The organism is Prevotella sp. P5-126 (assembly GCF_002251185.1).
In the GTDB taxonomy this organism is placed as follows: Bacteria; Bacteroidota; Bacteroidia; order Bacteroidales; family Bacteroidaceae; genus Prevotella.
Window position 1 is genome coordinate 57,672 of record NZ_NPIZ01000089.1, and the last position, 57,671, is coordinate 115,342.

General features: G+C 49.1%; 47 protein-coding genes and 1 other RNA gene (2 of these 48 cut by a window edge). 19 read left to right on the plus strand and 29 right to left on the minus strand.

What is annotated here, in order from left to right:
• From CIK90_RS10490 to CIK90_RS10525, 8 genes are all read right to left on the minus strand, one after another.
• Positions 1–500: the 5' portion of a TIGR01212 family radical SAM protein gene (locus tag CIK90_RS10490; RefSeq protein WP_094465273.1), read on the minus strand. 421 nt of this gene lie to the left of the window's left edge; the window shows 500 of its 921 coding nt (coding positions 1–500); its start codon is at positions 498–500; the stop codon falls past the left edge of the window.
• A gap of 41 nt (positions 501–541) precedes the next feature.
• An RNA gene (gene rnpB / locus CIK90_RS10495) (RNase P RNA component class A) lies at positions 542–903 on the minus strand.
• 18 nt (positions 904–921) lie between these two features.
• Complete coding sequence (locus CIK90_RS10500; protein ID WP_144007264.1) at positions 922–1,347, minus strand: hypothetical protein; 426 nt, start codon at positions 1,345–1,347, stop codon at positions 922–924.
• Between the two features lie 5 nt (positions 1,348–1,352).
• Positions 1,353–2,216: an RNA polymerase sigma factor RpoD/SigA gene (locus tag CIK90_RS10505; protein ID WP_094465277.1), complete on the minus strand. Its 864-nt coding sequence runs from the start codon at positions 2,214–2,216 to the stop codon at positions 1,353–1,355.
• 188 nt (positions 2,217–2,404) lie between these two features.
• On the minus strand, positions 2,405–3,634 hold the full coding sequence (locus CIK90_RS10510) for a TolC family protein (RefSeq protein WP_094435567.1): 1,230 nt from the start codon (positions 3,632–3,634) through the stop codon (positions 2,405–2,407).
• Between the two features lie 36 nt (positions 3,635–3,670).
• Positions 3,671–6,775, minus strand: a complete 3,105-nt coding sequence (locus tag CIK90_RS10515) for an efflux RND transporter permease subunit (RefSeq protein ID WP_094465279.1) — start codon at positions 6,773–6,775, stop codon at positions 3,671–3,673.
• Positions 6,776–6,793: 18 nt separating this feature from the next.
• Entirely contained in the window at positions 6,794–8,014 is a 1,221-nt protein-coding gene (locus CIK90_RS10520; protein ID WP_094465281.1) for an efflux RND transporter periplasmic adaptor subunit, read from the minus strand.
• Between the two features lie 244 nt (positions 8,015–8,258).
• Positions 8,259–9,542 carry a serpin family protein gene (locus CIK90_RS10525; RefSeq protein WP_094465283.1) on the minus strand — a complete coding sequence of 428 codons (1,284 nt, stop codon included), beginning with the start codon at positions 9,540–9,542 and terminating at the stop codon, positions 8,259–8,261.
• A gap of 231 nt (positions 9,543–9,773) precedes the next feature.
• On the opposite strand from CIK90_RS10525, the gene CIK90_RS10530 reads away from it, so the two are divergent.
• Positions 9,774–11,057, plus strand: coding sequence for an O-acetylhomoserine aminocarboxypropyltransferase/cysteine synthase family protein (locus tag CIK90_RS10530; RefSeq protein WP_094465285.1), 1,284 nt, complete (start codon positions 9,774–9,776; stop codon positions 11,055–11,057).
• Between the two features lie 91 nt (positions 11,058–11,148).
• On the opposite strand, the gene CIK90_RS10535 is transcribed toward CIK90_RS10530, so the two are convergent.
• The 4 genes from CIK90_RS10535 to CIK90_RS10545 form a co-directional block, all read right to left on the minus strand.
• Entirely contained in the window at positions 11,149–13,965 is a 2,817-nt protein-coding gene (locus CIK90_RS10535) for a pitrilysin family protein (protein WP_094465287.1), read from the minus strand.
• 329 nt (positions 13,966–14,294) lie between these two features.
• Entirely contained in the window at positions 14,295–15,758 is a 1,464-nt protein-coding gene (locus CIK90_RS10540; RefSeq protein ID WP_094390562.1) for a trypsin-like peptidase domain-containing protein, read from the minus strand.
• Between the two features lie 322 nt (positions 15,759–16,080).
• On the minus strand, positions 16,081–16,242 hold the full coding sequence (locus CIK90_RS14250) for a hypothetical protein (protein WP_158214983.1): 162 nt from the start codon (positions 16,240–16,242) through the stop codon (positions 16,081–16,083).
• A gap of 494 nt (positions 16,243–16,736) precedes the next feature.
• Positions 16,737–16,958, minus strand: a complete 222-nt coding sequence (locus CIK90_RS10545) for a DUF4248 domain-containing protein (protein WP_094447401.1) — start codon at positions 16,956–16,958, stop codon at positions 16,737–16,739.
• A 201-nt stretch (positions 16,959–17,159) separates the two neighbouring features.
• On the opposite strand from CIK90_RS10545, the gene CIK90_RS10550 reads away from it, so the two are divergent.
• From CIK90_RS10550 to CIK90_RS14255, 4 genes are all read left to right on the plus strand, one after another.
• Complete coding sequence (locus CIK90_RS10550; protein ID WP_094465289.1) at positions 17,160–17,726, plus strand: hypothetical protein; 567 nt, start codon at positions 17,160–17,162, stop codon at positions 17,724–17,726.
• A 65-nt stretch (positions 17,727–17,791) separates the two neighbouring features.
• Entirely contained in the window at positions 17,792–17,995 is a 204-nt protein-coding gene (locus CIK90_RS10555) for a hypothetical protein (RefSeq protein ID WP_094435547.1), read from the plus strand.
• A 289-nt stretch (positions 17,996–18,284) separates the two neighbouring features.
• A complete protein-coding gene (locus CIK90_RS10560) occupies positions 18,285–19,178 on the plus strand; it encodes an RluA family pseudouridine synthase (protein WP_094465333.1) in 894 nt (297 codons plus the stop codon).
• A 16-nt stretch (positions 19,179–19,194) separates the two neighbouring features.
• A complete protein-coding gene (locus CIK90_RS14255) occupies positions 19,195–19,362 on the plus strand; it encodes a hypothetical protein (protein WP_158216061.1) in 168 nt (55 codons plus the stop codon).
• Here the strand turns inward: CIK90_RS14255 and menA are convergent.
• Complete coding sequence (gene menA / locus CIK90_RS10565) at positions 19,331–20,242, minus strand: 1,4-dihydroxy-2-naphthoate octaprenyltransferase (RefSeq protein WP_173849339.1); 912 nt, start codon at positions 20,240–20,242, stop codon at positions 19,331–19,333. The two genes, CIK90_RS14255 and menA, sit on opposite strands and share 32 nt — an antisense overlap.
• A 77-nt stretch (positions 20,243–20,319) precedes the next feature.
• On the opposite strand from menA, the gene CIK90_RS10570 reads away from it, so the two are divergent.
• The gene (locus tag CIK90_RS10570; RefSeq protein ID WP_094465291.1) at positions 20,320–20,961 is read left to right on the plus strand and encodes an HD domain-containing protein; all 642 of its coding nucleotides are present in this window, start codon (positions 20,320–20,322) and stop codon (positions 20,959–20,961) included.
• Positions 20,962–21,021: 60 nt separating this feature from the next.
• Here CIK90_RS10570 and CIK90_RS10575 read toward each other — a convergent pair whose 3' ends face one another.
• The 4 genes from CIK90_RS10575 to uvrB all read right to left on the minus strand — a co-directional run bounded on the left by CIK90_RS10575 (position 21,022) and on the right by uvrB (position 26,293).
• Positions 21,022–23,403 carry a putative porin gene (locus CIK90_RS10575; protein WP_254046333.1) on the minus strand — a complete coding sequence of 794 codons (2,382 nt, stop codon included), beginning with the start codon at positions 23,401–23,403 and terminating at the stop codon, positions 21,022–21,024.
• The gene (locus CIK90_RS10580; RefSeq protein ID WP_094390272.1) at positions 23,400–23,582 is read right to left on the minus strand and encodes a hypothetical protein; all 183 of its coding nucleotides are present in this window, start codon (positions 23,580–23,582) and stop codon (positions 23,400–23,402) included. The genes CIK90_RS10575 and CIK90_RS10580 overlap by 4 nt, the downstream gene beginning before the upstream one ends.
• The gene (locus CIK90_RS10585; RefSeq protein WP_094390271.1) at positions 23,579–24,196 is read right to left on the minus strand and encodes a DUF4468 domain-containing protein; all 618 of its coding nucleotides are present in this window, start codon (positions 24,194–24,196) and stop codon (positions 23,579–23,581) included. Before CIK90_RS10585 ends, CIK90_RS10580 begins: the two co-directional genes overlap by 4 nt.
• A gap of 72 nt (positions 24,197–24,268) precedes the next feature.
• Positions 24,269–26,293 carry an excinuclease ABC subunit UvrB gene (uvrB, locus tag CIK90_RS10590; RefSeq protein ID WP_094465295.1) on the minus strand — a complete coding sequence of 675 codons (2,025 nt, stop codon included), beginning with the start codon at positions 26,291–26,293 and terminating at the stop codon, positions 24,269–24,271.
• Positions 26,294–26,423: 130 nt separating this feature from the next.
• Here uvrB and CIK90_RS10595 point away from each other — a divergent pair, with 130 nt between their 5' ends.
• The 3 genes from CIK90_RS10595 to CIK90_RS10605 all read left to right on the plus strand — a co-directional run bounded on the left by CIK90_RS10595 (position 26,424) and on the right by CIK90_RS10605 (position 28,117).
• Positions 26,424–27,251: an outer membrane protein assembly factor BamD gene (locus tag CIK90_RS10595; RefSeq protein ID WP_094390269.1), complete on the plus strand. Its 828-nt coding sequence runs from the start codon at positions 26,424–26,426 to the stop codon at positions 27,249–27,251.
• Positions 27,252–27,315: 64 nt separating this feature from the next.
• A complete protein-coding gene (locus CIK90_RS10600; RefSeq protein WP_094390268.1) occupies positions 27,316–27,657 on the plus strand; it encodes a DNA-directed RNA polymerase subunit omega in 342 nt (113 codons plus the stop codon).
• Positions 27,658–27,664: 7 nt separating this feature from the next.
• Entirely contained in the window at positions 27,665–28,117 is a 453-nt protein-coding gene (locus tag CIK90_RS10605) for a DUF4293 domain-containing protein (protein WP_094390267.1), read from the plus strand.
• A 287-nt stretch (positions 28,118–28,404) separates the two neighbouring features.
• Here the strand turns inward: CIK90_RS10605 and CIK90_RS10610 are convergent, their stop codons facing one another.
• A complete protein-coding gene (locus CIK90_RS10610) occupies positions 28,405–30,348 on the minus strand; it encodes a glycoside hydrolase family 97 protein (RefSeq protein ID WP_094465297.1) in 1,944 nt (647 codons plus the stop codon).
• 163 nt (positions 30,349–30,511) lie between these two features.
• On the opposite strand from CIK90_RS10610, the gene CIK90_RS10615 reads away from it, so the two are divergent.
• Positions 30,512–31,366: a patatin family protein gene (locus CIK90_RS10615; protein WP_094390265.1), complete on the plus strand. Its 855-nt coding sequence runs from the start codon at positions 30,512–30,514 to the stop codon at positions 31,364–31,366.
• Positions 31,367–31,437: 71 nt separating this feature from the next.
• Here CIK90_RS10615 and trmD read toward each other — a convergent pair whose 3' ends face one another.
• The 7 genes from trmD to trpS all read right to left on the minus strand — a co-directional run bounded on the left by trmD (position 31,438) and on the right by trpS (position 39,610).
• Positions 31,438–32,115 (minus strand): tRNA (guanosine(37)-N1)-methyltransferase TrmD, encoded by a 678-nt coding sequence (gene trmD, locus CIK90_RS10620; RefSeq protein WP_094390264.1) that lies wholly within the window; start codon positions 32,113–32,115, stop codon positions 31,438–31,440.
• Between the two features lie 97 nt (positions 32,116–32,212).
• Positions 32,213–33,061 carry a patatin family protein gene (locus CIK90_RS10625; RefSeq protein ID WP_094465299.1) on the minus strand — a complete coding sequence of 283 codons (849 nt, stop codon included), beginning with the start codon at positions 33,059–33,061 and terminating at the stop codon, positions 32,213–32,215.
• Positions 33,062–33,065: 4 nt separating this feature from the next.
• Positions 33,066–33,677, minus strand: coding sequence for a hypothetical protein (locus CIK90_RS10630; RefSeq protein WP_144007265.1), 612 nt, complete (start codon positions 33,675–33,677; stop codon positions 33,066–33,068).
• An 8-nt stretch (positions 33,678–33,685) separates the two neighbouring features.
• Positions 33,686–36,946, minus strand: coding sequence for a carbamoyl-phosphate synthase (glutamine-hydrolyzing) large subunit (gene carB, locus CIK90_RS10635; protein WP_094465303.1), 3,261 nt, complete (start codon positions 36,944–36,946; stop codon positions 33,686–33,688).
• Positions 36,947–37,000: 54 nt separating this feature from the next.
• Entirely contained in the window at positions 37,001–37,963 is a 963-nt protein-coding gene (locus CIK90_RS10640; protein ID WP_094390260.1) for an SPFH domain-containing protein, read from the minus strand.
• 12 nt (positions 37,964–37,975) lie between these two features.
• Positions 37,976–38,440 carry an NfeD family protein gene (locus tag CIK90_RS10645; protein WP_094390259.1) on the minus strand — a complete coding sequence of 155 codons (465 nt, stop codon included), beginning with the start codon at positions 38,438–38,440 and terminating at the stop codon, positions 37,976–37,978.
• An 84-nt stretch (positions 38,441–38,524) separates the two neighbouring features.
• On the minus strand, positions 38,525–39,610 hold the full coding sequence (gene trpS, locus CIK90_RS10650) for a tryptophan--tRNA ligase (RefSeq protein ID WP_094390258.1): 1,086 nt from the start codon (positions 39,608–39,610) through the stop codon (positions 38,525–38,527).
• A 298-nt stretch (positions 39,611–39,908) separates the two neighbouring features.
• Between trpS and CIK90_RS10655 the strand changes: the two genes are divergently transcribed.
• From CIK90_RS10655 to CIK90_RS10680, 6 genes are all read left to right on the plus strand, one after another.
• On the plus strand, positions 39,909–40,820 hold the full coding sequence (locus CIK90_RS10655; RefSeq protein ID WP_094435792.1) for a M48 family metallopeptidase: 912 nt from the start codon (positions 39,909–39,911) through the stop codon (positions 40,818–40,820).
• A 32-nt stretch (positions 40,821–40,852) separates the two neighbouring features.
• Positions 40,853–42,238, plus strand: a complete 1,386-nt coding sequence (locus CIK90_RS10660; protein ID WP_094390257.1) for an aminopeptidase C — start codon at positions 40,853–40,855, stop codon at positions 42,236–42,238.
• 219 nt (positions 42,239–42,457) lie between these two features.
• Positions 42,458–42,889, plus strand: coding sequence for a lytic transglycosylase domain-containing protein (locus tag CIK90_RS10665; RefSeq protein ID WP_094390256.1), 432 nt, complete (start codon positions 42,458–42,460; stop codon positions 42,887–42,889).
• Between the two features lie 274 nt (positions 42,890–43,163).
• Positions 43,164–43,727 carry a LemA family protein gene (locus tag CIK90_RS10670; protein WP_094465305.1) on the plus strand — a complete coding sequence of 188 codons (564 nt, stop codon included), beginning with the start codon at positions 43,164–43,166 and terminating at the stop codon, positions 43,725–43,727.
• Positions 43,728–43,736: 9 nt separating this feature from the next.
• A complete protein-coding gene (locus CIK90_RS10675; RefSeq protein ID WP_094435527.1) occupies positions 43,737–44,750 on the plus strand; it encodes a M48 family metallopeptidase in 1,014 nt (337 codons plus the stop codon).
• A 202-nt stretch (positions 44,751–44,952) separates the two neighbouring features.
• A complete protein-coding gene (locus CIK90_RS10680) occupies positions 44,953–45,825 on the plus strand; it encodes an aldose 1-epimerase family protein (RefSeq protein ID WP_094465307.1) in 873 nt (290 codons plus the stop codon).
• Between the two features lie 198 nt (positions 45,826–46,023).
• Here CIK90_RS10680 and rsgA read toward each other — a convergent pair whose 3' ends face one another.
• A complete protein-coding gene (gene rsgA, locus CIK90_RS10685; RefSeq protein WP_094390438.1) occupies positions 46,024–46,959 on the minus strand; it encodes a ribosome small subunit-dependent GTPase A in 936 nt (311 codons plus the stop codon).
• A 4-nt stretch (positions 46,960–46,963) separates the two neighbouring features.
• Complete coding sequence (frr, locus tag CIK90_RS10690) at positions 46,964–47,524, minus strand: ribosome recycling factor (RefSeq protein WP_094390439.1); 561 nt, start codon at positions 47,522–47,524, stop codon at positions 46,964–46,966.
• Positions 47,525–47,679: 155 nt separating this feature from the next.
• Here frr and CIK90_RS10695 point away from each other — a divergent pair, with 155 nt between their 5' ends.
• The 3 genes from CIK90_RS10695 (at position 47,680) to nhaD (ending at position 53,029) form a co-directional block, all read left to right on the plus strand.
• Complete coding sequence (locus tag CIK90_RS10695; protein ID WP_094465309.1) at positions 47,680–48,828, plus strand: glycoside hydrolase family 88 protein; 1,149 nt, start codon at positions 47,680–47,682, stop codon at positions 48,826–48,828.
• Between the two features lie 46 nt (positions 48,829–48,874).
• A complete protein-coding gene (locus CIK90_RS10700) occupies positions 48,875–51,535 on the plus strand; it encodes a glycosyl hydrolase (protein WP_094465311.1) in 2,661 nt (886 codons plus the stop codon).
• 162 nt (positions 51,536–51,697) lie between these two features.
• Positions 51,698–53,029, plus strand: coding sequence for a sodium:proton antiporter NhaD (gene nhaD, locus CIK90_RS10705; protein ID WP_094465313.1), 1,332 nt, complete (start codon positions 51,698–51,700; stop codon positions 53,027–53,029).
• A gap of 660 nt (positions 53,030–53,689) precedes the next feature.
• On the opposite strand, the gene CIK90_RS10710 is transcribed toward nhaD, so the two are convergent.
• Complete coding sequence (locus CIK90_RS10710; RefSeq protein WP_094465315.1) at positions 53,690–56,488, minus strand: ATP-binding protein; 2,799 nt, start codon at positions 56,486–56,488, stop codon at positions 53,690–53,692.
• 2 nt (positions 56,489–56,490) lie between these two features.
• Positions 56,491–57,671, minus strand: the final stretch of a protein-coding gene (locus CIK90_RS10715; protein WP_094465317.1) for a histidine kinase dimerization/phospho-acceptor domain-containing protein. It continues 1,642 nt past the right edge of the window; only the last 1,181 of its 2,823 coding nucleotides appear in the window; its start codon lies beyond the right edge, outside the window — the gene reads right to left on this strand; the stop codon is at positions 56,491–56,493.

Consider the following 57,671-nt stretch of genomic DNA (forward strand, 5'->3'; position numbering starts at 1 on the left):
TGACATGATGTCTCAAAAGTATGTCCGCGGTTGATGAGTTGCAGCGTGGTGTTGTTGGCAGACTCGATGCCGTATTCCACGATGAGAAAGGTCTGTTGGTTCAGTTGTTCCAGATAGTTGAGTGTTGTTGCGTCTATGCAGTCTGGGCGTGTGCCGATGACCAGTCCTACCACGTTTTCTACGTCAAGAGCTTCCTCGTAGCGGCGTTTCAGTGTGTCTATATCTGCATAAGTGTTGGAGTACGCTTGAAAATATGCCAGATATTTCATATCCGGATATTTATGACTGAAAAACTGTTTTCCCTCTTCCAGTTGTGTCGTGATGGATTTCTCAGGATTACAGTATGATGGATTGAAGGTACGGTTGTCGCAGAAGATACACCCTCCTGTACTGATGTGTCCATCTCGGTTGGGACAAGAGAAACCAGCATCAACGGAAATCTTCTGTACGCGAAATGGAAACTGTTGCCGTATCCATGTACTGTAGGAGTTGTAGCGCATGTTGTAGGAAGATAAGGAAAGTAAAGAATATAAAAAAAAGAGTAAACAGTGTTTCTGTAAGCCGGGTTCTGTTCCTTGCTAAAGCAAGGCGTCTGCCATTTATCTACTACGCAGGTCACCCTACGTCTCTAGCATTCTACCCTCCATCGTTGTTACTCGGGCGGACAACCCTCAGACGATGGTTTACGTGAACTTGCAGCTCCCAGATGGAACAGCCCGACGATCACCCGTCGGCTGGTGGTCTCTTACACCACCTTCTCACCCTTACCCTTGCGGGCGGTCATTCTCTTCTTCCATATCCAGCTGTCGCCAACTGCTTCTGTTTTCGGAAGTGGGACGTCCTATGCTGCCCGGACTTTCCTCTCGCACCATTGCTGATGCCAGCGGCAGACCGAAACACTGTTTACTATCTTTTCTGCGTTTATTTCTTTGGTTCTTCTTCTATGTCAAGATTGACTGTAGAGAATTTGAAGTCGTTGGTATTGAGATACTTCATATCGTATTTGCGTTTCGACTTCAACGTGTATTGTTTTCTCATTTTGAGATATTTCTTCTCTGCATCTTCTCTTTTGAGTGCAAATATTACCAAGCAAACCCTATTGGGGTGTTGTTGTGCTGTGAGGTATTCGTTGAGTTGGCGTGAGTAGTGTTCTCTGCCCAACAGAAATTTTGTTTTGCTTTCTATCCAGACGTTGGTGATTTCCTGCACATCGGTCATGTAGATGGTGGAATCTTGGAAAGAAGCTGAAAATCCAAAGATATAGACTTTCGGAGTCTTTATGTTTTTGGCGTTGACTACCATTGGCATGGTTAGCGCCATGAGAAGCAATAATATTGCTTTTGTCATTGTTTTCATTGTCCTAAATATGATTTTAACATCGTGTTGTTCGTATTATTACGTAGCCTCCTAATGGCTTTCTCCTTAATCTGTCTGACACGTTCGCGGGACAGACCGTATTTTTCACCCACCTCTTCCATGGTCATCTCTGGTGAGTTGATACCGTAGAGGGCTTCTATTACAGAGCGCTCTTTGTTGGAGAGTGTTTTCAGCGCATTCTCTATTTCTGCTCGCAGCGATTCTCTTACGAGTTCTCGGTCAGCCATCGGTGAGTTGGTATCTTCCATCACGTCGATGAGGCTACTGTCTTCACCATCGGCAAATGGAGCATCCATCGATACATGGCATGTGTGAGCATTGAGCGCTTCGTCAATTTTATCCTGCGGCAAATCAACAAGCGGCATCAGTTCTTCCGACGATGGTTTCCGCTCGTGTTCTTGTTCAAACTTATTAGCCTCATGGGTCACTCTGCTCAACGCACTTTGTTGATTGAGTGGCATTCTGACCAATCGGCTCTGTTCTGCAATGGCTTGCAGGATACTTTGTCTGATCCACCAAACGGCATAAGATATAAACTTAAAGCCTCGTGTCTCGTCAAATTTTTCAGCAGCCTTGATGAGTCCTATATTGCCCTCGTCGATGAGGTCGGGCAATGATAGTCCTCTGTTCTGATATTGCTTGGCTACTGAAACAACGAAACGTAAATTGGCCCTTGTCAGTTTCTCCAAAGCGCGCTTGTCGCCTTTCTGAATACGCTGTGCCAATTCCACTTCCTCATCTACTGTTAGCAGTTCTTCTTTACCGATTTCCTGCAAGTACTTCTCGAGAGATTCGCTCTCTCGGTTGGTGATGGATGTGTTGATCTTCAGCTGTCTCATAGGTTTTTTTGGTTTGGTGTATTTTGCAAAGGTATAGTATTTTTTTCGAAAGACCAAAACAAAAAACCTCTTTTTATAATATTTTTGTATCCTTGCTCCCTGATTTGTTCTTGGATCATGGGGGGCAAGGATACTGGTTCGTCTATGGACAAAGGATGTTTGTCTATGAAGAATAGATGTGGTAAATATCATTTAGTACCGCACAGACGCTGTAGTTCTATGACGGTTTGGTTGTATTCATTGATGGCTTCTGCGCGTTTCTGATAGACATCGATTTCATCTTTCAGTATGCCTACATATTCTACATATCCGATTTCGCCTTGTTCGTATTCAGCTGTGGCAAGTCTCACCATCTCATCGTTCCACTGACAACCGTTTTCGGCGTAGTATTCCACTCGTTGCCGTGCAGCATTGCAACGGCTCAATAGTGCGTTGTATTGAGATTCACGTTGTTGTGCTTCCTGTTGAATCTGTATTTGCAATTGTTCGCGCTCAGCTTTAGCAGCCTTGACGCGTGCTTTGGTAGCGCCATAAAACAAGGGAATGCCTACACCAACCTCAAAGCCCATGAAGTTTCCACCGTCATATCTGCTACGATCTTCGTTGTAGGGATTCCATGAAGAGATAACCATCTGATTGCGTAGTGAGAGTGAGAGGGATGGGGCATAACCGCTTTTTTCTACCTTCACCTGGCGTTCAGCAGCTTGCAGTTTGTCGTTGGAGAACCGTCCTTCTGGAGTTTGTTGATAGTTATAGGCCGGTAGGACGAATTCTATGGGAGTTAACAGTTCGTCTGCGGCAGTGATGGGTTCATCGGTGCCAATCACCTGCATCAGTTGCAATCGAGCATTCTCAGCCTCATTTTCAGCTTTTACGATGTCGAGTTGGTTTTCGCGCTGTAAGCGTTCTGCATTGATGAGTTCACGTCTGCCTGTCTCTCCAGCCTCCATACGTTGGCGCACCACGGTACGGTAGCGTGTCATGATGCTGTCTTGTCTTCTTAGGTTACGAAGGCATTGTTCCTGATAAACCAGTTGGAAATAGGCAGAAGCCACAGCAGCCTCCACGTTTTTTTGTTCCATCTCCAGTCTGCTCCTTTCGGCTTGTGTCTCAGCTTTTAACTGTTGACGTCGGGCAATATATACTGTGGGAAAGTCGAAACTCTGCGTTACCGACAGTGCGTTGTCAGGACTACCTCCCGATGTAGGGTCTTGCGAAAGCGACAGCTCTGTCTTTTCCAAGTCCCATGCCGTGCCTTGCAATGCCTGCGCCCGTTCCACTTGTTTGTTTGCCATACGTATTGTCGGACTCTGCTTCATCGCCATGTCAATACATGTTTGAAGTGACAGGTGGCGCATTTGTGCCATGGCAGCACCACTTATTATCGTACCCATTATTGTGAGGATGATGTGTCGCATAGTGTCTTACTCTTTAATATATATAAGGTGTGTGATTTATTCTTTTGTAAAGGTGCGGTAAATCGCAGGCAATACCAGAAGTGTGAGCAGGGTGGAAGTGATGAGTCCACCGATCACTACTGTTGCCAATGGGCGTTGCACTTCTGCGCCATCGCCTGTAGAGATTGCCATAGGCAGGAAACCCATTGACGCCACAAGGGCAGTCATCAGAACAGGGCGCAAGCGAATCATACAACTCTGTGTGATGCGTTGGTTGATGTCCGCTATGCCTTCACGTTGCATTTGGTTCATCTGTCCCACCAGTACAATACCGTTGAGCACAGCCACACCGAAGAGGGCAATAAAACCAACACCTGCCGATATGGAGAAGGGCATACCTCTGAGCCATAAAGCCCATACGCCACCGATGGAAGCCAATGGGATGGCAGAGAATACAAAGAGTGAGTCGCGCAGGTTCTTCACCGTGGCATAGAGCAACAGCAGAATGATCAGTAGCGCGATAGGCACTACAATGCTCAGTCTGTTGATAGCACTCTGCATATTCTGGAATTCACCGCCATAGGTGTAATAATAGCCTTCGGGCAGGTGCACCTTTTCGTTCATCAGCGTTTCTATCTCCTCCACGGTTGACTGCATGTCGCGTCCCTTGATATTGAAACCGACGTAAATGCGGCGCTCGCCATTCTCGTGGGAAACCTGTGACGGAGCAGGCTCATTGACAATATCTGCCAATTGTTCTAAAGGCACCGTAATGCCCTCGCCAACGGGAATTGCCAACTGTCGAAGTTCTTCAACCGTGCGGTTGCGATTGTCGAGTCGTACCACCACGTCAAATTTCTTCTCGCCTTCATAGATAGCACCTGCTGTGGCGCCTGCAAATGTTGTTTCAAGTATGCGGTTCACATCATCTACGCTGACACCATAGGCAGCCATGCGGTTGTGGTTGTAGCGCACTTGTATTTGCGGGAGTCCAGAAACCTGTTCCACCTGTACGCCGCTGACACCTCTTACGTTGCGCACCAGTCCAGCAATCTTAGCAGCTTGCTGTTGCAATACGTTGAGGTCTTCGCCAAACACTTTGATGGCTACATCCTGTTTGATACCCGTCAGCAATTCATTGTTTCGCATTTGTATGGGTTGGGTCAGTTCGGCTTCAAGACCGGGAATGTTCTTTAGTGTTTCCGACATCATCGCCATGAGTTGGTCGGTAGTCTTTGCCGAAGTCCATTCGGCTTTTGGCTTCAGTGCCACCATGATGTCAGCACGTTCCACCGGCATCGGGTCTGTAGGAATCTCGGCACTGCCGATACGACTCACCACCTGTTTTACTTCAGGATATTTGGCTTTCAGGAGTTGTTCCGCTTTGCTGCAACTCTCCACCATTTGTGAGAGCGACGTGCCTTGTGCCATACTCATCTCGATGGCAAAGTCGCCTTCTTCCAGACTTGGGATGAATTCACCGCCCAAAAACTTGAAGCCTACACCGCTGACGCAGAACAGTGCAACGGCAATGGTAATGACATCTTTGCGACGTTGCAGCGTCCATTCCAATATCGGTCGATACCATTCTTGCAGTTTGGCAAGCATCCTGTCGGAAACCGTTTCTTGGGTATGTACCTTTCTGCTGAGGAATGTGCAACTTGCCATCGGCACATAGGTCAATGAAAGGATAAAGGCGCCGACTATGGCAAAGAATACTGTTAATGCCATGGGGCGGAACATTTTTCCTTCAATTCCTATGAGTGTCATCAATGGGATATAGACAATCATGATGATGATTTCGCCGAAGGCAGCACTCTGCCTGATGCGTGATGCCGAGAAATGCACCTCGTTGTCCATCTCCTGACGTGTCAGCCGTAGGGTAGGGTATTTGTCGGCACTACTGTTGATATGGGTCACCACCGCTTCGACGATGATTACCGCCGAATCGACTATCATACCAAAGTCTATGGCTCCCAAACTCATCAGGTTACCGTCAATGCCGAATGTCTTCATCATACCGAAAGCAAAGAGCATACTCAGTGGGATAACACTTGCCACAACGATGCCTGCCCGCCAGTTGCCGAGAAAGAGTATCAGCACGAAGATGACGATGAGTCCGCCTTCGATGAGGTTGCGTGCAATGGTATGTTCCACGCGGTTCACCAGATTGGTACGGTCTATGAATGGTTCGATGACCACACCTTCCGGTAGTGATTTCTGTATCTGGCTGATGCGATCCTTTACGCGTTGGCTCACTTCTTGGAAGTTTTCACCTTTCAGCATGATGGCAATACCAGCCACCACTTCACCATTACCGTTGCGTGTTACTGCTCCGAAACGTGTTGCATGTCCCATCTGTATGGTAGCCACATTACCCACGCTCACCACGTTGCCATCAACAGTCTTGACAGCCACTTGGCGCAGATCGTCGGCAGAGTTCAGCACACCCAGTCCGCGGATGTAGTATTGGTTAGCGTCCTGTTCGATATAGCTGCCACCCGTATTGGCATTGTTCTTTTGCAGTGCTTCAAAGACATCGCCCACAGTCAGTCCGTAGGCAGTCAGTCGGTTGGTTTCGATAGCCACTTCATACTGTTTGACAAATCCTCCCCATCCGCTCACCTCAGCCACACCAGGTGTACCCGACAGTTGTTTGCGTACTATCCAGTCTTGCATGGTGCGCAATTGCGTCAGCGTGTATTTGTCTTCATAGCCCTCTTTGGCTCTTATGGTATAGTGGTATATTTCGCCCAGTCCGGTGGCAATAGGTCCCATCTCGGTATCTGTATTGGCAGGCAGTTCCTTGGTCACGTCCATCAGTACCTGGCTCACCTGTGAGCGAGCCCAGTAGATGTCGGCAGCATCGTCAAACACAAGTGTGATGACCGATAGTCCGCTACGTGAGATACTGCGTCTTTCTTCCAGTCGTGGGATATTGGCTAATGCCATTTCTATCGGAGTGGTGATGTATTGTTCCACCTCTTGTGCGCCCAGTGCAGGAGCTTGGGTGATGACCTGTACTTGATTGTCAGTAATATCCGGTGTGGCATCGAAGGGAAGATGCACCAATGAAACGATACCCCATACCGCCATGGCAAGGGTCAGAATGCCTATCGTCAGTTTGTGTGTGACGGAAAAATCTATCAGTTTCTGAAACATAGAGAGGTATTAGCTATATTAATGGTTGTGTTCACCGTGTTCACCGATGAGCGAAGCCAGATAGAACACGTTTTCTGTTACGATTTGCTGTCCGTCTTGTATGTGTTTACAGAGTGCCACCTCGGTATATCCAGAATCGGTCACTCCGGTCGTCACCTCATGTCGTGAGAACACACAGTCCCCGTCTTTCCCTTTTTTGTCGAGTGCAAAGATGTAGGTTTTACCATCGGTATTGACAATGGCTTTTGAGGGCAGTGCTTTGCAACGCTGTCTGCCAGTGGCAATGCGTCCTGTGACAAACATACCGTCTATCAGTCGTGCTTTGGCGTTACCGTCCAGTTTCACATGTACGGCAACACTCTTTGTACCATCGTTGAAATAGTCGTTGATGCCATAAACCTGTCCGCTGACTTCTATGCCGGGTTGGTTGGTGAGAGCCAGCAATACGCGGTCTCCTTTATTCACTTTCTGCAGGTCTTTCTCAAAGACGTTCAGGTCGCACTCCACTTGATCATTATTGCGGATAGTCATCAGTGGTGTTTGCATATCAGCATAGCTGCCCAGTGGTGCATTGAGTTGACATACTGTTCCGCTGATGGGAGCACGCAGAGGGAATGTTGTGGTAAACTGTCCTCGTCCTACGGCATGGGTACTGATGCCCATTTGTTGCAGTTGGCGACCAATACCTATCATGGTGGCGTGCGCCACTTGATAGTTGCGTTCAGCCTGTTGGCGGTTCTTCTGCACACCAGCCCCCTGCTGTGCCAGTGTTTCTTGGCGTTGCTTTTCTATTTGTGCCATTTCACATTCTTTGTAGGCAGCATAGTATTCGCGTTGTAGTGTCACCACATCAGTATTTTCTATGGTTGCCACCACCTGACCTTTTGTCACGTGTTGTCCGTTTTTCACGAGGATGTTCTTTACCACGCCACCCATTAGTGAGGCAACATTACCCATCGACTGTGGGCGCAAAACTATCGACCCGTTGACGCGGATGGTAGCATCGAGTTCACGGTGTTGCACAGAGTCAGTTTTTAAGTCTATAGTAGCAATCTGTTTAGCTGTTAGAGGTATGTTTTTGAAATCTTGTTCTTCATCGTGGTGTTCGTCTTCTGCCTGACTATGTCCTGCATGTGCATCGTGGTGATCGTCGTCACCGTGTGACAGTAGTGTAAATCCACCTACAGCCACCAGTGTTGCGGCTATCACTATTGCCAGTCGTTTGATATTGTCTTTCATATTTTTTCAGGTTTTCTTTTTTTTATTCCGTGCAAAATTAGTGAAACGTCTTAATATCGAAGTATGATATAAGTATCAACTGCTATTTTCTGCAACTGGGTTGCAAATGTGTTTCATGTTCAATCGGTAAGTTGGTAATAGTTCGTGTCGTGCCGTCATGTGGATATAAAAACACTTCCGGTGGTTGAACCAAGCTGATTCAATCACCGGAAGTGGAATGGGCGATAGGGCTGCGCCTTATCGATTACTTATTGCCAGTAAACTGGCCAACGAACAACAGGGTGCCACTCAGCGAATCGCTGATGGTATAGACAAACGGGTGGTCGGCAATGAAGTTGACATCACGATAGTCAGTCGGACCGAGTGACGTCAGCATGACAGCAGCAGTAACGGCAGCAGCCTTGGTGCCCTTCTCGCTCACTTCAATCTTAGCCTTCTGCAACATCTGTGATACATAGAACTGACCATCGGCAAACTTGCTGAAGTCGGCTTCGGCAGGATTGAAGATGCAGGGTGCTCCCAGTGTGCTGACAATGCCGTTGAGCGGGATGTTGGTCTCGGTGGTGAACTTCGGCAGTTGCAGATTGACATTGCAGATATCCATCTTGCTGGTCAGGGTAGAGAGCGTCGAAGCGTCGATAGATGCCATCATCTCGTTGATGCTCTTACCTTCGTTGGGCAGCAACACCGTCATGTGATAGACACCATAGCCGTATGGCAGCACAACGGCTTTGTAGAGTGGCATTTCTGCGTATAGGAACTTGTTACGTTGGTGCATCATCTCCACCTTTTGAATATCGCGGGTGTATCCACGGAAAATCTCTTCACTGGTTTTGCCTTCATCAAACTTCTTCTCCCACGTGCCGTTGAAATAGATGGCATTCATCAGATAAGATACTGCAGCAGGATCAGTCTGGTCGATGATGGAAGGAATCATGCCGTCAGTATGTTTGGAACACCAGTTGTTGATGTGTTTTACTGTGGCAGGATTGCTGAAATCCAGACTTTCCACCCCAGCCATGTAATGGTCTGTCACGGTGCTGACAAACTGCGGACGCAGCCGATATGCCTTGTTCACGGCAATATAGTTGGCAATGCTTACCGTGGTCTGTTGATCCAGTCGGTCGGCAGTTTGCAGGATATTCTGATAGAGCGAGTTGAGGTCGTTGATGTCGATACCCTCACAGCCGATAGCTTTAAGGATTTCCTGTTGGCTGACACCATCAGCACCGTTAGCCAACATTCCCATGAGGTATGCTACGCTCAGTGGTGACACCACTTTGCTGCTGTGGTCGCTAACCTGATTGAAGAGCTGTAGTGCAAAGACATTGTTGCGGTTGACGATGTCGCGCTGTGCATCGCTGAGTGTGAGGTATGCTTCATCCATATCTGTAGAGTTAGAGGGAGTGACAACGACAGTATTGTCTGTCGAAGGGTTGTTGGGGTTTTGGAGCTTCTTGCTACTGTTGCATGAAACGGTAAGGGCGGCAGTCAATAGTATCGCCGCGGTTGTTGTGTAGTGCTTCATTGTTGTTGTATGGTTTTAATTTCAAATTGTTTCTTATCTGGTAAATGCCGATGATATGGATAGATTGCATGAGACAGCCACAATCTTAACAACTCTTAACCGTATAAGCCTCTCATGGCGGTTTTCCTTTGCAAAGATAAGTATATTTTTTGAAAACTCCTATTTTTCTTGGTGTTTCTCTCACTTAATCGTACCTTTGCAACGCAAAACAGATAAAACAAAATATTGCAAATGAAAAAACAACTAAAAACTGCCTCTATCTGTGTACAGGGAGGCTATGAAGCGAAAAACGGTGAACCTATTGAGTTGCCAATCATCCAGAGTACTACCTTTAAATATGATAACTCTGAAGAAATGGCGATGCTCTTCGATTTGAAGAAAGAGGGCTATTTCTATACCCGTCTGCAAAATCCTACCAACGATGCTGTGGCCAAAAAGATTGCACAACTCGAAGGTGGAGTAGGGGCGGTACTGACCAGTAGCGGACAGGCAGCCAACTTCTATGCCGTGTTTAATATCTGTGAGGCTGGCAGCCATATCGTTACTTCCAACGAAATCTATGGTGGCACATTCAATCTCTTTGGCGTCACCCTGAAGAAACTGGGTATTGAATGTACCTTTGTCAATCCCAACGATAGCGAAGAGGAAATACAAAAGGCTTTCCGTCCCAATACCAAAGCGGTGTTTGGCGAAACCATCAGCAATCCCGGCTGTGCCGTACTCGATATCGAGAAATTCGCACGCATTGCCCATCGTAACGGTGTGCCTCTCATTGTAGATAACACCTTTGCCACTCCCATCAACTGCCGTCCCTTTGAATGGGGTGCCGACATCGTGACCCACAGTACCACGAAATACATGGATGGCACGGCATCGCAGGTGGGAGGTGTTGTCGTAGATAGCGGACAGTTTGACTGGATGGCGCATGCCGATAAGTTCCCCGGACTCTGCACTCCCGATGAGAGCTACCACGGACTCACCTATGTCAAGGCATTCGGAAAAATGGGCTATACCACCAAACTCGTTGCCCAGCTCATGCGCGACTTGGGCTCTATCCCTGCACCGATGAACTCGTTTATCCTCAACCTCGGTCTTCAGACCCTCCATCTGCGCATGGCACAGCATTGCTGCAATGCCCAGCGTGTGGCAGAATTTCTGCAGGCAGACCCTCGTGTGGCATGGGTACACTATAGCGGACTGCCAGGCGATGCCTATCATGAGTTGGCAGAGAAATATCTGCCAGGCGGATCGTGTGGCGTCATAGCCTTCGGACTGAAGGGCGACCGTGAGACCGCTATCCGCTTTATGGACTCGCTCGACATGATCAATATCGTGACCCACGTGGCTGATGCACGCACCTGTGTGCTTCACCCTGCCAGCCATACCCACCGTCAACTTTCCGACGAACAGCTTCGTGAGGCTGGTGTGGCTCCCGATCTCATTCGTCTTTCTGTTGGTATTGAAGATTGTGACGACATCCTCGATGACATCCGTCAGGCTCTCGATAAGATCTGAAAGTAGTTTTCATAAACAATAATAACAAACAGGAGGCAGACACGCATCATCGGTGTTTGCCTCCTGTTTTGTTATTCGGATGTCACGGTGATTATTCCTTCACAGCCTTCATGATGACTTCCACGTGGTTGCCAGACTTGAGGATTGTGTTCTGGAGGAAGTCTGATATCTGTTTACTGTCAATCTCGTTGACCGTCTTCTTATAGTCGGTATGGGTATCTACACCGCGTGTGGCATAGTTGATCAGCACGCTAAGCCAGTGGCTGTTCTCACGGCTGTCCACATCGGCTTGCTTCAGCAGAATCTCCTTGACCTTCTGCAGGTCGGCAGCATCAGCACCTGCCACGACCTCCTTCATGCCTTGGAAGAAGCAGGGGATGGCAGCATCCGACTTCTCAGGATTCAGCTGTGCGCTACCAACGATATTGACAGCAGCCAAACCGTCTTTATCGGTGAAGACAGAGGCGGTGGCACCCGCATGATAGGCAGCGCTGAGTTCCTCACGGATAGAGCGCAGATACTTCATCTCCAACAGGCGAGCTGCCATGTCAGCCAGTACGTCAGCCTTCAGTGTGTAAGGCGTCATGGCATACCATATCTCCTGAACCTGATTCTGTGGGTTGCTCATCGCCTTGGTGAATACGTTGCTCACCTTGCCTTTGGCATAGGGGATGTCCTTGTTTTGCAGGGTGCAGCCCTTTGCAGGCAGCGAAGCGATATACTGTTCGATGAGTGGCAGAAGTGTAGCCTCGTCGTAGTTGCCCACGAAATAGAAGGTGAAGTCTTTGGCATTGCCATAATACTGCTTACCTATGGCCAGCAGACGGTCGTAGTTGATGGCCTTGATATCGTCGGCAGAAGGAATGCGTGCCAGTTTGCTACCCAGATATACGGTACTCTGTACTGAGTCTTGGAACACGAGGTTGGGGTTGTTGCTCTGGTTGGCAAGGATGGTAGCATAGGTGTTCTGCAGGTTGGCAAACGATTTCTCGTCTTTCTTCACTGCTGTCATGTCGAGGTAGATGAGTTGCATCAGTGTCTCGATATCCTTCGGAGTGCTCTTACCGCTCAATCCGTGGTAGAACGGATCCATGGTGAATTTGACACTCGCCTGCTTGCCAGCCATGGCCTTTTCCAGTTCTGCGTTGGTGAAATTGCCCAGACCGCTGGCATCCAGTGCCTGGGTCATCAGCATCACACTGCTCTGATCGGCTTTCTCAAATGCCGAATATCCCACCTTGGCTTTTGCAGAGAAGAGAATCTCGTTGTCCTTGAAGTCGGTCTTCTTCATGATGACCTTTGCACCGTTAGACAGTGTCAGTTCCTTATATCCCAACACCTTATTCTCTACGGTCTTCCTGATCTTGCCAGCCTTAGGCAGCTGGGCAATGAGGGGTTCGTTCTTCACGTGATCCACGTAGGCTTCGAGTTTCTCTGCCCTCACCCCTTTCACAATGTCAGCCAACTGCTGTTCGGTGGGGTATGCCTTACCGTCTTTCTCCTGCATCATCATCAGCGTCACGAAGTTGGTGTCGCTGTTGCAGATGAGTTTCTTGGCATACATATTGATCACCTCCACGGGGATGTTGGGGATGAGCTGTTGCAGGATAGCACTCTCGTCTTCTATCGAGGGGATAGGTTCGTTGGCAATGAAGTGATCCACATACTGTGTGGTAAACTGCTCATTCTTCATTTTGTCCTTATTGGCAAGGCTTTTCTCTATCTGACTTTTGATCTCGTCCCTGGCACGCTGATATTCCGTAGCAGTGAAACCGAAGTCGTGCGCACGCTTGGCTTCACGCAATACAGCGGCATACGCCTCCTTGACTTGACCTTCCTTGGCGAGTCCTGTCAGCGTGAAGGCACCGCAGGTTCTCGACATGAGGTAATCGCCATTGTCGCCCACAGCCTGCAGATAGGGGCAGTCGGGCTCCTTGGCTTTCTCGCTGAATCGGGTGTTCAGCATGAGGGTGAGTGCATTGTCCATGTATTTCATGAGGAGATAGTCCATGTTGACCTTCATCTCATCGGGAATAGCTTTGTGCTTCATGTTGATGAGGAAGAGGTCAAACTGCTGTTCCTTGTCCTTATCCACCACATAGATTGCGGTATCGTTGGGGCTTACCTGCTCTGGTATCACTTTGGCGGCATCGGCAGGCACCTTGATGTCGGCAAACAGCGTCTTGATCTGTGCTTCGATATGATCTACGTCCACATCACCCACCACGATGATGGCCTGGTTGTCTGGGCGATACCATTTGCGATAGTAGTCGCGCAGGGTTTCGGGGTTGCATCCGTCGATGACGCTCATCAGTCCGATAGGCATGCGGAAGCCGTATTTCTCGTTTTGGTAGAGGCGAGGCAGACTGCGCTCGATCATGCGCTGCTGACCCACCATGCGCATGCGGTACTCATTGTGCACCACATCGCGCTCGTCGTCTATGGCTTTCTGCGTCAGCGAGATGCCGTTGCTCCAGTCTTTCAGTATCAGCATACACGAATCCACAGCCGTTGGTCGGGTGGTGGGCACATCGGTGAAGAAATACACCGTTTTGTCAATACTGGTATAGGCATTGAGGTTGCGACCGTATTCCACGCCGATGCTCTGCAGATATTCCTGTAGGGTATTGTCTTTGAAGTGTTCTGTGCCGTTGAATGCCAGATGCTCCAAGAGGTGTGCCAGTCCGCGCTGGTCCTCGTTCTCGTTGATAGAACCGACCTTCTGTGCGATATAGAAGCTTGCCACATGCTCAGGGAAATTGTTTTTGCGGATGTAGTAGGTCAGTCCGTTGTCCAGATGACCAATCTTCACCTTGCTATCCACGGGGATAGGTGGCATTTGCTGTGCCGTCGTTGGTGTTGCACCCAACAGTAGCATGGCCGCTGCCAATAGATTTTTTGGTTTCATATTTTACGTTTTTGTTAATAATGATTTTCTCGCGATTAGGATATTGTGTGCAAAAGTAAGTATTTTGTTATGATAAGCAAAGCTTTTACACCGATTTGTAGTGCCTTTTAATGTTTTTTAATTCAAGTCTCTCAGTTGCGCATGTGGGGAAGTTAAGGGAAGTTAGGGAAGTTAGGGAAGTTAAGGGACAAATGTCCTACGTCTTACGGCAAAATGTCCTACGTCTTATGGCAAAAGGCTATTGTCTCTTAACTTCCCGAACGACCGTAGGGAGTGATAACTTCTTTAACTTCAATCAATTCCCTCAGTTGCGAAACGTTTTACTGGTATTACTCGTTGACCAGAGGAACGGCGAAGTACCCCTTCCTGCCAGTGGGGAACACACCCTGGATGAAGAGTACAGGATCCTTGGAGGTTGAAGTTTCCTTCACCGCATTCTGCAGGTCCTCCACCGACTTCATCGGCTGTTCGTTCACGCGCTGGATAATGAAGCCCTGGGGCACACCAGCCTCTTTCAGTCTGCCGCCGCTAATCTTAGCCACCTGCAGACCATAGCCGATGTTCAATTGCTCCTTCTGGCTGCTGGTGACGGCACGGAACGTACCGCCCAGCACATCGAGGTCGGCGTTCTTCACCACCTTGGTAGTGCCCTGTTCGTTCTTCAGCGTCAGCGTAGCGGAATGGCTCTTCTTGTTGCGCAGATAGGTGACAGTCAGTTTATCGCCGGGGCGCTTCTGGGCGATGATGCCCTGCAGTTCGCCAAACTTCTTGATCTTCTGGCCGTCGATGCTCGTGATGACGTCGCCCTTCTTCAGTCCTGCCGAGGCGGCAGCACCATCCTCCACCACTTCAGCCACATAGATGCCTTCCATGGTGCCAAGGTCGAGTTGGTTGCCCTTTTCCTTCTCCACGTCCACATAGGTGCTGACGTCGCTGCCCTTGATGCCTATCATGGCACGCTGCACGGTACCATACTGTTTGATGTCGGCGACTACCTTGTTCATGATAGCGGTAGGAATGGCAAAGCCATAGCCGATGTTCTGTCCGGTCTGAGAGTATATCATCGCGTTGATGCCGACCAGTTCGCCGCGTGTATTGACGAGCGCGCCGCCCGAGTTACCCTGGTTGATGGCAGCGTCGGTCTGAATCATCGACGAAACGCCTTCGCCCATCTGGCGTGCCTTGGCAGAGATGATGCCCGCAGTCACTGTGTTGTTCAGTCCGAGGGGGTTGCCTATAGCCAGTACCCATTCGCCCACTTTCACATTGTCGCTATTGGCAATGGCGATGGCGGGCAGATTCTTAGCATCAATCTTGATGAGTGCCAGGTCGGTGGTCTTGTCGGCACCGACGATGCGGGCTGAATACTCCTTACTGTTCTCGTTGAGCGTAACGGTCAGTTCGTCAGCGCCGTCCACCACATGGTTGTTGGTCACGATATATCCGTCGGCAGAGATGATCACACCGCTGCCCGCAGCGGCCTGTCTCGGGGTCTGCACCTGTCGCTTGCGGCTTCCGTTGTTGCCGTTCTGCCCGCGGCCGAAGAAACCGCCGAAGGGGTCTGAGAAGAAATCCTCAAAGGGGTCGGCATATTCCACGGTCTGCACCTTAGAGTTGATCACCGATTTAATGTAAACCACCGAGGGCAGTGCCTTGTCGGCAGCGTAAGTCAGATCCACTGGTTGTCCCGGAGCAGCAGCAGGAGCCGCCTGGGTTTTGTTGCACGATGCAGCAGAAAATGCGATCACCATCAGATAGACCGCTGGCAAAATGCTTTTCACAATCTTTTTCATGTTCTTTTTATGTTTTTTTTTGATGTTATAATTCCCGTTTTCGTGAAACTGGGTGCAAATATAGACGCAAAATCTGTTAAACTGCCAAAATGGCATTGCTTTTTGGCGCATTTTAACACTTCGGCCGCTCCCCTTAACGGCTGTTTGCGCTTTCCCTGCTATTGTTGAAAAAATCACAAAACATCATTTGAAAAAGTTGCAAGTTGTTTTCTTATCATCCTTCATTTTCTCGCCCTGGCAGAGTTTAAACGAGCTTTATTCTGCTCATTTGGCTTAACGAAAACGTTGGTTTTCACCCTTCGTTTTCTCGCCATGGCAGAGTTTAAGCGAGCTTTATTCTGCTCATTTGGCTTAACGAAAACGTTCCTTTAATTCTGTTACCAACTACGCTTTGCAGCAGGTCAACACTGAATCCGAGTTTGTTTGCCAGTTCGCTGATGATTTGCGATTTCTCGGTACTGGGGTTTTCTTTTTCTTTTGTCATAGCTCGTTATTTTGAGGGTTAGTGAATAAGTCACAAGTCACAAGTCACAAGTCACATTCGGTGTACAAGTAGTGCAAGTCTGGCAAAAGCAAGAATTTGTAAGGTATATAATTTTATTATATATTATAATATTATATATTATAATAATATAATAAAGTTTTACATCCTTATTCGTTCGTTGCTTTTCTTTGAATGTTACTTGTTACTTGTTACTTGTTACTTGACCGAATACCGCTGTATCCGTGAGGCTGGACCTCGGCTGCAAAGGTACGAACCTTTGTGTTAACAAAAAAAAAACGTTAATTCGTATTAACACTTCTGTTAAAGTTTCTATTCCACTGCAACAAGGGTTTCAAATCGTAACCGTTTTCGGGCAACTGCCCGAATCGGCAGTAAACAGGGGCGCGCGCGAGGTATGCCGTTCGGCGGTGGCGATAACGCCAATCGTCGAAGGAGATATTGCCAATCGCCCTCGTCGATTGACGTTCGGCGGTTTAAGGCTCTCCGAGATACTCCGCAATGGCGGCTACCATGGCTGGCGAAAGGATGCGCTGACGGCCGTCGTAACCGAGCGAGCGGAGGCGGGCGATGAGCGGACGGCAGCGATCCATCCATGCTTTCAGCGTGCGCCAGGCATGGCGAGGAGTGACGTCGGGGCAGTAGAGCTGTGCCAGACGAGTGCGGCTCATAGAGGTGTAAGGACGTAGTGTAGGCATAATGTTCAGATGATTTTATTTTTACGCAAAGTTACTGCCTTTGCCGCAACGGGGCAAAGGAAGCGAGGCGCAGCGCCCGACTTTAAGTTCTTTTAACACGGCATAAGTGGCAATAAGTGACATTAACTGACATTTCGCCAAAGCATAGCCGTACCTTTGCAGGCGATAATTTTCTTCTGTTTAACTAAATTCGTTTCTATTATGAGTACACTGACTACTATTCGCTACTGCCTGCAGAAGAGCACGAACTCCAAGAGCAACTCTTACGGCAAGTATTACGCAAAACCCGTTTCGCAGGGCACCGTGAACCTTGACGAGCTGGCATCCCACATCTCAGACCACGGATCAGTCTATACCCGCGACGTGGTGGTCGGAGTGATGACCAAAATGGTTGACTGCATCAACGAACTGCTGGCGCAGGGCTACAAGGTGAAGCTGGGCGAACTCGGAACGTTCTACAACTCCATCCGCAACGACGGCAAGAAGGCGGTCAGCGACCCATCCAAGTTTGATGTGGCACAGATTGCCGGTGTGAACCTCCGCTTCCTCCCCTTCAGCGGCAAGAAGCTCGGCGGCAAGTTTAACAACACCTCAACGACTCGCGCAGACCGCTACGCCTACGAGTGCATGGGTATCAAGGAGGCCAACAAGGAGGGACTCTTGCCCATCCCTGGAAAGGTGACCGACAACAACCCGGGTTCAAACGGTGGCGGCGGTAGCTCGTCAACTGGCGGTACCCCAAGCGGCGGTAGCGGAGTGGAGGGCTGAACCTAACCGCAGTGCCTCGCTCCCCTGAGGCGAGAGGGGCACTGCCCTAACAGCAGATTCTTATCATGAAGAGTATCCGTTATAAGCAGACGGCATCGCTGGTCTGCATCGTTACAGCCATCGTGTTTGCCTTCATGGGATTTTTCACTCCGCCCACGGGCGAGATCAGCGAGTCGGTATTGTGGTTTGTGGCGCAGTGTCTGATATTCTCCGGCAGCCTTATCGGAGTGGATTGCGTGATAGACCAACGGTTGGGCAAGCACAGTTAGTTTTTGAGGTTTGGTGTGGGGAAGTTAAGGGAAGTTAGGGAAGTAAGAGGGAAGTTAGAGGGAAGTAAGAGAGAAGTTAGAGGGAAGTTAGGGAAGTTAGAGGGAAGTAAGAGAGAAGTTAAGGGACAAATGTCCTAGGTCTTACGGCAAAAAGGCTATTTTTGGTTTTTTCTCTCGCTTATTCGTACCTCTGACCTGTCGGTCGAAGGTACTTCCGCTCGGAAAAAAAAAGAAAAAAGTATTTTTCTTTTGTATTTCTCTCGCTTATTCGTACCTTTGCAATATGACAATGAAATATAATCCTTATAATCAGCAGGGCGATTATGCCCATTATACGGTGAAGAGGGAACAGCCACTACTGGAATTTCTGCTCGAGACCGTGGAACAGAGTCGCAACAAAATCAAACTGACACTGCAGGGCAGGGGAGTGAGAGTGGACCGGAAAACCGTCACCCAGTTCGACTTCCTGCTGAAACCAGGCATGAAGGTGGCAGTCAGTCGCACCAAGCGCAACCAAACGCAGTTTAAGAGCAGATGGCTGAAAATAGTATATGAGGACCGATGGATTATCGTGATAGAAAAGAATATCGGCATCCTCTCGATGGCAGCAGGACACAGTTCGCTGAACGTGAAAACGGTGCTCGACGACTATTTCAAGAAGAGTCACCAGAAATGTACTGCACACGTGGTGCATCGCCTCGACCGCGATACCAGCGGACTGATGGTATATGCCAAGGATATCGAGACAGAACAGATTCTGGAACACAACTGGCACGATATCGTCTTCGACAGACGCTATGTGGCTGTGGTCAGCGGAGAGATGAAGGACGACAGCGGTACGGTGGCAAACTGGCTGAAAGACAATAAGGCGTATGTCACCTACTCATCGCCTGTGGATAACGGCGGAAAATATGCCGTGACACATTTCAAGGTGTTGCAGCGCACCACCGACCATACCCTCGCTGAGTTTAAACTGGAAACAGGACGCAAGAACCAAATCCGTGTGCATACGGCAGACATGGGACATCCCGTGTGTGGCGACGTGAAATACGGCAACGGCGACAATCCGCTCCACAGACTCTGCCTCCATGCCTATATGTTGTGCATGGTGCATCCCGTCACACGCGAACGGATGGAGTTTGAAACACCCATCCCCGCCTCATTCCGATCATTGTTTAAGTAATTGCTGAATAGAAACCATGCAAATATATATCATACTGTTGGTCATGATTATCATCGGCTTTGTGATAGTCAAGCGCATAGCAGGCTGTCTGCTGAAAACCGTTGTGACACTGGTGTTGCTGGCGATACTGGCGTGCCTCTACTTCTTCTGCTTCAAAGAAGGAGCAACCCCACCGACACCATGATGCCGTAGAGCAGCATGTTGCGGGCGGTCTCCCCCAGACACTCGTTGAGGCGACGACCATGATTGATGTGGCGCAGCTTCAACCAGGTGAACACATGGAGCACCAGATAGATCAGGGGCAGGAAGAAGGCGAGGGGATGACCCTGATACCAGAACACGATCCCCAACAGGCTGCTCGCCACGCCCAACAGCAGGTAGAGGCGCTCTGTCCAAAGCGGACCGATGCGCACTGCAAGGGTGACCTTGCCGACGCGCTGGTCGTTGTCGCGGTCGCGATAGTTGTTGACGATGAGCAGACTGTCGATGACCAGTCCGCAGGCAACGGACGCTATTGCGACAGAAGGCGTGACGGTATGCAACTGGATATAGTAGGTGATGCAGACGGGGACGATGCCGAAGAAGAGCAACACGAGGATGTCGCCCAAGCCCAGGTAGGACAGGTGGGTGGTGTAGAGAAAGCAAAAGGCTACGCAGCAGATGCCGACCAGAATCATTTCAAGACCGCCGAAGATGATAAGGGGCAGACCTACCACACACGCCACGCATGTGGTCAGGGCGATGGCACGCTTCATGGCATCGAGAGACACCCAGCCCTGGGTGCAGGCACGCAAAGGACCGAGACGGGTGGCGCTGTCGTCGTTGCCATGGGCATAGTCGAAGAAGTCGTTGATGAGATTGGCATCGATCTGCATGACCAATGCAAACAGCAGGCACAGGGATGCCGACAGCCAGTTGAAGACATCGTCGCCATAGGCTTGGGCATCGACATGCGCCAAGGCGCAACCTATCATGACGGGTACGGCGGCACCGGTGAGGGTCTTGGGACGGACTGCTAACAGCCAGGCCTTCCAGGAGTTTTGTTTGATATTCTCTTCGTTCATTATATGTTTTTTTGTCTGTAAAGTCTTGCAAAAGTACAGATTATTGCGTACATTTGCAAAAAATAAGCCCATTTTCTATGAACAACAATAATCCCAGTCTTGATTTGATTGATTTTGTGGAGACACAGATCCTCCCACGGTATGCTGATTTCGACCGTGCCCACGGCATGGAACACGTCACGAGAGTGGTGAGACGGTCGCTGGCGCTGGCGAAAACTACAGGTGCGGATATCAACATGGCGTATGTCGTGGCGGCATACCACGACCTCGGAATGTCGGGACCTCGCGCCGTGCATCATCTGACGAGTGGCAAGATACTGATGCAGGACGCCCGGCTGAAACGATGGTTCTCGCCCGATCAGCTGAAAATCATGAAGGAGGCGGTGGAGGATCACCGCGCCTCTGCCTCACACGCCCCACGGAGCATCTACGGAAAGATTGTGGCAGAAGCAGACCGCGACCTTGCCCCTGAGGTGGTGTTCCGACGGGTGATACAGTTTGGGCTGGACAACTACCCGGACATTGACCGCGAAGGACAATGGAAACGGTTCAAATCGCACCTGGAAAACAAATATGCGGCAACGGGATATATACGACTCTGGATACAAGGGTCGGAAAACGAGCGCAACCTCAAGGCGCTGCGCGAAATACTGGTCAATCCGAAACAGTTGCGCCAATGGTTTGAACAGTGTTATGAACAAACCATTGGCGCTGAGTGACGGTATCTCTGGCAGGTAGGGTGATGCGAGGATTTCCTGTCGGTTAACCCCGATTGAGGTTTAGTTGTAGAAATTCCAGGAAACACCGATACGCAGTACTTTTCCGTTTTGTGGATAGTGGGGCGCAAGGAACATCATCTTGTTGCCCATACCCTTGTTGACATGACTCATCATGACGAAGAAACGGGTGCGCTTCAGGTGCATGTTGGCATAGACGTCAACAAAAGGATAGCCGCCCAGTTCCACACGCGACTCGACATTCTTCTGTACGGCAAACTGGCCGATCTGAGGCAGATAGTCGGGCGCGTAGTATTTGGTGAAGAAGGTGGCATCGGCACCCAGTTCTACGGTCAACTGCTTCACGACCAGGAATTTGAAAAAGAGGTTGGTGAAGATATTGACAGTGGGCACGGGAAGCACGTCCTTGTTGCTCGAATTCTGATAAGTCACGATGTTCTCCCAATGCAAGGGTCCCAACTTGAAGTTCTGACGCAGTTGGGCTGTCAGGAGGTTGATGTTGCCACCCTCCTGATAGACACCGCCCTGCAGCCCTGTGAAGTTATGTTTTTCGTCGATGGCATACTCCATGCCGAAGTAGGTGTAGTTTTTGATCTCTTCGACAGCCACACGCAACTGGGTGTGGGTCTTGTCGATGGTGAAGATGCCTTCGATGCCGGAACGGATCTCCTTACTCATATCGCCGTTGTCCCACCACAGGTGTTTGGAGTGGTACTGGCGCTGGAAGAAGGTTGGCGTGATGCGGTCGAAATGGGCTTTGGCAGCCAGTCGCACAGTATCGCCAAACAAGGGGAAATTGACGTCGGTATTGAAATTAAGACTCACAGAACCAGCGTTGCTGCCCGTCAGGAAGAACTCACCGTCGAGGTTGTAATGGAGGGTGCGCCCCTGGGTCTTCGACAGCTGTCCGCCCACACTCACCAGACCTTCAGACCAACTGCGCATATAGTAGCCTTCGTCACCCTCCTGCAACAGGTCGGGCATCTGGTATTTACGATGGTCGTAGCTGACGAATGCCTTGAGGCCGGCCTTGGCATACTTGTTGAAGCCCTCCATCAGCGCTACGGCAAAGGTGTTCTTGACAGAGAGGTATTTCGTCTGGTCGTAGATGGAGTCGTTGCCATAGATGCCACGGTCATCATATTTATAATAGGTGTTGGCATAATAGCCGGCAGGAGAGGCATACGCCTGATTGATGCGACTGAAGCTATTGATGTCGAGGGTGTGGATGAAACTGGTGACGGGTACGTAGATGCGCTTGGTGTTGGCGTCGAGCGAATCCTTCTGGTGTTGCACAGCCAGCAAACTGTCTGCCATCTGCTGGGAGGTGACCTGAATACGGGTGGAGTCTGGATCGGCAGGTTTCTCGCCAGTCTTGGGCAGATCGCCTGCGATGCGGGCCCCGTCGGGTCTGCCCGTGGCAACAGGATCGGTGGTGCGCCTGTTGTTGCGGCGCTTGTTGCCGTTAGCATCGTCACCATCCTGATTGCTGCGGAGGTTGTCGCGCTGCTTCCTGTCTTGGGCTGACGCCTTGGCAAACGCCCTGGCTTTCTTTTCCGCTTCGGTCAGCGCCACGCGCTTGTAGAAGCCGATATTGTAGCGATGGGAGAAAAACAGGTGGTTGGAATTGTTGCGGTTCCAGTTTTTAGAGAGCACCGTCGGTATCTCGTTCTCACTAAACTGGTCGTCGTAGCTCTCTGGGTGGGTGATATAGTTGTCGTCGGTGATACCGCCGTTCTCAGCCGCCTTGCGATGGTAGGTAGAGAACAGGGCATGCATCTGATATTTGTCGCCGATATACGAGGCAAAGAGCGATGCACCGAAGTGGGAGGTGCTTTGGTTCTGATAGTAACCTCTGGCATAGTGGTAGTCGAGGTCGAAACCGATGCCCAACCGCTTGTTGGCATTGACAGCAAATTTAGCGTCGATATGGTCTTCACCGTTCTGCTTGTCGCCACAGTTGTCGTAGCTTAGATTGGTGAACGGCGACAGCGTGTTGACAAACTGAAACGCATCGGGCTCCTTCATGGTGAAGTCGTAAGGCTGGGTGAAGAAGAACTCCGAGGTCTTCGGGCGATCCATGATGATACGGCTGATGCGCGGCGTATAGTTGTTGCCGATGGTATTGTACTCGCCAAACACACCCGTGTTGAAGATGGAGTTCTGGTAGAGGTGGGGCAGGGTGTCGGTAACAGCCGGAGTGACATCGCCATAGCGTCTGTCAACCGTCCAGGTATGGACACCCATGGGGATCTCTTTGTCTGCCACGGAATCCCGATGGTTGGGATTGAAACTGCGGGTGGAGTTATCGTCGGTCACGTTGAAGTCGTCGCCCGTATCGGTGATGCGGGTGGGATTGCTCTGCGCCACGATGTTGAGGGTCATGCTCAGGGTGCATGCCAGCGTGATGATAAACTTGTTCAAAACTGTAGGTCTTTATCTTTATCTTTTTTGAAGAGGCGCAATGCCACTTCTACAAATTTGAAACCCATAGCCACCATGATAACGATGGTTCCGGCATCGTTTCCTTTATAATAAAGATACATGCCGATGATGGCTCCGAAAATGAAGATGGTGTTGAGTATGTTTTTTAGTGTTCTCATTGGAGTAATCCTTCTATTTGTTCAAAAAGGTAATCTTTTCTGTCGATAGTACATTTGCGGAATTTGCCGCTGTGGCGATACAGCTTGGTGTTCTTCTTGTTGACTGCCACACGGTCGGTAATCCAGTCTTCGGCGCTGATGCGGATGGGGGTGCGCTCCTCATCGTAATTATAGCGGATGTTGGACAGGGTGAGGGTGGCTTTGCCGTTGGCACACTGGGCTTTGATGGTGTAGAAGAAACGGGTCTGGTCGAGCACAAGGGCTGTCTTCTGGAAGACGAGCCACTCTTCCAGTTTGACGTCAATCTCATAGGTGGCGGTGTCGGCCTTGATGAGTTGGCTGTTGATCTGCTGGGGTTCGCGAGTCACGCCTTGCAGGTATTTTCCAAGGATGTTGTAAATCTGAAAAGCAGTCTTGCCCGGAGCGTCAAAGGTCTTGGTAAAAGTCACCTTGCCGTTCACTTCGGGAACTGCACCCTTGAGGTATTTCTCCATCGGATTCGTTTCGACAACGGCAACTTTCTCCTCCTTCTTTTCGGGTTCTTCCCAGGTGTTTTGCGCTGTGGCGGTCAGGGTCATTGCCATGACGACACACATCAATATACATTTCTTCATCTGTCTCGTTCTCTTTTATAATGGTGCAAAAGTACGAAATATCGTGCGAATGACCTAAAAAAATGTGATAATTTATTTTAATTCCAGTTCCTTTTGCAATCTGATAATCTCGTCGCGGTATTGCGCTGCCTGAAGGAAATCCAGTTCTTTGGCGGCTGCCTTCATCAGTCGGGTGGTCTCTGCAATGCTCTTTTCCAGTTGTTCTTTCGTCATGTGAAGAATGATGGGGTCGGCGGCAAAGGCAGCGGATGCGACAGGTTCGGCATAGGCTTTGTAGCCCTTCTGTTCCGTACCCTCTGTCTCCTGGCGCAGGTCGCTCTGCTTCAGATTCTTCTTGATCTGTTGCGGGGTGATGCCGTGTTCCTCGTTGTAGTGCATCTGCTTCATGCGGCGGCGCAGCGTCTCGTCGATGGTCAGTTGCATGGATGCCGTGATGCGGTCTGCATACATGATGACTTTGCCGTTGACGTTACGGGCGGCACGGCCTGCCGTCTGGGTGAGTGACCGGTGTGAACGAAGGAATCCCTCTTTGTCGGCATCGATGATGGCAACGAGCGATACTTCAGGGAGGTCGAGACCCTCACGGAGCAGGTTGACACCTACCAAGACATCGAAGGTGCCGTTGCGCAGGTCTTCGAGTATCTTGATGCGGTCGAGCGTGGCCACTTCGCTATGGATATAGGCGGTTTGAATGCCGTGGTTGAGCAAGAAGGTGCTGAGCTCCTCTGCCATGCGCTTGGTGAGCGTTGTCACCAATACGCGTTCCTTGCGTTGGATGCGCTGCTGGATCTCTTCCATCAGGTCGTCAATCTGATTTTCGGTGGGTCTTACCTCAATCTCCGGGTCAAGCAGTCCGGTGGGTCTGATCAGCTGTTCGACGACGACACCCTCCGCCTGTTGGAGTTCATAGTCGGCTGGTGTGGCAGATACATAGATGACCTGATGGGTCATGGCTTGAAACTCATCGAAGGTCAGCGGACGGTTGTCGAAGGCGGCAGGAAGACGGAAACCAAATTCCACCAGATTGCGCTTTCGGGCGCGGTCGCCACCATACATGGCACTGATCTGCGGCACACTGACATGGCTTTCGTCAATCACCATCAGGTAGTCTTCGGGGAAGAAATCAAGCAGACAGTAGGGACGCTCGCCCGCTTGTCTTCCGTCAAAATATCTCGAGTAGTTCTCGATACCCGAGCAATGGCCCAGCTCCTTGATCATCTCCATGTCGTATTCCACACGCTCTTTGATGCGCTGCGCCTTGATATCATCGCCCAATTCCTCAAAATAGGCTATCTGCTTCATGAGGTCGTCCTGAATATGACGGACGGCGATGGAGGTCTGCTCTTCAGTAGTCATAAAGAGGTTGGCTGGGTAGAGCTTGTATTCGTCAAAGGAAGACAGCCGATCCATGGTCATGGCGTCCAGTTCCTCGATGGCATCAATCTCATCGTCCCAGAAGGTGATGCGCAGAATGACTTCGTTGTATGCCATGGCAATATCTACCGTGTCGCCTTTGACCCTGAAACAACCGCGTTTCAGTTCTATATCGTTGCGCACATAAAGTGCAGCGACGAGTCGGCGAAGGAGTGCATTGCGGTCTAATATCTGACCTTTGTGAACCTCTATCACGTTTTCCTGCATGGCAACAGGACTTCCCATACCATAGATGCAACTGACAGAAGAGACGATGACCACATCCTTTCGGCCAGAGAGTAATGCGCTGACAGCCCTCAGACGCAGTCGGTCGATCTCTTCGTTGATGGCGAGGTCTTTCTCGATATATGTATCAGTAGATGGCAGATAGGCTTCAGGCTGATAGTAGTCGTAATAGCTCACGTAGTATTCTACGGCATTGTGTGGGAAGAAACCCCGCATCTCTTCGTAGAGCTGGGCTGCTAATGTCTTGTTGTGTGACAGGATGAGGGTGGGCTTGTTGACATTGGCAATGACATTTGCCACGGTAAAGGTCTTTCCTGATCCTGTTACACCCAACAATACCTGAGCGGCATCGCCACGGGTGATACCGTCGGTCAACTGGCGGATAGCCTCTGGCTGGTCACCCGTCGGTCGGTAGTTGGAGGTCAGTTCAAACTTCATAGAAATGCAAAATTACATATTTTCCTCGTAAAAAAAGTTATTGCAGCGCACTAATTGCTAAAAATCGTTTGAAAACCTTTGCTTTTCGGTAGAAAATGAGTAATTTTGCACGTCAAATCAAAGTATGAGAATGAACAAGAAGTCAATCATTATCTTCTGTATGGCTGCTCTGATGTGCAGTTGTGCCGCAGAGTTTAACAATGTCTATAAGTCACCAGACAATGATTATAAGTATGAATTTGCCAAGCAATGCTTTGCAGAAGGCAAGTTTCAACAGGCCATTTCGTTGCTGCAGGATGTGGTAACTTTCAGAAAAGGTACTGATACCGCAGAAGAGAGCCTCTATCTTTTGGCACTGTCACAATATTGCAACCACGACTTTGAAGCTGCCAGCGCTACCTTTAAGAAATATTATGCCACCTATCCAAAAGGTGTATTTGCAGAGCAGGCTGCCTTCAATGTGGGACAGTCGCTCTACGAAAGCACTCCTGAACCACGACTCGACCAGACGCCTACAGTAGGCGCTATCAATGCCTATCAGCAGTTCTTGGATGTGTTCCCTGATTCTAAATTGAGGGCAGAGGCACAGCAGCGCCTGTTCGACCTGCAGGACAATCTCGTGAAGAAAGAGTATCTCTCGGCTGAACTGTATTACAACCTCGGGGGATATTTCGGAAATATCAATGCCAATACAGAGAGTAACTATGAAGCATGTATCATTACCGCGCAGAATGCGTTGAAAACATACCCCTATACCAAGTTGCGCGAAGAGTTTGCAGTACTTATCATGCGTAGCAAGTTTGACCTCGCAGAAAATTCCTCTGAAGAGAAAAAACTGGAGCGCTATCGCGATGCAGAGGATGAATGTTATGGATTCCTCAATGAGTACCCCGATTCTAAAGAAGCATCTCGTGCCAACAAGTATATTGCCAAGTGCAAGAAGATCACTGGCGATTGATGTTCCATCAGCAATAAACAGTAAGATAGTATTAACAGCGTAAAATAGTTTAAGATAAATATCAATGGATTACAAGAAATCAAAAGCACCGGTTAACACCGTTACCCGTAACATCATGGATCTCTGTGACGAGACAGGAAACCTTTATGAGAGTGTTGCTATCATCGCGAAGCGTGCCAACCAGATTAGCGTTCAGATCAAAGAAGACCTGTCGAAGAAACTGGCTGAGTTTGCCTCATATAACGACTCACTCGAGGAAGTGTTTGAAAACCGTGAGCAGATTGAAATCTCACGCTACTACGAGAAACTTCCGAAACCTACACTGCTCGCTACACAGGAGTTTGTAGATGGCGAAATCTACTGGCGTGATCCTGCTCGCGAACAGAATAGCGAAGAACTGAACTAATACAGTCATGATACAGCGTAAGCAGACCATCTTTCTCTTCTTGGCTGCCGTGATGAGCGTCTTGGCATTGTGTTTCCCATTGGCTACTGTAAGTGCCGATGGATTTACTCTGCACCGTGTCTATAGCTTGTGGATGACAACTCCGAGTGGAGCGCTCAGCTACTTGCCGTGGCCATTGTTTATGGTCATGCTGTTGGCAGCATCACTGAGTGTCTATACCATCTTCCGCTATACGCAGCGCACTCTGCAGGCGAGCTTCTGTCTGATTAACATCATGCTCCATGTGATATGGTATGTGGCACTGGCTGTGCTCAGCAAGTTCCTGGCTCCTAATGCAGCAGATTTCCATGTTAATATTGCTGCTGTGTTCCCTGCTATTGCCATTATACTTTGTTTTATGGCGCGTCAGGGTATTCTCTCCGATGAACGTAAGGTTAGGGCAGCTGATCGCATCCGCTGATTCCCACCTTATTAATATATAACACGATGGATGCTTTTCTTATGAAGGTCATCCATCGTGTTTTTTGTCTAAAAGGGTGATAAAGAGTGTCAAGGCGGGACAAAAGTGACTGTTATGCTATTTCGAGTAGTGTCATGATTGTTGCATGTTGCCTTATTTGTTTGATGACAAAGGCAAGGCAAGACAGTAGTGATTGTTGAAGCACTTTTACTTTGGACTGCAAAAAAGAAGAGTTCGGCGGAAGCAATGATTCCATCGAACTCTTATCTCTTGATGATAGCTATATGTCAGCGGATGATGGCGGTCCATCCTCCACCCGGAGCCATATAGATGGGCAGACGGCTCTTGCCATCTACTTCAATGCGTTGATGCTGGTAGTCGGTTGCTTCGCGATCAGCATTGATGCCATCGGCAAAGATGTCGGCTGTGGCGCGGTGATCGCCAAGGAACGAACAGTCTATAGTCAGATGGCGTGCTGTCCAGTTGGTCATGGCTGCTACATACCAGGTGTTTCCTTTGCGACGGGCAACTACAGCATATTCGCCCATCTCACCGGTCAGGGCGACTGTCTCGTCGAAGACGGTAGGAACGGCAGCAATGAAATCGGTACATTCTTGATTCTGCATGTATTTTGAAGGACTGTCAGCCAACATCTGGAGTGGAGCGTCAAACAGGGTGTACATAGCCATTTGATGAACACGGGTGCCTTGACTCATGGGATGGTCGTTGTTGCCGAAGAACTGTGATCGAACGGCATTGACCATAGCGCCTGGAGTATAGTCAAACGGACCAGGCAATGCACGGAGGTAGGGGATGGTGACGTCGTACATGGGTTGGTCGTGGAGTGGACCGTCACCGACACGTGGTTCCCATTTCGAGTTCTCCAGACCTTTCACTCCTTCGAAATTGACGATATTGGGATATGCTATCTGTACGCCGAAAGGACGCATGCCGTGAAGGTCGAGCAAAAGGTGATGGCGTGCTGCACATGCGGCTACTTCATAGACAGACTGGATGACACGTTGGTCGTCACGGTCGAAGAAGTCAACCTTGAAGCCTTTCACACCCATATCACCATAGTGTTTCATAATCTCTTCCATCTTTTCATGACCTCTTTGAATGAGGTTGCGCCATGACGACCAGAGAATGACACCGACACCCTGTTGACGGGCATAGTCGATGATGCCTGCCATATCCATCTTGTCAGAGAAGAGGAGTAGGTCTTCGGGATCACTCCATCCTTCATCAATGATGATGTATTCGAGTTTGTTCTTGCGGGCAAAGTCGATGAAGTATTTATAAGTTTCCGTATTGATGCCGGCACGGAAATCGACACCTGTCAGGTTGGTGTTGTTCCACCAGTCCCATGCTACCTTCCCGGGTTTAATCCATGAGGTGTCTGTCAGGCGGCATACAGGACCAAGGCGGCGTGCAATGTCGTTGCCCAATAGTTCACGGTCTGAGTCGCTGATCACAACGATGCGCCATGGCAGGCGACTTACGTTTTCGGCAATATGTTCTGCACGTTGTGTGGGTACAAGATTCAGACGATTGTAACCGCCTATCTCCTCTTCTAATGGCAGGGGAGGAAATGCTGCCTGAAGACTATTGCCTTTCCCTTTTTTGAGATACATGCCGGGATAGTTTTCTACGTCTGCCTCCATCACAACGGCTTTGCGCTTTTCTGGGAGACAGATGGCTGTGGGAGTGATAGCAAGTGAGTCTGCAAACATCTGAGAGAGACGCTGACGGTCGTAGTATGACTCAAACGAGTAGCACCAGCGCTCTCCTGCACGATTGTCGTTGACGTAAGGGATGAATGCTTCATAGTCTGCAGCGAAACGAAATTCTGCGGTCTCGTTGACTACCTTTGCCAAGGGTTTGGTGGGGACGATGCGATAGGCTGCTGCATCATTGAACACACGAAACTCGACAATCAGACCATTGCATACCATTTGCAGTAGGCCATAGTTGCCGGAAGACTTCCTCACGTTTGACGAACGAGTCTTCTTTACCTTGACGTTCTGTCCGAAATCCATGATGTCGGTTTTCAGTCCGATTGCGGATGGTTGCAGTATGACGGTATTATCCTTTCGGATATCCCATTGTAGTTGGTTGTCGGTGCACACATTGACGGTAATCAGTCCGTTGGGCGAACTGACGGAATAAGTCTTGGCGCTGACGGTCATTGTTGCCAGTGTTAGGCAGAGAGAAACGAGAATCTTTTTCATATCTTATAGAAATTGGTTTTCAGTATGCGCAAAGTTACGAAAAATAATCGATAGATATGCCATTTTTCAATGTTTTTATAGTTGTGATTTGTCTGTTAACTCAAAAAATACTACTTTTGCAGCCGAAATAAGATTGTATGAACAACGATAACGGGAGAGAAATATGAAAATAACCGCTAAAACAGGATTGGTATTGGAAGGTGGAGGAATGCGTGGCGTATTCACTTCGGGTGTTCTTGATGCCTTTATGAAACATGAGATATGGTTTCCATATGTTGTGGCAGTATCGGCGGGTGCCTGTAATGGATTGTCGTATATGAGCCATCAAGCACGAAGGGCACGTTACTCCAATATTGATATGTTGAAGAAATATGATTATATTTCGCTTAAGAAACTCATCAAAGATGGTACGATATTCGATGCAAACATTCTTTATGATCGTTTTCCAAATGAGATTGTGCCTTACGATTATGATACCTATGAACATAATCCAGCTGTGTTTGAAGCCGTCACCACAAATTGTTTGACGGGAAGGGCGGAATATCTCTCCGAGCGTTACGACCACCAGCGTCTTACACAGATTGTCAAGGCGAGTTCTTCTTTGCCTTTTGTGGCACAGATTACTAAGGTTGATGGAATACCGATGCTTGACGGAGGTATTGTAGATAGTATTCCGGTTGTGCGTTCCATGGATACTGGACATACTGAACATGTGGTGATATTGACGAGAAACCGTGGCTATCGCTCGTCGGAACCTGATTTGAAGGTGCCGCGTTTTGTGTATTCTCGTTATCCCAGACTGCGTGTGGCATTGAGTCGTCGTGTTGCGGAATACAATCGCCAGTTGGAACTTATCGAACGTATGGAGGATTGGGGAGAGATCATGGTCATACGTCCAGAACGACCCATGGAGGTGGGAAGAGTAACACGTGATGTGGAAAAACTGGAACGGCTCTATGAGGAGGGCTTTATGCTTGGTGAACGCTTTGTCAATCAGGAACAATTGACTGGAGTATAACAATTCCATCTGACTTTGCATCTTGTTGATTGCAAAATCAGATGGAAATTATTTTGTAGGGGCTGTTTGGATTATTCGCCCAATAGGTCGGGGCGGAGACGGCGTGTGCGTTCTAAGGCCTGTTCCAATTCCCATTCTTTGATTTTGGCCTCGTTACCGCTAAGCAGAATCTCTGGTACTTTCCAACCTTTATAGTCGGCAGGGCGAGTATAGATTGGGGCTGCCAATAGATCATCCTGAAAACAGTCAGACAGAGCACTCTGTTCGTCACCAATCACGCCAGGCACTACACGTACAACAGCATCGGCAATGATGGCAGCTGCCAGTTCGCCTCCTGTCAGCACGTAATCGCCAACAGATATTTCCCTTGTGATGAGATGGTCGCGAACGCGCTGGTCAATACCTTTATAGTGACCGCAGAGGATGATAAGGTTGCCTTTCAATGATAGGTCGTTGGCAATATGTTGATTGAACTGCTCACCATCGGGTGAGGTAAATATCACCTCGTCGTAATCACGCTCAGCCTTCAGGGCAGTAATACATCGGTCAATAGGCTCACACTGCATGACCATTCCGGCAGAACCGCCATACGGATAGTCATCCACACGACGCCATTTGTCGAGCGTGTAGTCACGCAGGTTGTGCAGGCGGATTTCCGCCAGCCCTTTCTTTTCGGCACGTGCAAGAATGCTTTCGTGAACAAAGCCCTCAATCATTTCGGGTAATACACTGATAATGTCGATTCTCATATTCTACTGTTTCCTTCTAATTGATATTCTTTTATTCTGATTGCGCTATACACTAATTGTAATCGTCTGTATAGTGCGTATTGATGCAGAGGGGTATTTAACGGTAATATTCCTTGATGGCATCCAACTGCTTGTAACCTACTTCGCGTCCCAGTTCATAAACCAGTTGCATGCGTTTGGGGTCATGGCAGAGATGGCCAATGGGAATCTTGCCTTCCGGACGAATGACAAGGCATCGACCTTCCTTTTCTGCTTGTGTCACATAGTCCAATTGACAGTTATACATCAGATGGCGCTGATCCATGGCTTCTATCATATTGGGATAATGACGGAGTGCCAAACGCATGAGAGGCATCAGAGCGTTATGAGACTTGCGATAGCCTGCTGGTTGGGTTAGGATGACGATGTTACGTTTATAACCCTGACTCTCGTAATAGGCCAAAGGAATGGAGTCGCTGACACCACCGTCGAGCAGTTGGTGATTGCCGATAGAAACAACTCTTGAAACCATAGGCATGGAGGCAGAGGCACGTATCCACTCCAATGTTTCATAATCAATATGGTCTAATTGATGATAGACTGCTTTTCCTGTTGTTACATCTGTGCAGACCACAGTAAACTCAATGGGATTGTTGGCGAATGTCTCTGAATCGAAGATGTCGTAGTCGTGGGGAACGATATGGTAGGCAAATTCGGCATTGAAATAGTCGCCAGAGCGGAAGAGTGAATGCCAACCGCTGTAGCGCCTGTCTTTGGCGAATCGTTTGTTATAACGGATGGCGCGTCCTGGTTGCTGTGACTTATAGTTGCAACCGAATGCTGCGCCTGCAGATACGCCGATGATACCGTCGGGCTTAATGCCTGCTTCCATCATCACATCGATGACGCCAGCAGTCCATAGTCCGCGCATTGCACCGCCTTCAAGTACCAATCCTTTTTTCTCCATTGTCTTATCTGTTGTCGATAATTCCGTAATTGCTGTATTGGTGACGGGGGAATACAAATGCTTGATCGCTGATACCACCCATTTTGAAATTGGTTATTTTTATTGTAGTGTGGAAAAAGCCTACCTTCACACGGATGCTGATGGGATTTCGTGTGTGGTGGTCGAGCAGTACATCAGCCTCTTTAATGCCCTTAACGCCCTTTTTTGCCTTTAGTGTGATGACATAACCACGCTTGTCGTTAGCAATATGGTAGTTGTAGTTGTCGGGCTTGAATGTGAATTTTGAGGCATATTTATCGCGTGATTCATCGTCAGAACGATAGATGGTAACGGTTCTCTTCTTCCGATCTACACGGGTGTAGGTGATTTGGTCGTTCCATGCTGTGTAGCGGTCTTCTACAAATTTACTGCTTTTCCCTTTGGTCCAGATAGTTCCTTGGGCTTTGTAGATGCCTATGATATTGACACTATAGCTTAAACGTGAACCTTGAGGACCATAAACCTTTTGATAGGCCTCGTTGAACATACGCCGCGCTTGACGTGAATTAGGAGACTCCTGTGCATGAAGCCCTATTGTGAACAACATGCACAGGAGTATGAGATAATATCTAATCATATTTGTTATTAAGCATTGTATTCCTGCCAACTCTTGATCTTGATGTCTTCAAGTCGGAGGGCAGTGAAGGCTTCAATGAAGGCTTTTGCCAAACGCACATTGGTCATCAAGGGGATGTTGTGGTCGATGGCGCCGCGACGAATGCGATAACCATTGGTCAATTCGCGCTTGGTGTGGTTCTTGGGAACGTTGACAATCAAGTCGAATTTGTGGTCAGCAATCATCTGCATGATATTGTTGTCGCCTTCCTCATCGGGCCAGTTGACGGCAGTGGCTTTCACACCATTCTCATTAAAGAACTTGGCTGTGCCTGGTGTGGCATATACCTCGTAACCCTTCTTGACGAGTTGCTTGGCTGGTTCGAGCAATGAAACCTTACCCTTTGCGGCTCCTGAAGAGATGAGAACGCTCTTCTTGGGAAGACGGTAGCCAGTGGCGATGAGTGCGTTGAGCAAAGCCTCGTTGAGGTCATCGCCCAGACAGCCTACCTCACCGGTAGAGCTCATATCAACACCGAGTACGGGATCGGCATTCTGCAGACGGGCAAATGAGAACTGTGATGCCTTGACACCGATGTGGTCGATGTCGAACTCGCTCTTGGCTGGACGAGAATAGGGAGCATCAAGCATAATCTTGGTTGCTGTATCGATGAAGTTGCGCTTCAGAATCTTCGATACGAAGGGGAATGAGCGTGATGCACGCAGGTTACATTCGATAACCTTCACCTCACGGTTCTTGGCAAGGAACTGGATGTTGAATGGTCCGCTGATGTTGAGTTCCTGTGCAATCTTGCGGGAAATCTTCTTAATCTGGCGGATAGTTGAGAAATAGATATGCTGTGCGGGGAATACCATGGTTGCGTCACCAGAGTGGACACCGGCATATTCCACATGCTCAGAGATGGCATATTCAATAACCTCACCCTTGTCGGCAACAGCATCAAACTCAATCTCTTTGGTTTCCTGCATGAACTGGCTTACCACTACGGGGAACTCCTTGGATACTTCGGTTGCCATATTCAAGAAACGATGCAATTCTTCATCGTCGTAACATACGTTCATGGCTGCACCTGAGAGTACATAGGATGGACGTACCAGTACGGGATAACCAACTTCATCTACAAACTCCTTGATATCGTCGAACGAAGTCAGAGCGCGCCAACGTGGCTGGTCAATTCCTAATTTATCGAGCATGGCAGAGAACTTGTCACGGTTCTCGGCACGGTCAATATCAACTGGAGAGGTGCCCAATACAGGAACACCCTGACGGTAGAGCTTCATTGCCAAGTTGTTTGGAATCTGTCCACCTACAGAGACGATGACACCGCGTGGCATTTCAAGATCGATGACGTCAAGAACACGCTCTAACGACAGTTCGTCGAAATAGAGGCGGTCACACATGTCGTAGTCGGTCGATACGGTTTCGGGGTTGTAGTTGATCATGATCGACTTGTAGCCGAGTTTGCGTGCAGTGTTGATTGCATTAACCGAACACCAGTCGAACTCTACGCTTGAACCGATGCGATAGGCGCCAGAACCGAGAACGATTACAGATTTCTCGTTCTTATAATAGCTGATGTCGTGTGCGGTCTTGTATGCTTTGCCGTCGGGGGTAGCAAATGCTGGTGTGTGTGTATAGGTGAAATACAAGTAGTTGGTCAGTTCTGGATGTTCAGATGCTACAGTAGGGATGCGTTTTACCGAAGGCATGATACCCATCTGTTTGCGGATCTCACGTACTTTGAGGTTTTCCTTCTCCATATTGCCACTCTGTGGCTTGAGTACGAAACGTGCAATCTGAAAGTCTGAGAATCCTGCCTGTTTCACTTCAAGCATAAGGGTGGCGGGTACGTCTTCTACGGCATTGTATTCCATCAACTGATGTTTCAGGTCAACAATATGCTTCAATCGTTCAAGGAACCATACGTCAATCTTGGTCAATTCCTCGATACGCTTGATAGTATATCCTTCTTCCATGGCCTGTGCGATGGCAAAGATACGGAGGTCTGTTGGGTTTGCCAATGCATCGTCGAGGTCATCGAAGCGTGTGTGGTCATTGCCTACAAATCCGTGCATACCCTGTCCAATCATGCGGAGTCCCTTTTGGATCATCTCTTCAAATGAACGTCCGATGCTCATAATCTCACCGACCGACTTCATGGATGAACCGAGGTGGCGTGATACGCCAGCAAATTTTGTAAGGTCCCAGCGTGGAATCTTACAAATCATATAGTCGAGGCTTGGAGCCACGTATGCTGATGATGTTGTTCCCATCTCGCCAATCTGATCGAGCGTGTAGCCCAAAGCAATCTTGGCAGCTACGAAGGCTAGGGGATAGCCCGTTGCTTTTGAAGCAAGTGCAGATGAACGGCTCAGACGTGCATTGATTTCAATGATGCGGTAGTCGTTAGTTTCTGCATTGAAGGCAAACTGGATGTTACACTCACCTACGATATTCAAGTGGCGTACACATTTAGTAGTGATATCCTGCAACATCTTCACCTGTTGCTCGGTCAATGAGCAGGTAGGAGCCACTACGATAGATTCACCAGTATGGATGCCCAGAGGGTCGAAGTTTTCCATTGAAGCTACAGTGAAACAGTGGTCGTTGGCATCGCGGATGCACTCGAACTCAATTTCCTTCCATCCTTTCAAACTCTCTTCTACGAGAATCTGTGGTGCGAAGGTGAATGCGCTTTCTGCCAGAGATATGAATGTTTTCTCGTCAGGGCAGATACCACTGCCCAGTCCGCCTAATGCGTAGGCAGAACGTACCATTACGGGGAATCCGATATTATGGGCTGCCTTGAGCGCATCGTCCATGTTTTCTACAGCGTGGCTCACGGGTACCTTCATGTCAATCTCTGCCAGTTTCTTGACGAAGAGGTCGCGGTCTTCGGTGTTCATAATGGCTTCTACGCTTGTGCCGAGCACTTCTACACCATATTCTTTAAGAACACCAGACAGATAGAGTTCGGTACCGCAGTTGAGGGCTGTCTGACCGCCGAATGCCAACAGGATGCCATCAGGACGTTCTTTCTTGATGATTTCTGTTACGAAATACGTATTGACGGGTTGAAAATACACTTTGTCGGCAACGCCTTCCGAGGTTTGGATAGTGGCAATGTTTGGATTTACCAGAACCGATGATATACCTTCTTCGCGCAGGGCTTTGAGTGCCTGTGAGCCTGAGTAGTCGAACTCTCCGGCTTGTCCGATTTTCAGGGCACCCGAACCGAGCACGAGTACCTTTTTGAGTTGTTTCTTCATATCTCTTTTATAGGGTTGTTTGTTTTTGATCTATATATTATATTAAGGTGTTGGTTATTCTGTGGTCTTAAACAAGTCCTTTATACCTCCTATGCTTCCCAGGAGATTTGTGGCTTCGTATGGCAGATAGACAGTCTTGGTCTTGTCGCCATTTGCCAACTCTTGCATCATTTGGATATATTTCTGTGCCAACAGATAGTTGGCAGGGTTAGTGCTCTTTCCTACGGCTTCGGTGATAAGTTCGATGGCCTTTGCTTCTGCTTCTGCTTTGCGGATGCGTGCCTGTGCTTCACCTTCTGCATGGAGAATGGCTTGCTGCTTCTGTGCTTCGGCACGGTTCACCATAGCGGTTTTCTCACCTTCTGATGCAAGAATCTCCGCAGCTTTTTCACCCTCTGAAGTCAGAATCTGTGCACGTTTGTTTCGTTCTGCCTGCATCTGTTTCTCCATGGCATTGAGCACACTTGTTGGTGGTGTGATGTCTTGGAGTTCTACGCGATTGACTTTTACACCCCATTTGTCGGTGGCATCGTCGAGTACGGCGCGAAGCTTGGTATTGATTGTGTCGCGTGAGGTGAGTGTCTCGTCCAGTTCCAGTTCACCAATGATATTACGGAGTGTGGTCTGTGTGAGTTTCTCGATAGCGTTGGGCAGGTTTGATATTTCATAGACAGCCTTGAAGGGATCAACAATCTGGAAGTAGAGTAGCGCGTTGATCTCCATCTGGATGTTATCTTTCGTAATTACGTTCTGTGATGGGAAATCATAAACCTGTTCACGGAGGTCAATATTGTCAGAGTAGGCATAGCGACCACGTGTCAGCACGACGATGGCTTTGGCACGGTCAATGAATGGTATGATAACGTTGATGCCTGGTTTGAGTGTCGCATAGTAACGACCGAGACGTTCGATGATTTTTGTTTCCGACTGTGGAATGATAACCAGCGCCATCTTGGCGAAGACTACTACGCAGATGATGATGGCGATGAGCACATAGGTGAAAAAAGATGCTTCCATAATGTCTTGGTTTTATTCGTTTATACTTGTTGTTGATTCCACTTGGATGATGGTGCTTTTCCGATCCGTAACCTTTACGGTAGATCCTGCTGTGATGTCGGTGGCGCTATTGCTGACAGCTTTCCATACATCACCGTCAATGGCAACTCTTCCGTAGCCTCCCGTCTTGATGGTTTCTGTGACACGTCCTATTCGTCCGATAAGTGCATCGGCATTGCTAGGACGGTTGGGCTCGTTCTTGTGCAGATAGCGTAATGCTATCGGGCGCACAAAGAAGATGCTGGCCAACGCTACTGCTGCAAAGATTGCCAATTGCCAATAGATGTTCAATCCTATTGCAGCTCCGATAGCCGACGCCACAGCTCCTATGGAGAAACAGATGATAAAGAAATCACCAGACGATAATTCGAGTATGAGACAAATAACGGCCGCGATGGCCCATACCTGCCATACGTTGTTCATGATGTAATCTGCCATAACCCAATCGTTTTTTATGTTGCTGTATTATAATCTCTTTGGTGTCTGTTTTGTGTCGGCTATAGTCTCGGCCTATCAGAGTCCTTAACCCTTGAAACGTTCTGACTGCTGACGGATGAGTTCGGTATCGTCGAAGTAGTTGATCTGCATGGCAGAACGTACCTCACACATGGTCTGAGCTGCTGTCTCGCGCGCCTTCTCAGTACCCTTTTTCAGAATATTGTAGATCTCAGGAATATCCTGCTCGAATTCATGACGACGTTGGCGGATGGGCTCCATAAATTTATTGAGCACATTGTTGAGGAACTTTTTGGTTGTTCCGTCGCCGATACCACCTTTCACATATTGTGCCTTGAGTTCTTCAAGAGTCTTAAATTCTGGCCAGAACTCAGCAAAGTCTTCATCGCTACTGAAAGCTTCGAGGTAGGTGAAAACAGCATTTCCTTCAAGATGTCCCGGTTCGTCCAAGCTCATACGTGGCTCTCCGTTAGACATCTTCTTCACCTTCTTCCATACATCAGCAGCAGAGTCGCTGAGGTAGATGCAGTTTCCAAGTGATTTCGACATTTTCTCTTTACCATCGGTGCCGGGCAGACGACGTGCTGTTGCGTTTTCGGGCAACATGATTTCTGGTTCTACCAGTACCGGTGCATAAGTCTGGTTGAAGCGACGCACCAATTCGCGAGTCACTTCCAACATGGGTTCCTGGTCTTCTCCGGCAGGAACGGTAGTAGCTTTGAAGAGCGTGATATCTGCTGCTTGGCTGACAGGATAGCAGAAGAATCCGAGGGGAATGTTTGCCTCGAAGTTGCGCATCTTGATTTCTGTCTTCACAGTTGGGTTGCGCTGCACGCGACTTACGCTGATGAGATTCATCAGGTAGGTGGTCAATTCTGCCAGTTCTGGTATTTGACTTTGGATAAACAAGGTGCATTTCTCAGGGTCGAGTCCTGCTGAAAGGTAGTCAAGGGCCACCTCGATGATATTTTGTCTGATTTTCTCTGGATTGTCAGCATTGTCTGTCAGTGCCTGAACATCTGCCATGAATACGAACATCTTGTCGTAGCCTCCGGCATTTTGCAGTTCAACACGTCTGCGCAGCGAGCCAATGTAATGGCCTAAGTGCAGTTTTCCTGTAGGACGGTCGCCCGTCAGAATAATCTTTCCCATAATAGTTTTCTGAATTTCAGCACAAAGGTACAGCTTTTTTCTGAATCATGCAACAAATACGGTCTCATTCCCTATTTTATTTTATAGGTATGCGTATTTATGCGTTTTTGATACGCTGTAATATTTCCCCGTAGGGATCGTGCTGTTTTAGTAGTATAATAATGGTTTTTGAAGTGCTTTTTATGTAAATATTATGATGTTTTTCCTTTGTAAATAGCTAAAGTACAAAAAAAGTAGTATCTTTGCATTTGATATCAATTTAATGTCTATAAGAAAGAAGATACTAAGAATACAAAAAATGAATAAAGCTAAATTGATTGTTTTGATAGTTGCCGTAGCCGTACTGGCCAGTTGTGGAACCACCACGACGGTACCTATCACAGGACGAAAACAACACATGATGGTGAGCGACGAAAAAGTGCTCAGCCTCAGTAATCAACAGTATGCGGAATACATGAAAACCGCCAAACCTTCCACGAATGTGGCAAATACCAACATGGTGAAGCGAGTGGGGCAGAACCTTGCAAATGCCGTTGTGGCTTATCTCAACGCCAACGGCCTTTCCAGTGAGGTTGCCAACTACAAGTGGGAGTTCAATCTCGTACAAGACAAGCAGGTTAATGCTTTCTGTATGCCCGGTGGTAAGATTGTGGTCTATGAAGGACTGTTGCCTGTCACTCAAGACGAGACTTCGCTTGCGATAGTTCTCGGACATGAAATAGCCCATGCGGTGGCCAAGCACTCTGCCGAGCAGATGAGTACGCTCATCAGACAACAATATGGCGCACAAGCCCTCAGCGTTTTGATGCAAGGTGCAGGTGCCAGTAGCGGACTGCAGAATATAGCCGGAACGGTTTTCGGACTTGGAGCCAAGGGAGCAAGTGCGAAATATTCGCGCAACCACGAGAGTGAGGCCGACCATCTCGGTATTATCTTTGCAGCCATGGCAGGCTATGATCCACAGAAAGCTGTGGATTTTTGGAAACGCATGTCGCAAGCTACTGGTGGAGGCTCGAAATCATGGCTCAGCACTCACCCTACCGATGCCACACGTATAGCACAGATACAGGCCTGGATGCCTGAGGCTATGAAGTATTATAAGCCCCAAGCTGTTGTTTCCACAAACAAGAAAAATACTGTGCAAACCAAAAAGAAGAATACTACTACGCAAAAAAAGAAATCAATAACCAAAAAAGCAAGACACAAATGAAAATAACTACTCGACACTTCGTCAAATCAGCAATGGCAACAACCGCAGCCATGTTACTCGTCATCAATGCCGAGGCGCAAAATGCCGGTGGTATCTCTCCGCAGATGATGCAGCAATTTGAAAAGCAACATCAGGCAAATCCTGCCAGTCGTGCGCTGCAAAATGCAGTAGCTGTCAATTCTATCGACGGCTTGGCTGTCAACAAAGCCAATGCAGGAGCCTTCGATACCTATTTTAGTGTGGAGACACCCAGTCAGTCTATCACCAATCAAAAGTCAAGTGGAAGATGTTGGATGTTTAGCGGATTCAATGTGCTGCGTGGCAATTTTGCCAAACGCACAGACTCGTTGACCGTTTCGCTCTCGCAAAACTATCTGTTCTTCTACGACCAGCTTGAAAAGGCAAACTTGATGCTTCAAGGCGTGATAGATCATGCGAAGAAACCATTTGAAGACCAGCGCGTGCAGTTCTTCTTCCAAAGTCCTATCAATGACGGAGGAACATTCTGTGGTGTGGCAGACTTGGTAGAAAAGTACGGCCTTGTGCCCAGTAGTGTTCAACCTGAAAGCTTCTCGGCAGAAAATACGGCAAAGATGGCCTCTATCGTCAAGTCCAAACTGCGTGAACATGGTTTGAAACTGCGCCAGATGGTAGCAGATGGCAAGAAAACAGCCGATGTGCAGAAAGCTAAGGTAACCGCCCTTTCTGAAATCTACAATATCCTTGCCCTTACACTTGGTGAACCCGTCAAGGAGTTTGACTATGCTTTCAAAGGCAAGGACGGACGAGCAAAGACTCCTGTTAAACACTATACTCCAAAGACATTCGCAGAGGAAGTGGTTGGTGGACCTATCAATGGCACTTTTATCATGGTGATGAACGATCCGCGTCGTCCTTATTATAAGACCTATGAGGTGGAATACGACCGCCATACCTATGATGGGCACAACTGGAAGTACCTCAACTTGCCTATGGATGAGATAGAACAGCTCGCTGTAGCATCGCTCAAAGACGGTCGTAAGCTCTATTCCAGCTATGATGTAGGCAAGCAACTTGACCGCAAACGTGGCTATGCCGATACAGAGAATTTCGACTATGCCTCTCTCTTCGGTACTTCATTCACCATGGACAAAGCCCAGCGCATTTCCACATTCGACAGTGGCTCTACCCATGCCATGACACTTACTGCCGTGGATCTTGATGCCAACGGAAAGGCCACAAAGTGGAAAGTTGAAAACTCCTGGGGAGGTGATTGGGGACAGAAAGGATGCCTCATTATGACCGACAGATGGTTCCGCGAATACATGTTCCGACTCGTAGTCAATAAGAAATATGTGAGCGAGAAACTCCTGAAAGACTATAATCAGAAACCCATCATGGTGATGCCAGAAGATCCACTCTTTCAGCAGGATAATTGATGATTTGTTAACATGCATAATTGGGGGCGAAAGCCCCCTTTTTTTATGCATTTCCATCTGTGAATAGCAGTTGATTTATGTTAATTAATTGATAATCAACGTCTCATTTCGGAGTAAAGTTTGGTAGTTCCAAAAAATAGTCGTACCTTTGTGCCCGTTAACAATAGTGTGACGGTTGAATGTCTCGTGGTGAGACGGTCATGCTTAACAGGATTATTTATGACAAAGATTGCTAGAAATGTATTGATTACATTGGCCATCATGATGGCCTGTTCCATCAATGCTTCGGCAGGAACGAAGAACAATGAACGCTCGTTTGACTGGACTCCTGTTATCAGCGCGATTATTCAGGTAGAAAGTCAAGGTAATCCTAAAGCCGTAAGTGGTAAGTCGTGCGGCATCATGCAGATTACACCTATCTGCGTTAAGGAATGCAATCGCATCCTGCAGATGAGGCAGAGCAAAAAGCGCTACACAATGAACGACCGATTCAATGCAAAGAAATCGAAAGAGATGTTTCTTCTCATACAGTCGTTCTACAACAAGGCAAACAACGTGGAGTATGCCATTCGTGCATGGAATGGAGGTCACAACTACTCGAAGCGAGCCACTCAAAACTATTATGAGAAAGTGTTGCGCCAGATGAATTAGACTATTATTTAAAGTCACTCTACAGAATCCGATTGACAGATTTCTCCTCGTAAAGGAAACTGCCAGTCGGATTTTTCCGTTTTCTCTCTTTGGAATACGAAGGTCCCATGTACCTCCCATCTTTCTCCTATATAAATTTGCTGTATCTCCTATAAATTATCAGTAAAGATGTAAACAAAGCTTAATTTTTTTGTCAATCTGCAACTTTGGCAGTATCTTTGATGTCTATAATAGAAAAGAATTATATTCATTTAATAGATTAATAGAAAAAACTATGAGTACAACACTTGTTATTATCTTGGCAGTGGTAGGAATTGCATTGATTCTTATCTTCTTCTACAACAATCTCGTGAAACTGCGTAACAACCGTATCAACGCCTTTGCCAATATCGATGTACAACTCAAACAACGATTTGACCTCATACCGCAACTCGTGGCAACGGTTAAGGGATATGCAACCCACGAGAAGGAACTCCTGCAGCGTGTAACCGAAGCCCGTTCTGTTGCCATGGGCGCACAGACCATCAACGACAAGGTACAGGCAGACAACCAGCTCTCTGCCGCTTTGTCAGGTTTGAAAGTTTCCCTTGAGGCTTATCCTGACCTTAAGGCCAATCAGAACTTCCTGCAACTGCAAGGTGAGATTTCGGATATCGAGAACAAACTTGCAGCATCACGCCGTTATTTCAACTCAGCCACTCGTGAACTCAACAATGCCGTACAGACATTCCCAGGCAATATCATCGCCGGCATGTTTGGCTTCCATGCTGAACCCATGTTTGAAGTACCCCAGGAACAGCGTGCGCAGTTTGAGAAAGCTCCCGAAATCAAATTCTAAGTGAGAACGATGAGATACGTTGGTATTCAGACACAAATCCAGCGCAACAATTTTTATACCCTCTTGTTGCTCTTGCTGTTTCCCGCCATTCTTTTAGGGATGGTATGGATCTTTCTGGCATTGGTCAGCTATTTCGGCACATATTATTATGACGAATATGGCAATATGGTCAATGTCTTCGATGCAGCAGTAGTCAACGACTATTTCCTACAAACCATTCCTTGGGTCATTGGCGGTGTGGCCGTATGGTTTCTCATTGCCTATTGCTTCAACTCGTCCATGGTCAGACAAGCCACAGGCGCACGCCCTTTAGAGCGCAGGGAGAATCCGCGGGTATATAATATTGTGGAAAACCTCTGTATTGCAGGAGGTATGGACATGCCAAAAGTGTGTGTGGTTGACGATCCGCAGCTCAATGCCTTTGCCAGCGGTATCGACCGCAAGAGCTATACGGTCACCGTCACCACCGGACTGCTGAAGGTACTCAACGACGAGGAACTGGCTGGTGTGATAGGTCACGAACTGACCCATATCCGCAACCATGATACCCGCTTGCTTATCACGAGCATCATCTTCGTAGGTATAGTATCGGCTGTGATGAGCATGGTGATGCATGTCATACAAAACATATTCTGGTTTGGCGGCGGCAACCGTCATGTAAGTAGTGACGACGACAATAAGAACAGCGGACTCTCCGTCATCATCGTGCTGCTCATCGGCCTGCTTTGCTCAGCCATTGCCTATGTCTTTGTACTGCTGACCCGTTTTGCCATTTCGCGCAAACGTGAGTTTATGGCAGATGCCGGTGGTGCCGAACTGTGCCAGAATCCCCTGGCCTTGGCTTCCGCCTTGCGTAAAATTTCCAATAATCCAGGCCTCGGACGTGTGGAGCGTGAAGATGTAGCCCAACTCTTCATTATCCATCCCCGTCGTCACGCACAGAGTGTGATGAGTATGATTAACGGCCTCTTTGCCACACACCCCAGCACCGAAGAACGAATCCGATTGCTCGAACAGTTCTGATAGCGGAATCTTCCCGCCGAACCATCGGTTATCGGTTACAACCGCAGTGTAGAGATTGTCCTTTGTGACATCCTACGTTGCGGTTGTTGTTTCGTTAATTTACACTAAAAGACTTACAGAAAGTTTGTCAATATCAAAAGTTTTTGCTACTTTCGTCATTCCAAACGAATAATGAAACATATCTAAAACAAATAACAACAATATGGTAGAACTTAAAAACGAACGGATAGCCATCAAGGTGGCACCGCTGGGAGCCGAACTCCAAAGCATCACAGACAACAACGGAAGAGAATACCTCTGGCAGGCAGATCCTGATTTCTGGCCGAGACATTCACCCATACTGTTTCCTATTGTTTGCAGCGTCAACAACGATACCTATACCGTTGATGGCAAGCAATATCATTTGCCACGTCATGGATTTGCCCGTGATACCGAGTTTACGCTGGTGAGACAATCCAAAGACCGCGTGACGTATGCCCTTCATGACAGTGAAGAGACCCTGAAGGTCTATCCCTATCATTTCAATCTCGCCATCAGCTATCGTCTTGATGGCAACAAGGTTGTTGTGACTTGGCATGTGGAGAATACTGACACCCAGGAGATCCATTTCCAGATTGGCGGTCATCCAGCTTTCAATGTGCCAGGCATGAAGAAAGGCGACGAACTGAAAGGTACCCTTGTATTGGACAACGCTCAGCCGATGACCAATCTGAAGAGTTTTGCCGATGGTAGTCATGAGATGACAGAGATTCCTGCAGAGACCGATCAAGGTGTGATTCGTTTCAACGATGAATATTTCAAGGACGACTCCGTTAAGTTCCATCGTTGCCAGACCCATAGTGTGTCTTTGCTCGACACCGACGGTCGTCCTGCTGTAACGCTCGACTACAAATGTCCAGTGATGGCTTTCTGGAGTCCCTATCAGAAAAAAGCCCCGTTTGTATGTCTTGAACCATGGTATGGATTGGGTGACCCACGCGGATGGGAAGGTGAATTTAAGGACAAAGTCTTAATGAACCATCTGCAGCCCGGTGCTTCATTCATGTCACAATACACCATTACAATAGGTGAGTAAAATGTGATATTTCAATATACCGTCAGTCGCTGTAGCCTCTGGGTTGCAGCGACTGATGCTTTTTGGGGTATGCATGCCTGCTTCATCCCAAAGAACCAAGTCGTTAGTCAGTACTCTAAAACCTTAAAAACACGACACTCCATTGGAATATCGTGCTTCGATAGGTGTCATCTGGTGTTTGTCTGTAAGCGAGTGGAGTCAGAAGGCTTCGCGATAGCGATTCTCATCCTTATCGTCAAGCATAGAGAGATAACTCTGATAACGGCTTTGCGCAATGTAGTGATCCTCTACCGCCTTGATAACGGCACATCCCGGCTCATGGGTATGTGTGCAGTCGCTGAATCGACACTGTTTGGAGTACTCGAAGATTTCTTTGAAATAACTGGTGAGCTCTTTGCGCTCCATGTCGAAGGTGCCGAACCCTTTGATGCCCGGTGTGTCGATAAGCCAACCGCTCTGATCGGGCAGACGGAGCATCTCGCTGAAGGTAGTGGTGTGCATACCCGTGTTGTGTGCATCGCTGATTTCTGCTGTGCGCAGATTGACATCCGGAAGGATGCAGTTGATGAGGGTTGATTTTCCTACGCCGCTGTTGCCGCTGAGCAGGGTAATCTTTCCAGTGAGCTTTTCGGTTAGTGCAGCTACCCCGTCACCTGTTGCAGCCGAAATGGCATGACACTCATAGCCCACAGTTTCATAGAGGCTGATCATCATCTGCTGGTAATGCAGTTCATCGTCAGCCAAGGTGTCGGTCTTGTTGAATGTCAATATCACAGGCACCCGATAGGCCTCTGCCGAAGCCAGGAAACGGTCGATGAAGGTAGTGCTTGTCTCCGGTCGTGCCACGGTAATGACCAGTAGAGCCTGATCCACATTGGCAGCGAGGATGTGGCTTTGTTTGGAGAGATTGATAGACTTGCGGATGATATAGTTGCGTCGGTCTTCAATCTCGGTGATGAAGGCAGTGCCTTCCTGATTGGTGATGATTTCCACGCGGTCACCCACCGCCACCGGATTGGTGGAGCGAATCCCCCGTAGTCGGAAATTCCCTTTGATTTTACAGTCAACAGTTGGTCCATCGTCCGTAAGAACGGTGTACCAACTGCCGGTGTTTTTTATGACGAGTCCTTTCACGGGCTTATACTGTCATGATTTCCTTGTTCTTGGCCTCCATCAAGTCGTCGAGCTTTTTGATGAACTTGTCGTGCAATTTCTGCAAGTCGTTCTCGGCATCCTTCTCCAGGTCTTCTGAGAGTCCGTCTTTGATAGCCTTTTTCAGTTTGTCTTTGATGTCGGCACGCACGTTGCGCACTTCCACCTTGGCTCTTTCAGCAATCTTGTTACACTGCTTCACCAAGTCGCGACGACGCTCTTCGGTAGGCTGTGGGATACCCAGACGGATGATTTCACCGTTGTTCTCTGGTGTGATGCCCACATCCGAGTCCATGATGGCTTTCTCTATTTCGCGAATCTGCTTTTTGTCCCAAGGCTTGATAGCTATGGTGCGGGCATCGGGTGTAGAGATGTTAGCTACTTGGTTCAAGGGTACTTTCGAACCATAGGATTCTACACGCACGCCATCGAGGATGGCGACGTTGGCGCGACCGGCACGCACGCGGCTCAGTTCTTCTTCTAGAAACATGGTTGCCATCTCCATGCGCTCTTCGGCTGCGGATAATGTCTGCTTAACGTCTATCATATTATATACTGTTATCGTTTGTTTCGACAAAGATACGGAGAAATTCCGAAATGACAAACAATATAGGAAATAAAATTTTGTATTTCGATTATAATGTCGTACCTTTGAACCTTGAAAACAAACAAAACTACTGATAAAACCAATTTAACATGAGAATGAAACGATGGATCACAGGGGTGGTCTGTGTCTTCCTGGCACTGACTGCCGCACAGTCCCGTACCTGCGAAAAAGCAGAAACAATGCAGGTTTTGCGTCGCGTCAACAACTATTTCATGGGACGCTATGCCGACCCGACGTTGCCTACTATGGTGAAACGCAGCCGCACGAGCAATCTATGGACCCGTGCCGTATATTATGAAGGACTGATGGCGCTCTACGAGATAGATCCCGATGCGCGCTATGCCGACTATACCGACCGCTGGGCAGCGTCCCATCAGTGGACTCCCCGCTATGGTGTGACCACGTGCAATGCCGACGACCAGTGTTGCGGTCAGACCTACCTGATGCGCTATCTGCAGGTTGGAGGCGATGAGAAGATCAGTAAGGTGAGAGAGAATCTCGACCTGCAGATGAAAACCTACAATCCTAAAGCCAACAATGTGCTCTATGGCTGGTGGACATGGATTGATGCTATTCAGATGGCCATGCCGCTCTATTTCCAGATGACAGCCATCACCCACGATCAACGTTACCAGCAACATGCCATGATGATGTATCGTTGGAGCAGAAACATGCTGGCAGGCGGACTCTTCAATGCCAAAGACGGATTGTGGTGGCGCGATGCCGACTATGTGGCGCCCTATCATGAGCCAGATGGTAAACCCTGCTATTGGTCGAGAGGCAACGGATGGGTCTATGCCGCATTGGTGCGCTGCATGCAACAGGTGTCGCCGAAAGACAAGGTCTATAAGGAACTGAAAAAAGATTTCCTGGCCATGAGCCGCGCCTTGCTCAACTGTCAGCGTGAGGATGGCTTTTGGAATCCCAGTCTGGTGTCCACCCATTATGCCATGCCCGAAACAAGCGGTACTGCGCTTTTCCTCTATGGCATGGCATGGGGCATACGCCAGGGACTCCTTGACGAACGTAAATATGAGCCGGCATGCCGTCGGGCATGGCAGGGGATGGTGCAACAGGCGGTTCACAAGGATGGCTTCCTCGGATGGATGCAAGGCACGGGCAAAGATCCTTCTGCCGGTCAGCCTTTGAGTTACGACCGCGTACCCGATTTTGAAGACTACGGCACCGGATGCTTCCTCCTTGGCGGAGTGGAGTATTACCGCATGATTACCAGGGACGAATAAACCCCGTGTGTGATATGAACGATGTATATGATTAAGGTGTGAAACAATGAAAACAAAATATATCCTACTGCTGATTGCCATGATGACTGCCATTGGCACGACCGCACAGACATGGCCTTCACCCAAACCCGAAGCACGTCCAGGCACCCGATGGTGGTGGCTGGGATCTGCCGTTGACCACCAGGGACTGGAATGGAACCTTGGCGAGTATGCCCGTGTGGGCATTGGGGCAGTGGAAATCACACCGCTCTATGGCGTGAAGGGCAACGAAGCCCATGAACTCCCATTTCTCTCTCCGCAGTGGATGGCGGCATTGCGCGACGTGCAGCAGATTGCCGCCGCCCATCATATCGAGGTAGATATGAACTGCGGAACAGGATGGCCCTTCGGAGGTCCTGAGGTCACGATAGACGAGGCAGCCTGCAAGGCCGTGTTCGTTGACAGCATGATCACCTCCGACAAGCGCCCGTCCGACCAGCACCGACTGGCAGTGCCTGCCAAGGAGCGCCCCTATGCCCAATGGCAATGCACCAGAGTATATCCCACCAGTCAACCACGCCAGTGGCGCGTCATCAGCGTCTATGCCTCACGCACGCGTCAGAAGGTGAAACGCGCTGCACCCGGTGGTGAAGGACTCGTCATCGACCATTTTGACCGTCAGGCGGTGGCACATTATCTCAATAGGTTCACCCAAGCGTTTGAATACACCAAGACTCCTTATCCCCATACCTTCTTCAACGACTCCTATGAGGTGTATAAGGCCAACTGGACCCCTTCGCTCTTCGACGAATTTCTCAAACGCCGTGGCTACGACTTGCGCGACCATCTGCCTGAACTTCTTGACGGTGGTGACGGTAATAAGGCGCTCCACGACTATCGTGAGACGTTGAGCGACCTGCTCTATGAGAACTTCACCCAGCAGTGGGTGGCTTGGGCACACCGCAATGGGGTATCGGTGAGAAACCAAGCCCACGGTTCTCCTGCCAATCTGCTCGATCTTTATGCCGCCGTAGATATACCAGAGATAGAAGGTTTCGGACGCTCCGAGTTTGGCATCCGCGGACTGCGCAGAGACCCCGGCATGACCCTCAAGAACTACAGCGATGTGTCGATGCTGAAATACGCATCGTCGGCAGCACATGTGATGGGAAAGCCGCTGACCAGCAGCGAGACGCTCACTTGGTTGACCGAACACTTCCGCACCTCTTTGTCGCAGATGAAGCCTGACATCGACCTGATGTTCTCATGCGGCATCAACCACATCTTCTTTCATGGCAGTTGCTACACCCCGGAGCATGATCCATGGCCCGGATGGAAATTCTATGCATCGGTTGATATGAGTCCCACCAACAGCATTTGGCGCGATGCCCCTTTCTTGATGCAGTATATCGAACGCTGCCAGTCGTTCCTGCAAATGGGACAGCCCGACAATGATTTCCTGGTCTATCTGCCCGTCCATGACATGTGGCGCATCCGCGGTCCTCGCAATGATGATGCTAAGTCGGAGAGCAAAGACCGCAGGGGCGGGGAAGACCTCCTCATGCAGTTCGACATCCATACCATGGACGAGAAATGTCCGCAGTTTATCCGGAGCATCCTCCGCATCGACAGCCTCGGCTACGATTGCGACTATATCAGCGACCGCCAACTGGCACAGGTCAAGGTTGATGGCGGACAGCTCGTCACCCCTGGCGGCACACGCTACAGGGGAATCATCATCCCCACAGGTACCACCGTTGACGACAGACTTCAGAGCCTGTTACAGAACCTCACACCTTATATTATTTATGGTGAAGACCGACAGGCGATGGCGCATCTTGCCAAACCCGAACCATGGCGAATGAATCCCGGTGTGCGTATGATCAGAAGAAAGACAGACGACGGCTACATCTATTTCGTTGTCAATCTCTCGCCCCGCGACTGTTGCTTAAACGCAGCATGTCTCTCCGTACCTACGCAACACATCGTCTGCTACAATCCCATGACGGGCGACGTGAACCGTCTGCCTATGGTTGCCGACGCTCCTGTCGTCTGTCTTCAGTCGGGAGAGAGCATCATCCTGCAAACAGGAACAGCTGCTGACCGTCCCCTGTCAACAGGCCAATACGGTATGACATTAGCGACAGAGACCCTGCCGCTGGACGGCCCCTGGACCCTGTCGTTCATCGACGAGACGCCACGCGTCAGCGAAACCTACACCATGCCGACTCCGCAGACCTGGGAGACGCTTGGCGAATCCGCCTCGGTGACCATGGGCACTGGAGTCTATGAGACCGCCTTCCGCCTGACCAGAAAGCAAGCCGCCCAGGCCTGCATCATCTCGCTGGGCAAAGTCTATGAGTCGGTACGCGTATATATCAACGGCAAGTTCATCGGCTGTGCATGGGCAGCACCCTTCCAGCTCGACTGCCGCGACGCCTTGCGCAAGGGCAAGAACACCCTGCGCATCGAAGTGACCAATCTGCCAGCCAACCGCATACGCGATCTCGATAGACGTGGTGTGGAATGGCGAAAATTCAAGGAAATCAACTTTGTAGATATCAACTATAAGAAGACACGCTATGACGGATGGCAGCTGATGCGAAGCGGACTGCAGGGCGCACCCCTGTTGCACTTCTATCCCCAAACACCCTCCGCCTGGCCTTCTGTTGGCGCAACAAACAATAAAAAATTGAACTATCGCATGTGGGAAGTTAAGGGAAGTTAGGGAAGTTAGAGAGAAGTTAAGGGACAAATGTCCTACGTCTTACGGCAAAAGGCTATTGTCTCTTAACTTCCCGAACGACCGTAGGGAGTGATAACTTCTTTAACTTCAATCAATTCCCTCAGTTGCGAAACTTGAATAAATAACAATAAATATTACATCAAAATGAGTACAATTACAATGTTCATCATCGTCGCCTTTGTTGCAGGCTACCTCTGTATAACCCTTGAAAGTCTGACGAAAATCAACAAGGCAGCCATTGCGCTGCTCATGTGTGTGGTCTGCTGGACCCTGCTGATGGTATCACCTGGAGCATACTATCCCGATGTAGCCTCTGACGGCGTACTCCACCACATCTCCGAAGTGATCGAACACCATCTGGGCGATGCCGCAGGCACCCTCTTCTTCCTAATGGGCGCCATGACCATCGTAGAGATAGTCGATAGCAACGGCGGATTCAATTTTGTGCGCGACATCATGAAGACACGCTCCAAGCGCAAACTCCTGTGGCGTGTGGCTATTGCCACCTTCTTCCTCTCTTCCATCCTCGACAACCTCACCACCTCCATCGTCATGATCATGGTACTCCGCAAACTGGTACAGTCGCGTGAAGAGCGTCTCATCTATGCCGCATTGATCATTATCTCCGCCAACTCAGGAGGCGCATTCTCGCCCATTGGCGACGTCACCACCATTATGCTGTGGATCAAGGGAGTGGTCACCACTCAGGGCATCCTTACTGAAATCTTCATCCCCTCGTTGGTATCGATGTTGGTGCCCGCCTTCATCCTGCAATATTCGTTGAGTGGAAAGTTTGATAAAGAGCAGAACCTCGTCACCGCCGAAATCAGCCAGTTCACCAAGGTGCAACGCAACATCATCTTCTGGCTCGGCGTAGGCGGTTTGGTCTTTGTGCCCATCTTCAAGAGCATCACCCATCTTCCTCCGTTCATGGGCATCCTCCTCGTGCTCGGCGTTCTGTGGACCGTGACCGAGATCTTCCATCACAATACTAGCGAAGACGACACTATGGCAAAGCGCGTCAGCGACCTCCTGTCGCGCATCGACCTCTCCACCATCATGTTCTTCCTCGGCATCCTCATGGCAGTAGCCGTGCTGCAGGAGATCGGCGTCCTCACCGCCTTGGGCACCGGACTCAACGAAGTCTTTGTCGGCAACTACTATGTCATCAACGGCATCATCGGTGTTCTCTCCAGCATAGTCGATAACGTGCCCCTGGTAGCAGGCTGTATGGGTATGTATCCCGTAGCCGAGACAGGTGCCATGGCCATCGACGGCATATTCTGGCAGTTGCTCGCCTACTGTGCCGGCGTAGGCGGTTCGATGCTCATCATCGGTTCTGCAGCCGGTGTTGTTGTCATGGGCTTAGAGAAAATCACTTTTGGTTGGTACTTGAAGCGCATCACGTGGATAGCCTTCGTCGGCTATCTTGCAGGCATTGTGACCTATTGGTTGCAACAGGCATTGCTGGCATAACTTCCAGCCCATAAGTCCACACTGTCCAATGCTGATGTTGGATGATACCTCATCAGTTGCTGTAGCCAATGTGGTGCAGCGTCTGATGAGGTTTATTTATGATTTTCAAAAATATTCGACCACTCGACCACCGCTGAGGCATAATGCGCTATTGCGCAATGCTTTAAGTGGTGGTCGATGACTTTATATTTACGTGTTTCGACCACACTTCGACCACCAGAGAATATCTTGCCCATGTTTATCAGGACTTTTGCCGATGCCTGATAAAAATATTATCCAACGTTTGATAAAAGTATTATCCAACGTTTGATAAAAGTATTATCCAACGTTTGATAAAGGTATTATCCAACGTTTGATAAAGGTGTTATCTAACGTTTGATAAAGGTGTTTTCCAACGTTGATAAAGGTGTTTCCCAACGTTGATAAAGGTGTTTTCCAACGTTTAGCAAGTGTATTGTCTAATGTTGGCAAAGATATTGCCAACACATGGGATTGATGTTGACACAGAGTTTGCTTGTATGTGTGGCCGATAATCTAATAATCTACTGCTCTATAATAATCTCTATGTTAGTAAGTTACGTGGATACGTGGTCGAGTGGTTGAAATATTGTGAAAAACTATAACTTTGATATATGAGAACGGGGTGAAGCGCCCGTACCTCTATTCCTTTTCAATAACCTCCACAGGAATCCAGAACCAGAATTTAGAACCATTATCCACTTCGCTCTCTACGCCGATGTCGCCATGGCAGGCGGTGACGATGGACTTACAGATGGAGAGGCCGAGGCCTGTGCCCTGCACAAACTCGTTGAGCTTGACGAAACGTTCGAAAACTGCTTTTTGCTTGTCGTGGGGTATGCCCGTTCCGGTGTCTTCGCAGAAGGCATAGATGCCCATCTGACCGTTGCGCTTCTCCAGGCGATAGCCTACCCAGATGCTGCCCTTCTTCGTGTATTTCAATGCGTTGCTCACAAAATTGCTGAATATCTGGCGCACGCGACCGATGTCGATCGATACTCTGAGCTTCTTCAGAGGTTTGGAGGTGACAAAGCGCAGATGGTGGCGCTGCACGCGGATCTCGATGGACTGACAGAGGTATTCAAACTCTTCGGCAAAGTCAACTTCGGCGGGCTTGACGTCCATCGGGTTGTCGTTGATGGTGGAGGCTTCGAGGATGCCGTTGATGAGACGCACCAGGATGTCGCAATGGGTGCGGATGATGTGGATAAAGCGTTCACGCTCCCCGGCTGATTCTGCATATTTCAGCATGTCGGAGAAGCCTACAATGGAGTTGAGGGGCGTGCGCAGTTCGTGGGTCATTTGGGCGAGGAAGACGCTCTTCTGCTGGGCGCTGTTCTTGGTTTTCTCGCTGATCTCGACCACTTCTTTCTTGATATTCTCCAGTCTGGTGATGTCGTGGAGCATGCCGCTGTAGCCCAGGGTGGATCCGTCGTCGCCTTTGCGCAAGCGACCGTAGATGTCGTGGGCGCACGGACCTTTGCTGAATGCGGAGGAGTTGAGCTGCCGCTTCACGTGGAATGGTCCTTGGAAGAGGCCGATGCTCTCGTCGCTGATCTTGTATTCGTCGTAGAGTTCCGGGGGCAGCTGTCTGAGGTATTTCTCAAACTCGATGACGTAGTCTGCATGTTTCAGCGTGTGGGAATAGTAGATCATCTTATTGCGTAGATCGAGATCCCACATCGTCCAGTCGGAGTGATTCAACATGAATTTCAGTCGCTTCTCGTTATAGTCGATGTATCGCTGGAGCGTATCACATTCGTGCTGACACATGATGAGATGGTGGTAGGTGTCGCTCTGGGCTTTGATGTCGTAAGCCATGAGGAGGTAGTTGGAGACACGGCCGAAGTAGTCGAAGAGTGGGACGACGTTGTATTCCACGCATGCCTCGCGACCATGGTCGCTGTCTGCGGGGGCAAGGTGGCAGAGGAAGATGGGGTCGTGGCGACTCTCGTTGAAGGCGTCGGCAAACATCGGCATGTCGAAAAGTGAAGTCTTCTGCAGCAATCGTGCGTTTTTCGCATCAGCTTTACAGATGCGTTTCATCTCTTCGTTGCTGTTTTCTATCCATCCGTTTTGGTTATAGACTGCCATGGCCACCTTTGAGAATTGGAAAAACTGCAGGAACTTCCGCTCCATCTTGTTGGCTTCGTGGATCAGTCCTACGTTGTGGGTCTTATCGACTATGGTGGCATAGATGTTTACTGGCTGTCCGTAGGCATCCTGCTCGACGGCGAAGTGGCCGCGCAGGTGTTTCCATATCGGCTTGTCTTTAGTGCCGGCATTCCATCGTCCACTCAGTTCCACGTGTTTGTCCATGCTGCCGTCTCTCAGCTGTTCGAGCCGTCTCACCCAGTTGTTGCGTTCGGCAGGGTGGAGGCGCTGGCTGAAGTCGAACCACGACATACCCTCGTCGGGCAGCAGACTGCCGTACTGATTGACCAGTATGCGCGAGGTAAGGTCGTACTGAAATACATAGTGGTAGCCCATCTGCAGGGCACGCGTCATCATGGCATCGAGTTCGCTGTTGCGCTGGCTCTTGGCGCGCACCCTCCGTCTCGCTATGCGGGTGACCATATAGCACATCAGGGCAAACATCACCGTGCCAATCATCAGATACCCCCACATGGGGATGGTTTTCTTACGGATGCGCTCTGGATGCAGCCATTTGTCGTTGATGAGTGCCACCCGTCCGTGCTGTTTCAGTTGGGAATAGACATAGTCGATGTCTGCGATGAGTTTCGTATCGCGTCCGATGACATGGATCTCGCTGACGGGTATGCCCACATCGTTGAGGATGAGTCCCGACTTGTCCATATTGAGTTGTCTGATTTTCCATTTCAGCGGTTCTTCACCCCATACGTAGTATTTGAAGTCGTGTGCCAATACGCCCATAAGGGCTGTCGTGGGCGACTGAAATTCCAATTGGCTGAGATAGGATGAGTCTTCTTCAAGAAAATAATGTTCCGTATAGTCGGCTGGTTTCAATACCGTACCGGCTTCCACCAGTTCTTTGAGTGAACTGTTGGACGATGTTGTGCCGCAGGTGACTGCCACGATGCGGTTGTAGTTGATGATGTTGCGGGTATAGCAAAAAGGCGGTTTCCTGTAGCGTCCGACATTGGCAAAAATCAGGTCTGCATCGCCACGTTCGAAGGTCTTGAGGGCATTGGCCCACTCTTTCAGTACGAATTTATAAGGGATGTCGAGTTGGTCTAATATTTCTGTCATGATCTCAACATTGGTGCCGGCAGGCCTGCCCGTGTCGTCTTGGAATTCATAGGGCGGCTTGTCCCAGTCGCCCACAATGATGACGGGGTGGGCAGCGTCGTATCTGCGCTGGTACTGCGTCTTCTGTCGCGGTGCGTCTCCCCATGCCGTGCTGACGGTCAGCAGGGCAGCAATCAATGTCATGATATGTCTCAGAAAACTAACTTTCATGGTTAAATGAACTTCTTACGTTTGATAAGTGATGCCTGACAGGGAATGCTGACCCATACGATGGTGCCCTGTCCTGATTCAGAACTGATTTCCAGTGTTCCGTTCATCATCTCTGCCAGTTGCTTGCAGACGGGCAGACTGATGCCGATGCGCTCGTCGATGCTGCCGCCGGTATGCTGCTTGATGAGTTGGAGCTCGCGGTCGCTGATGCCGTCGCTGGTGTCTTCTACGGAGATGATGAGACGGCGACCGATATAGTCGAAACGCACTCTGACAAAACCGTGCTTCGTGTTGAAGGCGGCATTGCTGATGAGCGATGTGAGCAGATGGGCTATGTTGTTGCCGTCGATATTGAGAACCAGTTGGTCGTAGGGTATTTCCATGATGAAATTGACACCGTTGGGGTGTGCCATGTCCCATCCCCGCTGACAGTTTGTCTTGAAGAGTTCGGTAAACTCAGTGGGTGTCGGGGTGATCTTCACCATGTCGGAGTCGATGCGCGAGTAGAAGAGTATCTCGTCTATCAGTCGCAGGAGGTGGTCGGAATTGTCGAGTATCTCTTTGGTGAATACATGCTCGTCCTCTGGGGTGATGTCGGTAGAGAGCATTTCGGCAAATCCCACAACGGCGGTCAGCGGTGTGCGTATCTCGTAACACATATTCTTGAGGAAGCTGTTTTTGGCATGCTCAATCTCGCGAGCGGTGCTGTAGGCTTCGTCCAGACGCAGTTGGTTGGCTTTCAGTTCGCTGATGTCGTAGCAGATGCCAAAATAGGCGTCTTTCTCTTCAATATCATCATGAACAGGTGTCATGCAGAATCTGAGCCACAACGGGTTCTCGCCCGAACGGATGACGGTCATCACCTCCATGCAGAAAGGTTCCTGCGAACGGTTGTCCATCTTGCTCAACAGGTGCATGACGCGTTTCTGCGAACGCTCGTGAACCAATGTCATGCAACGGGTCTGGGTCAGTTCGTACTGCACATGGCTGAGATTGTCTTTGACACACAGCGTATGGGTTTCTGGAGAATAGTGCACTATGCGCATGCCGCTGATCTTCAAGAGGTAGTTGGTATGGTCGATATAGTTGTCGAGCTGATGCTGCAGGTCTCGTTTCCTTGCCAATTTATCTTTCCATTGCTTCTTGATCTCGATGTGCTGGCGGATGTCCTCTACGACCACCA

What these genes read in the sequence shown, in the direction of transcription:
- CIK90_RS10500 (WP_144007264.1), bottom strand. Translation starts at nt 1,347, where the DNA reads ATGACAAAAGCAATATTATTGCTTCTCATGGCGCTAACCATGCCAATG.
- CIK90_RS10505 (WP_094465277.1), bottom strand. Translation starts at nt 2,216, where the DNA reads ATGAGACAGCTGAAGATCAACACATCCATCACCAACCGAGAGAGCGAA.
- CIK90_RS10510 (WP_094435567.1), bottom strand. Translation starts at nt 3,634, where the DNA reads ATGCGACACATCATCCTCACAATAATGGGTACGATAATAAGTGGTGCT.
- CIK90_RS10515 (WP_094465279.1), bottom strand. Translation starts at nt 6,775, where the DNA reads ATGTTTCAGAAACTGATAGATTTTTCCGTCACACACAAACTGACGATA.
- CIK90_RS10520 (WP_094465281.1), bottom strand. Translation starts at nt 8,014, where the DNA reads ATGAAAGACAATATCAAACGACTGGCAATAGTGATAGCCGCAACACTG.
- CIK90_RS10525 (WP_094465283.1), bottom strand. Translation starts at nt 9,542, where the DNA reads ATGAAGCACTACACAACAACCGCGGCGATACTATTGACTGCCGCCCTT.
- CIK90_RS10530 (WP_094465285.1), top strand. Translation starts at nt 9,774, where the DNA reads ATGAAAAAACAACTAAAAACTGCCTCTATCTGTGTACAGGGAGGCTAT.
- CIK90_RS10535 (WP_094465287.1), bottom strand. Translation starts at nt 13,965, where the DNA reads ATGAAACCAAAAAATCTATTGGCAGCGGCCATGCTACTGTTGGGTGCA.
- CIK90_RS10540 (WP_094390562.1), bottom strand. Translation starts at nt 15,758, where the DNA reads ATGAAAAAGATTGTGAAAAGCATTTTGCCAGCGGTCTATCTGATGGTG.
- CIK90_RS14250 (WP_158214983.1), bottom strand. Translation starts at nt 16,242, where the DNA reads ATGACAAAAGAAAAAGAAAACCCCAGTACCGAGAAATCGCAAATCATC.
- CIK90_RS10545 (WP_094447401.1), bottom strand. Translation starts at nt 16,958, where the DNA reads ATGCCTACACTACGTCCTTACACCTCTATGAGCCGCACTCGTCTGGCA.
- CIK90_RS10550 (WP_094465289.1), top strand. Translation starts at nt 17,160, where the DNA reads ATGAGTACACTGACTACTATTCGCTACTGCCTGCAGAAGAGCACGAAC.
- CIK90_RS10555 (WP_094435547.1), top strand. Translation starts at nt 17,792, where the DNA reads ATGAAGAGTATCCGTTATAAGCAGACGGCATCGCTGGTCTGCATCGTT.
- CIK90_RS10560 (WP_094465333.1), top strand. Translation starts at nt 18,285, where the DNA reads ATGAAATATAATCCTTATAATCAGCAGGGCGATTATGCCCATTATACG.
- CIK90_RS14255 (WP_158216061.1), top strand. Translation starts at nt 19,195, where the DNA reads ATGCAAATATATATCATACTGTTGGTCATGATTATCATCGGCTTTGTG.
- menA (WP_173849339.1), bottom strand. Translation starts at nt 20,242, where the DNA reads ATGAACGAAGAGAATATCAAACAAAACTCCTGGAAGGCCTGGCTGTTA.
- CIK90_RS10570 (WP_094465291.1), top strand. Translation starts at nt 20,320, where the DNA reads ATGAACAACAATAATCCCAGTCTTGATTTGATTGATTTTGTGGAGACA.
- CIK90_RS10580 (WP_094390272.1), bottom strand. Translation starts at nt 23,582, where the DNA reads ATGAGAACACTAAAAAACATACTCAACACCATCTTCATTTTCGGAGCC.
- CIK90_RS10585 (WP_094390271.1), bottom strand. Translation starts at nt 24,196, where the DNA reads ATGAAGAAATGTATATTGATGTGTGTCGTCATGGCAATGACCCTGACC.
- uvrB (WP_094465295.1), bottom strand. Translation starts at nt 26,293, where the DNA reads ATGAAGTTTGAACTGACCTCCAACTACCGACCGACGGGTGACCAGCCA.
- CIK90_RS10595 (WP_094390269.1), top strand. Translation starts at nt 26,424, where the DNA reads ATGAACAAGAAGTCAATCATTATCTTCTGTATGGCTGCTCTGATGTGC.
- CIK90_RS10600 (WP_094390268.1), top strand. Translation starts at nt 27,316, where the DNA reads ATGGATTACAAGAAATCAAAAGCACCGGTTAACACCGTTACCCGTAAC.
- CIK90_RS10605 (WP_094390267.1), top strand. Translation starts at nt 27,665, where the DNA reads ATGATACAGCGTAAGCAGACCATCTTTCTCTTCTTGGCTGCCGTGATG.
- CIK90_RS10610 (WP_094465297.1), bottom strand. Translation starts at nt 30,348, where the DNA reads ATGAAAAAGATTCTCGTTTCTCTCTGCCTAACACTGGCAACAATGACC.
- CIK90_RS10615 (WP_094390265.1), top strand. Translation starts at nt 30,512, where the DNA reads ATGAAAATAACCGCTAAAACAGGATTGGTATTGGAAGGTGGAGGAATG.
- trmD (WP_094390264.1), bottom strand. Translation starts at nt 32,115, where the DNA reads ATGAGAATCGACATTATCAGTGTATTACCCGAAATGATTGAGGGCTTT.
- CIK90_RS10625 (WP_094465299.1), bottom strand. Translation starts at nt 33,061, where the DNA reads ATGGAGAAAAAAGGATTGGTACTTGAAGGCGGTGCAATGCGCGGACTA.
- CIK90_RS10630 (WP_144007265.1), bottom strand. Translation starts at nt 33,677, where the DNA reads ATGATTAGATATTATCTCATACTCCTGTGCATGTTGTTCACAATAGGG.
- carB (WP_094465303.1), bottom strand. Translation starts at nt 36,946, where the DNA reads ATGAAGAAACAACTCAAAAAGGTACTCGTGCTCGGTTCGGGTGCCCTG.
- CIK90_RS10640 (WP_094390260.1), bottom strand. Translation starts at nt 37,963, where the DNA reads ATGGAAGCATCTTTTTTCACCTATGTGCTCATCGCCATCATCATCTGC.
- CIK90_RS10645 (WP_094390259.1), bottom strand. Translation starts at nt 38,440, where the DNA reads ATGGCAGATTACATCATGAACAACGTATGGCAGGTATGGGCCATCGCG.
- trpS (WP_094390258.1), bottom strand. Translation starts at nt 39,610, where the DNA reads ATGGGAAAGATTATTCTGACGGGCGACCGTCCTACAGGAAAACTGCAC.
- CIK90_RS10655 (WP_094435792.1), top strand. Translation starts at nt 39,909, where the DNA reads ATGAATAAAGCTAAATTGATTGTTTTGATAGTTGCCGTAGCCGTACTG.
- CIK90_RS10660 (WP_094390257.1), top strand. Translation starts at nt 40,853, where the DNA reads ATGGCAACAACCGCAGCCATGTTACTCGTCATCAATGCCGAGGCGCAA.
- CIK90_RS10665 (WP_094390256.1), top strand. Translation starts at nt 42,458, where the DNA reads ATGACAAAGATTGCTAGAAATGTATTGATTACATTGGCCATCATGATG.
- CIK90_RS10670 (WP_094465305.1), top strand. Translation starts at nt 43,164, where the DNA reads ATGAGTACAACACTTGTTATTATCTTGGCAGTGGTAGGAATTGCATTG.
- CIK90_RS10675 (WP_094435527.1), top strand. Translation starts at nt 43,737, where the DNA reads ATGAGATACGTTGGTATTCAGACACAAATCCAGCGCAACAATTTTTAT.
- CIK90_RS10680 (WP_094465307.1), top strand. Translation starts at nt 44,953, where the DNA reads ATGGTAGAACTTAAAAACGAACGGATAGCCATCAAGGTGGCACCGCTG.
- frr (WP_094390439.1), bottom strand. Translation starts at nt 47,524, where the DNA reads ATGATAGACGTTAAGCAGACATTATCCGCAGCCGAAGAGCGCATGGAG.
- CIK90_RS10695 (WP_094465309.1), top strand. Translation starts at nt 47,680, where the DNA reads ATGAAACGATGGATCACAGGGGTGGTCTGTGTCTTCCTGGCACTGACT.
- CIK90_RS10700 (WP_094465311.1), top strand. Translation starts at nt 48,875, where the DNA reads ATGAAAACAAAATATATCCTACTGCTGATTGCCATGATGACTGCCATT.
- nhaD (WP_094465313.1), top strand. Translation starts at nt 51,698, where the DNA reads ATGAGTACAATTACAATGTTCATCATCGTCGCCTTTGTTGCAGGCTAC.
- CIK90_RS10710 (WP_094465315.1), bottom strand. Translation starts at nt 56,488, where the DNA reads ATGAAAGTTAGTTTTCTGAGACATATCATGACATTGATTGCTGCCCTG.